Source organism: Oceanospirillum sediminis (genome assembly GCF_014164585.1).
Taxonomy (GTDB): Bacteria; Pseudomonadota; Gammaproteobacteria; order Pseudomonadales; family Halomonadaceae; genus Oceanospirillum; species Oceanospirillum sediminis.
In genome coordinates this window covers 1-57,671 of the sequence record NZ_JACJFM010000011.1, presented here as the reverse complement: position 1 = coordinate 57,671, position 57,671 = coordinate 1, and the positions used below count along the sequence as shown (strand labels likewise).

At 47.0% G+C, this 57,671-nt stretch carries 44 protein-coding genes and 1 other RNA gene (1 of these 45 running past the window's edge); 22 read left to right on the top strand and 23 right to left on the bottom strand.

Annotated elements, in window-relative coordinates; all coding sequences use genetic code 11:
- Positions 1-736, top strand: the 3' portion of a protein-coding gene (locus H4O21_RS10435) for a LysR family transcriptional regulator (protein ID WP_182808809.1). The gene continues 152 nt to the left of window position 1, outside the view; only the last 736 of its 888 coding nucleotides appear in the window; its start codon lies off the left edge, out of view; its stop codon occupies positions 734-736.
- Between the two features lie 54 nt (positions 737-790).
- On the opposite strand, the gene H4O21_RS10430 is transcribed toward H4O21_RS10435, so the two are convergent.
- From H4O21_RS10430 to prmB, 7 genes are all read right to left on the bottom strand, one after another.
- Positions 791-3,127 carry a sensor domain-containing diguanylate cyclase gene (locus H4O21_RS10430; protein ID WP_182808808.1) on the bottom strand — a complete coding sequence of 779 codons (2,337 nt, stop codon included), beginning with the start codon at positions 3,125-3,127 and terminating at the stop codon, positions 791-793.
- A gap of 130 nt (positions 3,128-3,257) precedes the next feature.
- The gene (phaC, locus tag H4O21_RS10425; protein WP_182808807.1) at positions 3,258-5,099 is read right to left on the bottom strand and encodes a class I poly(R)-hydroxyalkanoic acid synthase; all 1,842 of its coding nucleotides are present in this window, start codon (positions 5,097-5,099) and stop codon (positions 3,258-3,260) included.
- 132 nt (positions 5,100-5,231) lie between these two features.
- Positions 5,232-5,624, bottom strand: a complete 393-nt coding sequence (locus H4O21_RS10420; protein WP_182808806.1) for a phasin family protein — start codon at positions 5,622-5,624, stop codon at positions 5,232-5,234.
- Between the two features lie 255 nt (positions 5,625-5,879).
- The gene (locus H4O21_RS10415) at positions 5,880-6,125 is read right to left on the bottom strand and encodes a DUF6489 family protein (protein ID WP_182808805.1); all 246 of its coding nucleotides are present in this window, start codon (positions 6,123-6,125) and stop codon (positions 5,880-5,882) included.
- A gap of 111 nt (positions 6,126-6,236) precedes the next feature.
- Positions 6,237-7,406, bottom strand: a complete 1,170-nt coding sequence (locus H4O21_RS10410; protein WP_182808804.1) for an MFS transporter — start codon at positions 7,404-7,406, stop codon at positions 6,237-6,239.
- Positions 7,407-7,467: 61 nt separating this feature from the next.
- Entirely contained in the window at positions 7,468-8,568 is a 1,101-nt protein-coding gene (gene aroC / locus H4O21_RS10405) for a chorismate synthase (protein WP_182808803.1), read from the bottom strand.
- A gap of 87 nt (positions 8,569-8,655) precedes the next feature.
- The gene (gene prmB, locus H4O21_RS10400) at positions 8,656-9,582 is read right to left on the bottom strand and encodes a 50S ribosomal protein L3 N(5)-glutamine methyltransferase (RefSeq protein WP_368737541.1); all 927 of its coding nucleotides are present in this window, start codon (positions 9,580-9,582) and stop codon (positions 8,656-8,658) included.
- 157 nt (positions 9,583-9,739) lie between these two features.
- Between prmB and H4O21_RS10395 the strand changes: the two genes are divergently transcribed.
- Positions 9,740-10,309 carry a Smr/MutS family protein gene (locus H4O21_RS10395; protein ID WP_182808802.1) on the top strand — a complete coding sequence of 190 codons (570 nt, stop codon included), beginning with the start codon at positions 9,740-9,742 and terminating at the stop codon, positions 10,307-10,309.
- A gap of 170 nt (positions 10,310-10,479) precedes the next feature.
- Here H4O21_RS10395 and H4O21_RS10390 read toward each other — a convergent pair whose 3' ends face one another.
- The 3 genes from H4O21_RS10390 to H4O21_RS10380 form a co-directional block, all read right to left on the bottom strand.
- Positions 10,480-11,514: a DUF4892 domain-containing protein gene (locus H4O21_RS10390; protein ID WP_182808801.1), complete on the bottom strand. Its 1,035-nt coding sequence runs from the start codon at positions 11,512-11,514 to the stop codon at positions 10,480-10,482.
- A gap of 72 nt (positions 11,515-11,586) precedes the next feature.
- Complete coding sequence (locus tag H4O21_RS10385; RefSeq protein WP_182808800.1) at positions 11,587-12,465, bottom strand: alpha/beta fold hydrolase; 879 nt, start codon at positions 12,463-12,465, stop codon at positions 11,587-11,589.
- Positions 12,423-13,271 (bottom strand): alpha/beta hydrolase, encoded by an 849-nt coding sequence (locus tag H4O21_RS10380; protein ID WP_182808799.1) that lies wholly within the window; start codon positions 13,269-13,271, stop codon positions 12,423-12,425. The genes H4O21_RS10385 and H4O21_RS10380 overlap by 43 nt, the downstream gene beginning before the upstream one ends.
- Before the next feature lie 170 nt (positions 13,272-13,441).
- Between H4O21_RS10380 and H4O21_RS25890 the strand changes: the two genes are divergently transcribed.
- Positions 13,442-13,576, top strand: coding sequence for a hypothetical protein (locus tag H4O21_RS25890; RefSeq protein WP_255487250.1), 135 nt, complete (start codon positions 13,442-13,444; stop codon positions 13,574-13,576).
- Entirely contained in the window at positions 13,576-14,532 is a 957-nt protein-coding gene (locus H4O21_RS10375; RefSeq protein ID WP_182808798.1) for an AEC family transporter, read from the top strand. Before H4O21_RS25890 ends, H4O21_RS10375 begins: the two co-directional genes overlap by 1 nt.
- A 110-nt stretch (positions 14,533-14,642) precedes the next feature.
- On the opposite strand, the gene H4O21_RS10370 is transcribed toward H4O21_RS10375, so the two are convergent.
- From H4O21_RS10370 to H4O21_RS26285, 5 genes are all read right to left on the bottom strand, one after another.
- The gene (locus tag H4O21_RS10370; RefSeq protein ID WP_182808797.1) at positions 14,643-15,569 is read right to left on the bottom strand and encodes an alpha/beta hydrolase; all 927 of its coding nucleotides are present in this window, start codon (positions 15,567-15,569) and stop codon (positions 14,643-14,645) included.
- Positions 15,570-15,574: 5 nt separating this feature from the next.
- On the bottom strand, positions 15,575-16,045 hold the full coding sequence (locus tag H4O21_RS10365) for a SixA phosphatase family protein (protein ID WP_182808796.1): 471 nt from the start codon (positions 16,043-16,045) through the stop codon (positions 15,575-15,577).
- Positions 16,046-16,061: 16 nt separating this feature from the next.
- Positions 16,062-16,391, bottom strand: a complete 330-nt coding sequence (locus H4O21_RS10360; RefSeq protein WP_182808795.1) for a DUF4389 domain-containing protein — start codon at positions 16,389-16,391, stop codon at positions 16,062-16,064.
- A 68-nt stretch (positions 16,392-16,459) separates the two neighbouring features.
- Positions 16,460-17,485 carry an NAD(P)H-dependent glycerol-3-phosphate dehydrogenase gene (locus H4O21_RS10355; RefSeq protein ID WP_182808794.1) on the bottom strand — a complete coding sequence of 342 codons (1,026 nt, stop codon included), beginning with the start codon at positions 17,483-17,485 and terminating at the stop codon, positions 16,460-16,462.
- Between the two features lie 227 nt (positions 17,486-17,712).
- The gene (locus H4O21_RS26285; protein WP_182808793.1) at positions 17,713-18,738 is read right to left on the bottom strand and encodes a D-alanyl-D-alanine carboxypeptidase family protein; all 1,026 of its coding nucleotides are present in this window, start codon (positions 18,736-18,738) and stop codon (positions 17,713-17,715) included.
- 243 nt (positions 18,739-18,981) lie between these two features.
- Between H4O21_RS26285 and H4O21_RS10345 the strand changes: the two genes are divergently transcribed.
- Entirely contained in the window at positions 18,982-19,923 is a 942-nt protein-coding gene (locus H4O21_RS10345) for a D-2-hydroxyacid dehydrogenase (protein ID WP_182808792.1), read from the top strand.
- Positions 19,924-20,056: 133 nt separating this feature from the next.
- A complete protein-coding gene (gene rsuA / locus H4O21_RS10340; protein WP_182808791.1) occupies positions 20,057-20,767 on the top strand; it encodes a 16S rRNA pseudouridine(516) synthase RsuA in 711 nt (236 codons plus the stop codon).
- A gap of 131 nt (positions 20,768-20,898) precedes the next feature.
- On the opposite strand, the gene H4O21_RS10335 is transcribed toward rsuA, so the two are convergent.
- Both H4O21_RS10335 and nhaD read right to left on the bottom strand, forming a co-directional pair.
- Positions 20,899-21,858, bottom strand: a complete 960-nt coding sequence (locus H4O21_RS10335) for a patatin-like phospholipase family protein (protein ID WP_368737540.1) — start codon at positions 21,856-21,858, stop codon at positions 20,899-20,901.
- Positions 21,859-22,156: 298 nt separating this feature from the next.
- Positions 22,157-23,485 (bottom strand): sodium:proton antiporter NhaD, encoded by a 1,329-nt coding sequence (nhaD, locus tag H4O21_RS10330; protein ID WP_182808790.1) that lies wholly within the window; start codon positions 23,483-23,485, stop codon positions 22,157-22,159.
- A 219-nt stretch (positions 23,486-23,704) separates the two neighbouring features.
- Here nhaD and H4O21_RS10325 point away from each other — a divergent pair, with 219 nt between their 5' ends.
- Positions 23,705-25,243 (top strand): protein adenylyltransferase SelO family protein, encoded by a 1,539-nt coding sequence (locus H4O21_RS10325; protein ID WP_182808789.1) that lies wholly within the window; start codon positions 23,705-23,707, stop codon positions 25,241-25,243.
- Positions 25,244-25,609: 366 nt separating this feature from the next.
- Positions 25,610-28,876, top strand: a complete 3,267-nt coding sequence (locus H4O21_RS10320) for an EAL domain-containing protein (RefSeq protein ID WP_182808788.1) — start codon at positions 25,610-25,612, stop codon at positions 28,874-28,876.
- A 114-nt stretch (positions 28,877-28,990) separates the two neighbouring features.
- Here H4O21_RS10320 and H4O21_RS10315 read toward each other — a convergent pair whose 3' ends face one another.
- Positions 28,991-29,305: a SemiSWEET transporter gene (locus tag H4O21_RS10315; protein ID WP_182808787.1), complete on the bottom strand. Its 315-nt coding sequence runs from the start codon at positions 29,303-29,305 to the stop codon at positions 28,991-28,993.
- Between the two features lie 246 nt (positions 29,306-29,551).
- On the opposite strand from H4O21_RS10315, the gene H4O21_RS10310 reads away from it, so the two are divergent.
- The 7 genes from H4O21_RS10310 to H4O21_RS25455 all read left to right on the top strand — a co-directional run bounded on the left by H4O21_RS10310 (position 29,552) and on the right by H4O21_RS25455 (position 42,103).
- The gene (locus H4O21_RS10310) at positions 29,552-31,243 is read left to right on the top strand and encodes a B12-binding domain-containing radical SAM protein (protein WP_182808786.1); all 1,692 of its coding nucleotides are present in this window, start codon (positions 29,552-29,554) and stop codon (positions 31,241-31,243) included.
- Positions 31,244-31,264: 21 nt separating this feature from the next.
- Positions 31,265-35,248 carry a non-ribosomal peptide synthetase gene (locus tag H4O21_RS10305; RefSeq protein ID WP_182808785.1) on the top strand — a complete coding sequence of 1,328 codons (3,984 nt, stop codon included), beginning with the start codon at positions 31,265-31,267 and terminating at the stop codon, positions 35,246-35,248.
- A gap of 170 nt (positions 35,249-35,418) precedes the next feature.
- A complete protein-coding gene (locus H4O21_RS10300; RefSeq protein ID WP_182808784.1) occupies positions 35,419-37,665 on the top strand; it encodes a cyclic nucleotide-binding and patatin-like phospholipase domain-containing protein in 2,247 nt (748 codons plus the stop codon).
- Positions 37,666-38,143: 478 nt separating this feature from the next.
- Positions 38,144-39,553 carry a DUF262 domain-containing protein gene (locus H4O21_RS10295; RefSeq protein ID WP_182808783.1) on the top strand — a complete coding sequence of 470 codons (1,410 nt, stop codon included), beginning with the start codon at positions 38,144-38,146 and terminating at the stop codon, positions 39,551-39,553.
- On the top strand, positions 39,546-41,540 hold the full coding sequence (locus H4O21_RS10290) for a GmrSD restriction endonuclease domain-containing protein (RefSeq protein WP_182808782.1): 1,995 nt from the start codon (positions 39,546-39,548) through the stop codon (positions 41,538-41,540). Before H4O21_RS10295 ends, H4O21_RS10290 begins: the two co-directional genes overlap by 8 nt.
- A gap of 41 nt (positions 41,541-41,581) precedes the next feature.
- On the top strand, positions 41,582-41,833 hold the full coding sequence (locus H4O21_RS25460) for a hypothetical protein (protein WP_220495608.1): 252 nt from the start codon (positions 41,582-41,584) through the stop codon (positions 41,831-41,833).
- A 9-nt stretch (positions 41,834-41,842) separates the two neighbouring features.
- Positions 41,843-42,103, top strand: coding sequence for a type I restriction endonuclease (locus H4O21_RS25455; protein WP_220495607.1), 261 nt, complete (start codon positions 41,843-41,845; stop codon positions 42,101-42,103).
- A gap of 162 nt (positions 42,104-42,265) precedes the next feature.
- Here the strand turns inward: H4O21_RS25455 and ffs are convergent.
- Positions 42,266-42,362, bottom strand: an RNA gene (ffs, locus tag H4O21_RS10280) — signal recognition particle sRNA small type.
- 459 nt (positions 42,363-42,821) lie between these two features.
- Here ffs and H4O21_RS10275 point away from each other — a divergent pair.
- Positions 42,822-43,976, top strand: a complete 1,155-nt coding sequence (locus H4O21_RS10275; RefSeq protein WP_182808781.1) for a GGDEF domain-containing protein — start codon at positions 42,822-42,824, stop codon at positions 43,974-43,976.
- A 79-nt stretch (positions 43,977-44,055) separates the two neighbouring features.
- Here the strand turns inward: H4O21_RS10275 and H4O21_RS10270 are convergent, their stop codons facing one another.
- Positions 44,056-44,535 carry a YbjN domain-containing protein gene (locus H4O21_RS10270; protein ID WP_182808780.1) on the bottom strand — a complete coding sequence of 160 codons (480 nt, stop codon included), beginning with the start codon at positions 44,533-44,535 and terminating at the stop codon, positions 44,056-44,058.
- A gap of 389 nt (positions 44,536-44,924) precedes the next feature.
- Here H4O21_RS10270 and H4O21_RS10265 point away from each other — a divergent pair, with 389 nt between their 5' ends.
- The 3 genes from H4O21_RS10265 to H4O21_RS10255 all read left to right on the top strand — a co-directional run bounded on the left by H4O21_RS10265 (position 44,925) and on the right by H4O21_RS10255 (position 48,218).
- Positions 44,925-45,944, top strand: a complete 1,020-nt coding sequence (locus H4O21_RS10265) for a tripartite tricarboxylate transporter substrate binding protein (RefSeq protein ID WP_255487248.1) — start codon at positions 44,925-44,927, stop codon at positions 45,942-45,944.
- Between the two features lie 231 nt (positions 45,945-46,175).
- Positions 46,176-46,676 (top strand): tripartite tricarboxylate transporter TctB family protein, encoded by a 501-nt coding sequence (locus H4O21_RS10260; RefSeq protein ID WP_182808779.1) that lies wholly within the window; start codon positions 46,176-46,178, stop codon positions 46,674-46,676.
- Positions 46,677-46,679: 3 nt separating this feature from the next.
- The gene (locus H4O21_RS10255; protein ID WP_182808778.1) at positions 46,680-48,218 is read left to right on the top strand and encodes a tripartite tricarboxylate transporter permease; all 1,539 of its coding nucleotides are present in this window, start codon (positions 46,680-46,682) and stop codon (positions 48,216-48,218) included.
- A 206-nt stretch (positions 48,219-48,424) separates the two neighbouring features.
- On the opposite strand, the gene H4O21_RS10250 is transcribed toward H4O21_RS10255, so the two are convergent.
- Entirely contained in the window at positions 48,425-49,195 is a 771-nt protein-coding gene (locus H4O21_RS10250; RefSeq protein ID WP_182808777.1) for a response regulator, read from the bottom strand.
- Between the two features lie 180 nt (positions 49,196-49,375).
- Positions 49,376-51,025: an ATP-binding protein gene (locus H4O21_RS10245; protein ID WP_255487247.1), complete on the bottom strand. Its 1,650-nt coding sequence runs from the start codon at positions 51,023-51,025 to the stop codon at positions 49,376-49,378.
- A 494-nt stretch (positions 51,026-51,519) separates the two neighbouring features.
- On the opposite strand from H4O21_RS10245, the gene H4O21_RS10240 reads away from it, so the two are divergent.
- From H4O21_RS10240 to H4O21_RS10230, 3 genes are all read left to right on the top strand, one after another.
- Positions 51,520-52,446, top strand: a complete 927-nt coding sequence (locus H4O21_RS10240) for a porin (protein ID WP_182808776.1) — start codon at positions 51,520-51,522, stop codon at positions 52,444-52,446.
- Positions 52,447-52,912: 466 nt separating this feature from the next.
- Positions 52,913-55,693 (top strand): HD domain-containing phosphohydrolase, encoded by a 2,781-nt coding sequence (locus H4O21_RS25880; RefSeq protein WP_255487253.1) that lies wholly within the window; start codon positions 52,913-52,915, stop codon positions 55,691-55,693.
- Between the two features lie 129 nt (positions 55,694-55,822).
- A complete protein-coding gene (locus tag H4O21_RS10230; protein WP_182808774.1) occupies positions 55,823-57,058 on the top strand; it encodes a diguanylate cyclase domain-containing protein in 1,236 nt (411 codons plus the stop codon).
- A gap of 107 nt (positions 57,059-57,165) precedes the next feature.
- On the opposite strand, the gene bamJ is transcribed toward H4O21_RS10230, so the two are convergent.
- A complete protein-coding gene (gene bamJ / locus H4O21_RS10225) occupies positions 57,166-57,561 on the bottom strand; it encodes a BamJ family beta-barrel-assembly machinery protein (RefSeq protein ID WP_220495610.1) in 396 nt (131 codons plus the stop codon).
- Positions 57,562-57,671: the final 110 nt, after the last annotated feature.

Here is a 57,671-nt window from a genome sequence, read left to right as displayed (position 1 = left end):
AGGCCGCCAGACGCACCTGACTGAAAGCGGGCAAGCCCTGATGCCCAGAGCCAGAAAAGTTCTGATAGAGCTGGAAGACACCCGCAGATTACTTAGCAACATGAGCGGAGACATATCCGGCACCCTGGTGCTGGGAACCAGTCACCACATAGGACTACACAGACTTCCACCAGTGCTGAAAGCATTTACTTCAAACTTTCCTATGGTCAAACTGGATATGCGATTTCTGGACTCGGAGCAGGCCTATGAAGGTATATTACACGGTGAACTGGAACTGGCTGTGGTCACCTTATCACCGCAGAATAACGCCAATCTGACGGTTGTTCCGGTCTGGACAGACAAGCTTCAGCTTGTCGCTTCCAGAGACCACCCTCTGGCCAATGCGGACGAAATCAGCCTGGAACAACTCACACAATACGATGCAGTACTTCCGGGCTTCCAGACGTTTACCCGAGGCATTGTCGAAAGTGCTTTCGCCAGAAGAGGACTTCAGCTACAGGTAGCACTGTCAACTAACTATATGGAAACCCTGAAAATGATGGTGTCTATTGGACTGGGCTGGAGCCTGCTGCCAGAAACCCTGCTGGATGAAACTATGGCGATCATTCCCCTGGAAGAGGTCAGTCTGACCCGACCATTGGGCTATCTGTATCACAAAGAAAGAACACTATCGAATGCCGGCCTTAAACTCATCCAGTTACTGGAACAACATAGCGATGCCAGACCATCCCCGTAAAAGCAGTAAACAGAAAGACAGCTTCGGATATCAGAACCAGAATAATAAAGAAGATTATTGTAAAACAGATAAGCTCTCTACCGGCAAATCAGAAGCCTTATCCGCCAACAAAGCCCGACCTTTGCCTGAACGTTTAACCTGATACATAGCCTTATCAGCCTTATCAATCAATGTCAGCTCATCCCGTGCATACTCAGGGTAAACAGCAATACCAATACTGGCACCTAAATGTAACTCATGGCCATCAAGCACAATAGGCTCACAAATCAGAGCAATCAGACGCTCAGCAACAGCAAGCGCCTGCTGATCATCCTCAATATCTTTCAGCAAAACCAGAAACTCATCTCCCCCCACACGAGCAATCAGATCCTGTTGCTTAACAGCACCAGACAACTTTCTGGCAAGCGCGATCAGCAATTTATCTCCAAGCAGATGCCCATAGGTGTCATTAACGGGTTTAAACCCATCCAGGTCCATAAAAAGCACCGCAAAATGACTCTGATGATCATCCGATGATGCTACAGCCTTGCGAACCTCAGAAGTAAACAACACTCTGTTAGGCAATCGGGTCAGAGGATCATGCATCGCCTGGAAACGGATATTCTCCAGCTCTTTTTTCTGCTCAGTGATATCACTCATTACGCATATAAACTGCGTAATATCGCCATGCAACCCTCTGATAGCAGAGATATGCGCCCTTTGTATATAAATTTTGCCATCCTTGCGGCGATTAGTCATTTCTCCTTCCCATTCACCCTCTTTCTGCAGATGCTGCCACATCTGCTCATAAAACTGGTCATCATGATAACCAGAGGAAAGCACTGAAGCATTTTCACCCTGCACATCATCAGCATCAAAACCTGTAACCTCTGTAAATGCAGGATTAACCAGTGAGATGACACCATCAGCGTCTGTTACCATCATAGGCTCGTGGGAATGACGAAATACTGCCCGGGATAGCTGGGCCTCAAAGCGCGTTTCCTGCTCACCGGAAATATCACGGAACATAATTTGCACAGCAGGCTCGCCCTCAAACTGGATAAAAGCCCCGGAAACTTCTGCCAGAAAATCAGTACCATCGCAACGCAACAGGCGCTCTTCAACAAAAGGCATCACTTCATCACCAGAACCAGACATTCGCTCAAGAACAATCTCTTTGGATTCATCATGCACATAATCCATAACATGACGACCAATCAATAACCCCGGAGATTTCGCCTTTAACAACTTAAGTGCAGCCTTATTAACCAACAGAATTCTTCCTTTCCGGTGGATAATTACCGCCTCTGGCGAAAGTTCAAATAACGCTTTATAACGAGTTTCACTTTCAGCAAATTGCTCCAGAAGACTGGATGCCATACGCACTGCCGTAAAGCGGCTGCTCAACAACAAAAAAAGAACAACACTGACCAGAAGACTAATGACACTACCCGATATCAAAGACGCCCTGTCATAATCCGGCAACACATCAGCAAGCACACTGCCAGGCAAAGGAGTAATCCGTACTGTCAGCGCCTGTCCTCCCAGACTAAGCACAGCATTCAACTGATACCCGGAACTATCAATTTCACTATCAACAGCAGCAGGACTGGAATCGAATATCGGTTTATCTCCTGTCCGGGCATCAAACAACTGCAGCCTCAGCCCTTTATCTATCTCTTTAATCACTTCTGCCGCCAGACGACTCATAGAAAATCCCAGGGTCGTCCAGCCTTTAAACTGTCCCGCTCTCTCTTCTCGCAACGACATATCAGGTCGCCAGCCATCACCATATACAGGCAGCAATAGTAGGTAATCAAGAGAATGAGCTTCCGTAGGCAGCAGAGAAATTGGCCGTGTCATTGTCAACTTACCGGTTTCCCGTGCATTCAGCGCAGCCTCTCTGCGGCGCTCTTCAACCGAGATATCAAACCCCCGAATTCTTTCCGACAAAGCTTCCGGAGCCAGATAAAGCACAACCATATACTCTTCCCTGACACCTTCTGGGAAAATTCGAAAATTATTGAATCGCTGCCCTCTTTTTTGCAGGTATTCCAGTAGCTGAAAATCAAATACACTTTCAGTATACGTTAGCCCGATAATCCCGAGAGATTGATAGTCCAGCCCCATTGAATTAATAAAGCGGCTCCAGTTGGCTGGCGAAATATCCTCATGCCCCAGCACCACACCACGCGCCGATCTTAGTAAAACCGGGAAGGGCTTAACTTTCTCACGCAATAAATCTGAAGCCTGAGCAGCCACCCGCTGGAAAAGATCGTTTTTTTCATACTGCTCCTGTCGTGCAACCTGCTCACTGTACAACAATGACACATACAGCAGCAGAGCCAGCATCACAAGAGACAGAACAATATTCAGCCCCTTATTTGCACCTACAAAAAACTTATCTTCCATAGCCAGACATTATTCCGATACAACAACAGCGCATAAAAACAGACATTAGTATCAATAGTATCATTACAGACAAAAAAAAGCCCACTATAGCAGCGGGCCTTTAATCAAAGCATTATATTGATATTCCGAATTAGTCAGCAACAGCCTCTTCTTTCAGAACATCTACAATTTTTTTAGAGGCAAAACTACCCGGAGCCGCTTCGATCACTTTCAGCTTACCTTTGCCAGGCACCCGCGCTGCAACCTTACTTCCAGTATCAGCGTAGGCATTAGCCGTTACCCACTCCTGCCAGTTAGGCCACCATGATCCGGCATGCTTTTCAGCGCCCGCAAACCAGGCATCAGGAGTATCCGGCAGATTATCATTAGTCCAGTAACCATATTTCTCTTTAGTCGGCGGGTTAACCACGCCAGCAATATGCCCGGAGCCTGCCAGAACAAATTTAACCGGACCTGAGTGTGCCTGAGCACCGCTATAGGTTGATGTCCATTTAGCAATATGATCCTGAATTGTCGAAACAAAATACACTGGCGTTTCGATCTTAGACAGATCAATCTTAGTGCCATTCAGCTCAACTTTGCCCTGAATCAGATTATTCTCCAGGTACATATTGCGCAGATAGAACTTATGCATCGCTGCTGGCATATTAGTACTGTCGGTATTCCAGTACAACAGATCAAATGCCGCCGGGCGCTCACCTTTCAGGTAATTATTAATAAAGAACGACCAGAACAGATCATTCTCACGCAGCAGATTAAAGCTGAACGACATGGCACGACCATCCAGATAACCATCACGATCCAGCTGCTTCTCAATTCCTTTATAGGTAGATTCGTTCAGGAATACACCAATCTCACCCGGATCTGTAAAGTCCTGCAGCGTTGCCATGTAGGTTGCCGACTTAACACGCTTATCATTCTTCGCAGCCATATATGCCAGAGTTGATGCGGTCAATGTACCACCAATGCAGTAAGAAATAACATTCACTTCTTTCTGATTAGTGGCCTGCTCAATAGCATCAATCGCAGCCAGCGGACCTTCCAGCATATAATCTTCAAATCCCTTATCACGCAGGGATGGCCCTGGGTTGACCCAGGAAATAATGAAAACGGTATGTCCCTGATCAACCAGCCATTTAACCATAGAGTTAGCCGGACGAAGATCAAGAATGTAGTACTTATTAATCCATGGCGGAACAATCAGCAACGGAGTTTTAAAAACTTTATCCGTACTCGGTTTGTACTGGATCAACTGCATCAGATCATTCTGAAAAACCACATCACCTGGTGTACTGGCAACATTCTCTCCCAGTTTGAACGCTGACTTATCCGTCATGGATACACTCAGACCGTCGCGGCTGGATTTCAGATCAGATACCAGCTGCTCCATCCCCTGAATCAGGTTGCGGCCTTTAGTTTCTACAGTACGGCGCAGTACTTCAGGGTTAGTTGCCACGAAATTGCTCGGGCTCATAGCATTAACAAACTGACGGGTATGGAAGTCCAGAGTCTGGCGAGTCTGATCACTCATACCTTCAATATTATGGACGGTATTAAAAATACTACGAGCAAACAACAGATAGGACTGCTTGATAAAATCAAACAATGCGTTTTCAGCCCACTCTGCATCGGTAAAACGACGATCATCTTTTGCCGGTTCAATAACCGGTTCGACGGTCTCACCCAGCAACTGGCGAGTTACGTTCTGCCATAGCTGAATCTGGCTTTTCCACAGATTCATCTGCTCTTCATAAACCACCATAGGGTTTACAGCTACCTGCTCTGCCATTTTTTGCAGAGACTCAGAAACATCAAACAGAATGGATAAAGATGGATCACTCATACCCTGACGAGTCATCAGCTGCTCAATCAGCTGCTGATACTGAGTATTGGCTTTTGACACGATATCTGCCAGCTCAGCAGGATCGTAAAAAAAATTCATGGAATCGGTAGCGGTAGTCTGTTCGCTCATGAGCGTACCTCACTCCTGGCATTTGGCCTCGGATATCCCTGGTGTCTTTCGACAAGCATTGAACAGTAAAAAGAAAAGTAACGCGCATAAAAAAGGCTGCTATTCAGCAGCAGCCTTTTTTACATCAGCATATTAAGATGCAGAAGTGGTCGAGCGAGCAGGGCGTTTCTCTGCTTTTGCTTCAGGCTCAGCGCCAGCACGAGCTTCTTCAACAATCTTTTCTACTTCCTGTTTAAATTCCATGGTCATATCAGCCATGCTTTTTGCGTCTTCCAGAACCTTCTTGCTCAGAGTGCTCATCAGCTCAGCCTGAGATGCAGTAAAGTCACGTACTGAATCAGCATCTTTTACTTCAGCTGCATTTTTCAGCTGGTTAACACCCATTTTGCTGTAAGACTTCATAGCTTCAATCTGGAAGTCCGTCATTTTTTCCATGTTTTCGACCATCAGCGTATTCAGTTTACGCATTGGTGCATACATGTTTTTAGTCTGATCAGCAAAGGCGTTCATGATTTTATCTTGCATGGTGAATTCCCTAAAACGTTCGTAGATTATCGACTTAAGTGATTGTATCTTCTGCCAAATGTCAAAATGATGACGTAGTCTTGTCAATCATATTGCAATGCACCAGAATACTCTGATTCGGTGTACATCTGGTGTGGCAAACAGTTAACTCAGCTAACTTCCTGCTACCGGTCGGAACTGCTTCCTGCACAGAGTCCATAACCGGCTATCCTTGTCGCTTCCTTATCTTTATATGCATTCCGTTATTATTCAAGCTTACTTCTGCTGTTGTGTATAGCTGTTCAGCATTTGCATCATCAGCTTCTGATACGTATCAACAGAGTCAAAACTCTGGCTGATAAAAGGCTTCATCAGTGAAAGCGGATCATAACCATCAACCCCTTCTTCCATCTGCTGGCGAATTCTGGTCATCAGTTCTTCCTGGAACTTCTGTACATCGGGCAACCCCATAGCCTTACGAAACTCCTCTGGGGTCATATCCACTTCGATGTTCACTTTCATAGAACTCTCCTTTATGTGGCTTCAGCCACTTATGGAAACAAATGTAACTCTTAGTAGCACTTTTTTGCAACTGCACAATAGGATTATACGCGACCAGAAAAGACTATCCAGTCACCATTCTGCAGCCCAGAAACGGCGGTGCCTGCTAAGTGTAAACGCGACAAATAGTGCGGCGATACCAACAGTAACACTAGCAAAAAGAAAACAGGTAACAGGTGAAAAGTGCTGCCAAATCAACCCACTACCCCACGCTCCTATGGCCCCGCCAATACCAAACCCTATACTGCTATAAAGCGCCTGCCCCTGACCAGCATATTTTCCTGGAAAAAGATTATGCACCAGAGCAATACAAGTAGCATGAAAACAGCCGAATGTAGCCGCATGCAGGCACTGGGCCAGCAAAATAACCATCAGGCTATCCGGAAACAGCCCTGTAGCGAGCCAGCGTATACTACCCAGCACCAGGCTGATCAACAGCAGGACTTCTGCCCTGTAAGCCCTGAGCAAACGATGCATTATCAGGAAGAGCAACACTTCAGCCAGCACACCCAGCGCCCATAAAAAACCTGTAGCAGTCCGGCTATACCCATGCTGCTCCATAAAAATGGAAAAAAAGGTGTAATACGGACCGTGAGACATCTGCATCAGCATGACAGCCAGAAAAAAGCAGAGTACACGAGGCTGGCGTAACAACCGAAAAAAAGATACAGAGCCTGTCGAATCAACCAGCCGATGACTCTTATTCGGTACAGATAACGTCCCACTCACAACAGCCATCATCAGCATGATGATCAGAATCGCAACAGGCAAAGTGCTGACTGGTGAAAAATCCAGCCACCAGCCCAGCCCGGCGACGGTAATGATAAAGCCGACGGAGCCCCATAAACGGATCTTACTGTATTCTTCTTCACGCCCTTTAATTGCACTCAGAGTAATGACTTCGTATTGCGGTAATATGGCATTCCAGAAAAAGCTGAAAGCCACCATAGCCATCACCATGCCCCAGAACCCCTGCAGGAGCCAGACCAGAGTAAATGCAACAGGTGTCAGTACAGCACCAAATAACATCACCTGATAATACTTTCCAGACCGGTCCGCAATGTAACTCCACACGTTAGGCGCCAGCAGCTTAGTGGCAATAAAAATAGCCATCAGACTACCGATCTCTTCAGCATCAAAACCCGAGGATTGTAAGTACACACTCCAATAGGGACTTATTGCCCCCAGAACAGCAAAATAGAAAAAATAAACAGATGACAGTGACCAGTAAGACGTCGTCATAGAAAGAGAATACTCTGAAAAAATGCCCTGAGTATCAACAGGGCATTTCCAGGAAAAGTATTTATTCTGCAGATGCAGGAATCACCGGCGTCGGCATCTCTACATCACCACACTGAGCTCTGTGTCTCAGATAATGATCCAGCAGGGTAATAGCCATCATAGCCTCAGCAATCGGTGTCGCACGAATACCCACACATGGATCGTGACGACCTTTGGTCACAACCTCTACCGGCTCTCCTGCCACATTAACACTCTGGCCCGGCAGGTGCAGGCTGGACGTTGGTTTCAGGGCGATATGAGCAACAATATCCTGACCGGTAGACACACCTCCTAAGATCCCCCCTGCATTATTAGACAGGAAACCTTCCGGCGTAATCTCATCCCGGTGCTCGGTACCTTTTTGCTCAATCGAGTCAAAACCGGCACCAATCTCAACACCTTTCACCGCATTAATACTCATCAGCGCATGAGCCAGCTCCGCATCCAGGCGATCAAAAATTGGTTCTCCCAGCCCCGGCGGTACATGACGCGCAACCACAGTCACTCTGGCACCAATGGAGTTACCCTCTTTACGCAGGGCATCCATATAGCTTTCCATCTCAGAAATCTTATCTGCGTCAGGACAGAAGAAAGGATTCGTATCAATCAGATCCCAATCCACTTTTTCCACTTTAACAGGCCCCAGCTGAGACAAATAGCCACGCACATCAATACCCAGGCGATCTTTCAGATATTTCTTTGCGACAGCTCCAGCTGCAACACGCATGGCCGTTTCACGGGCAGAAGAACGACCACCACCGCGATAGTCTCTGAAACCATACTTCTGATTCCAGCTGTAGTCCGCATGCGCTGGTCGGTATTGCTGAGCAATATTAGAGTAATCCTTAGAACGCTGATCTGTATTTTCGATCAGCAGACCTATCGCTGTCCCTGTCGTTTTACCTTCAAATACTCCGGACAGAATACGTACCTGATCAGGCTCTCGACGCTGAGTGGTATGACGGGATGTGCCAGGTTTCCTCCGATCCAGATCTACCTGTAAATCCGCTTCTGAAATATCCATACCTGGCGGACAGCCATCAATAATTGCACCTAAAGCAGGGCCATGACTCTCACCAAACGTCGTGACCGTAAATAATTTCCCGAATGTATTGCCAGACATAATCTCTCTCTTGCATGCACAGGAGCTATTTACAACCCCTGCTTTTTTATCTCTTATTTAACAAAAGCTGGTCCCTGAATACGGGAGTCAGTCATCAAACAGTTCACCGTATTGCAGTAACTGTTCACGGGTCAGCATAAATACGCCCTGCCCGCCATTCTCAAAGTCCAGCCACATAAAAGGTACATCCGGATAGGCTTCCTGCAAAGCAAATTCACTATTGCCGACCTCACAGATCAGAACACCATGCTCATTCATATAATCAGGAGCATCCCTGAGAATACGACGCGTAATATCCAGGCCATCATCACCCGACCCCAGCCCCAGAGGTGGCTCATGCTGATATTCTTCCGGCATAGCCGACAGATCCTCAGCATCAACATAGGGTGGATTAGAAAGAATCAGGTCATAACCATCACGAGGCAGATCCTCAAACAGATCAGACTGATAAATAATGACCTGATCATCCAGATGATGCCTTGCCACATTTTCCTGAGCTACACTCAGTGCCTGCTCAGAAATATCAGCCAGGTCAACACGGGCATAAGGGAAAGCATAAGCTGATGCAATACCAATACAACCACTACCCGTGCACAGGTCCAGAATACGTCCGGGTTCTTGTGGTAACCAGGGTTCAAACTGCTTCTCAATCAGCTCAGCAATGGGTGATCTGGGTACCAGAACCCGATGATCCACATGAAATGGCAGACCAGCAAACCAGGCTTCTTCTAACAGATAGGCCAGAGGAACACGATCGATACAACGTTTTTCAACATGACTCAGAATAACAATCGCTTCGTCATGAGTCACTCTGGCATCCAGCATAGCGGGTTCAAAATCCCAGGGAAGGTGCAGACTGCCCAGAACCAGATGAACCGCTTCGTCCCAGGCGTTATCAGTGCCATGCCCGAAAAACAGCTTATGATGGTTAAACTGAGAATAGGTCCAGCGAATATAATCTTTAATGGTATGTAACTGCTGGGCGACTTCAGCCAGGGCTTTACTTTGAGGCACAGTAATCGTCTCCGGATAACCTGATAAAACGCAGCGCAAACAGAACACTGCATGACATTATCTGCTAAGTTTAACCCAGCCATCCTGCGCTATAAACCAGACTTGCGTCCCGTTTTTCTTCTGGTAAGGTTGCCCCATCCTGTTAATGAGCCCGATCATGAGTAAATACAATCCTGCTGATGACACAGAAATGGATGATATGGCGCTGTTTCAGCAAGCCATGCAAGGTGTCAAACCCATAGAAAGTAACAAGGTTGTTCTGAAACCTAAGAAGAAAGATATCAATACCCGGCTCAAGCGGGAAGCCGCTACTCAGGCTGATGAAAAGTTTGTCGTCGACAATCTGACTGAAGGCAATATCCCTGATATGAAACCCAGCGATATCCTGAGCTTTATGATACCGGACCTGCCAATCAGGACATTCCAGAGCCTGAAAAAGGGAGAATATCAATGGCAGGAAGGTCTGGATCTTCATGGACAATCCGTGGAAGAGGCCAGAGCAGAGTTATACGCTTTTATACAGGATTGCAGGGCAAGGCGCTTTCGCTGTGTTGTTGTCGTCCATGGTAAGTCCTGGACTCAGGGCAGTGGGCGCGCTGAGCTGAAATCCTATGTTAATGTGTGGCTGAGACAGATGTCAGATGTCATTGCATTTCATTCATGTCTTCCCGCTGATGGTGGTACGGGTGCCGTGTACGTCCTGTTGAAGACAAAAAATGATATCTGAGATCAGGTCGCCAAGCCGGTGCCATTCAGCTCTGATTATCTGATCTGAATGGCATCGACAAAATAGCGAAAGCTAACCTGAGCAGAAACAACTGAACAAATATTTTCCAGCAAACATTGCGCTATTTTCCAGCCACTGACGGGAAAATAACTGAAAACATCAGGTATCTATCAGTTCCTTTTTTCAATTAACTCTATCCTGCCACCATATCTTAATGACTCTGTTGTCGGAGCCAGACGCCCCATCCCTTTGATTTCAATACGGTCTTCAGCCAGCCCCATTGCTCTGAGCTGAGACAACAGATTCTGCGCAGCCTGAGTCGATTTATTCAGCAAAGCAGCATCGGAATCCTGCCCGAAGCGGTGGGCGACCAACCAGTAACGCTTTTGTTCCGGTAAAGATCCGACCAGCACCTGTAAATCGCCAAAAGCCCCCTCCTCAAAACGACCATCCGGGGATACCGGCAGCGTAATCCATCCCTGCTGCTCTAACTGCTGAAACAGGGTTTGCTCTTCTCCTGGCAAACTGAGCTGACCGGATTTTAAGAGAAAATGCTCTTCATAAGCATAGATACGGCCGGTGCCCCGTTCGGTAACATAGATAGCGGCCACATGAGTCTGGCCATTATCTTCCCTGGCAGCCAGAAAATAGTGCTGCTTACGATCCACACCATATAATGTTGAAACCCGGAATACACGATTGGCCCAGTCGGTGCTACTACCACACTCTCTGCCCTGGCATTCAAACAATATTCGCGCACCAGCCACCTGCAGTTGCTGCTGATAATAACGGGAAATATCTGCAGTATCCTTCGTTGAGCGGATACGGTACAGATGTCGTGACAGATGACCTGCGGAAAGATTAAGCCAGTACTCAGGCTCAGAGCCTGAATTTTTATTCTGAATGCGCCCCATTGCCATTCGGTATTCAGGCAGCTCTTCCTGCTTATTCATCTCCTGACTCGCTCTGGGATATTCTGCCAGCCACTCTGCAGCTGATGCCGCAGAGGCTTTCCAGAACAGGACAACAAACAGAGCTATCGCAATCATCATGCAGACAGTAGAGCGAGCCAATAACGCCTCTGATCTTTGCTCCGAATAAACGGACAGATTTTCTGTATCCGGCTTTGCCCTTGCTTTTTGTCCTTTTCCAATACAAAAATTCCCCGATAACGCTACTTTCCCAGCAAAAAAATCTGCAAGCATAATTACCCTCCCTCAGACAGTTATCGATTTGACCGGTAAATCACCAGAAAATTCGCTTCTGTATGAAAGCTCTTACTCTGTTTCCAACCCATTCCAGAATGACACCAGCTCATGCAATACTTCAGTACAGGAGTCAGGCTCCAGGTGGAAGTGGTGATTACCAGGCAGACAATGGCAGATCAGATCTTTGACGTGAGCCGAGCGGGTCCGGGTATTTTCCCGATCAATCAGAAAACCATGCTCTGCTGTTATCAGACAGACCGGCGCGTCAATGGCGGCACAGAAGTGATTAATCTGATCTTCCGTCAAACGAACAGGAGAAGGAATTCTCAAGCGCGCATCATAACGCCACAGGTACCCATCATCAGAGGCCTTAACACCCCGCTTTGCCAACGGTAAGGCCGCTTCGTAGCTAATCTCTCCTACTCCTTTCATTCGCGCTTCGGCAGCGTCTTCAACCGACGCATACAAGGAAGGCGTTTTATAGCCCAGCAGCTGATATTTACCGGCGGCCTGAGCCAGCTGAGAAGGTGCATCTTCTGCCGCCGTTGCAACAGGCCCGATACCTTCCAGCAAAGCAACCCGGCCCACACGATCAGGCATAGCGCCTGCCATCAGCGTTGCAACCGCAGCTCCCATCGAATGCCCCAGCAGATCAATCGATTCCCAGCCCTGAGCATCCATCAACAGCGCCAGATCCAGTACATTATCCCAGATATGATAATAGCTGCCCTGTGGACGAAAGCCGCTATGACCATGCCCGGCAAGATCAAGCGCCCAGATATCCAGATCACACTCTGCCGCCAGCCCGGGAGCAATACGGGCAAAACTGGCACAGTTATCGAGCCAGCCATGCAGAGCAATGACTGTCTGGCCGTTGCCTTTACCCCAGCGCCATCCGGAAAAAGTTACATAATCGAGTTCAATTTTGAACGGGATTGGGTCATACATACTTTTCCACCATCTGATCCATTAGTAAATGAATTAATCATGGACTGAATCATATCGGCTGTCGACTCAGGATACTCCAGCGGAAACAGATGCCCGCCATCAGTTTCCTGCCAGTTCAAACCTGCCTGCCGGATTCCTCTGATACCCGCTTTATGGATAACAGATGCATGACGGCTGGTCACAACCGTTACAGATGGTTTAATTTTACTGCCGGTATTCCACAGGTTATCTGCCAGATTACAGAAAATCTCATATTCGACTTCCGGCATGAAGTTCAGCCGATACTCTCCGGATACAGGCACCTTATCGGTCGCATGATCAATGTAATCCCATAAGCAACGCTCATCAAAATCAGCAAACAGTTTCCGGCTTATCAGGTAATCAAACACAGCCTGACGATCTGACCAACGGGATTTCCTCCTTCGACTCTGTCTGGCAGGGGTTACAATATCAATCTTTCCGGTACGCTTGGCCAGCTTGAGCAGCCAGGGCCGCAGGCCGCTGATATAAAGTGGCGGGTCCAGCAGAATCAGCCCCTTAAAGTAACCTGGCGCTTTTAAAGCCGCTCGATACAACAGTACACCACCCAGGGAATGACCGACGCCCCATACCGGTTCAGAACACTGATGAATCATATTCAGCTGCTCATCGACCAGTGCATCCCAGTTCTGATCAACCGGCCAGCGTTCATCATGTCCAATATGAGAAATACCCTGAAGATCAAAAGACTCAGCCAGACGGGACAGCATGACCCGATAACTCCCCATAGGAAAACCATTAGCATGGGCAAAATGAATCGTAGTCATAAACATCTCCAGGCAAACGTTAGTTTGAATTTTGCCCGTTAAGCCATACAAAAAAAAGAGCACAAAAAATCCACACCGTGAAATAATTAATCAGCTTGCAGCAAAAAGATTCTGGCAGTAGAGTGCCCACCTCTGATCTAAAACCCTGAATCCGTTACCCGGAGTGAACTATGAATACTGAACAGGATAATAAAGCGAATCGCCCCAGTCGCTCGCCAGAATCTCGTCGTAAGCGCAATCTGTCTTTCTTTCTGACCGTCATTGTGGCAATCGCTTTTGCAGCCTGGCAGATTACGAATCAGTAATGGATAATTTTCTTCACTCTCTGAGCGCCACCTTACATGTGACGGCTCCCGTCTTCATTATTGTCTTTCTGGGTATCATTTTTCGCCGGATTAACTGGCTGGATGAACATTTCGTTAAAGTTGCATCAGCTCTGGTGTTCAGAGTCACCCTGCCAACACTGGTGTTTCTGAATATCAGTAAAACAGATCTGCGAGAAAGCCTGGACCCTGGTGTGATTATTTACGCCTGCACTGCCACTCTGATCAGCTTTTTTTTCCTGATATGGATGGCCCGGAAAATTATTCAGGACAAGACCGATCACGGTGTCTTTATACAAGGCAGTTTCCGAGGAAACCAGGGCGTTATTGGCATGGCACTGGTTGCCAATCAATTTGGCGCACCCGGGATGCCCCTGGCCTCTATTCTACTGGGCAGCCTGATCATTATTTATAATATTCTGTCGGTTATTGCTCTGAGCATGTCCTTACCCGGCCGGGCTGATGCCGGATGGAAACCGGTATTGAAAGAAATCCTGAAAAACCCTCTGATTTTGTCCGTGGTCGCCGCCATCCCTGTTTCGCTGCTCAAGATTGAGCTGCCAGCCGTGGTACTGAAAACAGGCGAGTATTTTTCAGGTGTCACTCTGCCTCTGGCACTTTTGTGCATTGGCGCCTCTCTGAGCCTGAAAGCACTAAGAGCTTCATCTCTGGCGTCGTGGAGCGCAACTCTGATGAAACTTCTTATCCTGCCTGTCATTATGACTCTGGGAGCAATCGCCCTGGGCTGGACAGGACAGACATTGGGTATTCTGTTCCTTTATTTCGCCAGTCCAACTGCAGCAGGTAGCTTTGTGATGGTAAAAGCGATGGGAGGGAATGATAAGCTGGCAGCCAATATCGTTGCTCTGACCACCGCAGCCTCAACGCTGACCATCACGCTGGGCGTTTTCCTGCTTCACTGGCAGGGACTGGTCTAACCTTGTAAAGCTTCTCCGGCCAGTGGCCGGAGAAGATGAGTATATTTACGCTGGAGTGCTGGCTGAGTCACTCATAATTAAAACGGTCCCTCAATACTCGTCGGCAAGAATCAGTCGGCCTTAACTCTCTGCTGCAAAAACTCTCCAATCTCTTTTAAAGCTTCATCCGCCTGAAAAAGATAACGATGCAGAAGTTGCCAGGCATGGGGCATCTGACTCCATTTACTCAGTTTGCAGATCACTCCCGCTTTTTCCATTGTCTCATTCAGGCGCACGGCATCATCCAGTAACAGCTCCTGCCTGCTGACCTGAATCAGGCAAGGAGGCAGCCCCTCAAAATCACCGAATAAAGGTGACACACCCGGACTGGCCAGTGGTTGATTGCCCGCATATACCCGGGCAAAGCTCTGCATCTGAGGCTTATTCAGTAACAGATCTGTTGCAGCATTAGTGTCCAGACTAGGGGTGGTACAGGTCAAATCAACCCAGGGTGACAGAAATACTCCGGCTGCGGGCATAGGGAGCCCTTTACCCCTAAGCCGTTGCAATAAGGCCAGGGCCAGACCACCGCCAGCTGAATCTCCGGCCAGAGCAATCTGTTCCGGTGGAACACCAATCTCCAGCAACCAGCGATAAGCCTGTTCGGTATCATTCAGCCCGGCAGGGAAAGGGCCTTCAGGTGCCAGACGATAATCAATAACCAGCACTCTGGCATCTGCTACTCTGGCAATCTGAGCCGCCAGTTCACGATGAGTATCAATGGAGCCCAGCACATATCCACCACCATGCAGGTATAACACATAGCGTCGGGGAGCATCCTGCTCCCAGTACAACATCTCAGCTTTGACGCCATTAGCATTCTGCTCCCTGATAATCAGCCCGTGAGGGCGGGATGAACGCAACATAGCATTTTCGAGCTGTTCTCTGACCAGCCGACAATACTGACTTAGCCCCTGGCGCTGCCAGAAACCCATAGCCTGCTGAACAGGCTGCATTATATTAAGGGAACAAAAAGGTTCAGAGTAAAAGGTACGCAAAAGATTTAATCCAGTTCATAAGCATGGGTCTGTGAGACAACCTGAGCCAGGCCTGCAGCCCAGACATCGGATTCCAGCACAGTCACAGAAGCAGGGGCCATAGGATAATAGCCCAGGTAATTTCCGTCCGACAATAAACTGATTAATAGCCCGACCAGAGGCTGATGACTGACCAACAGCACAGGAAATTCACTCTCTGGCAGACTGGACAGCCAGTCAACCACCCTGGCTGGGTTGCCGTCCGGAGTAATTCTATGCTGTGTTCGCACATCCGCAAGATCAGCATGCTCAGATATCTGCAGCAGTGTCTGTTGTGTTCTGGCATAGGGGCTGACATAGGCCGTGGCGCCGTCCAGTTCAGATTTAAAGACCTGACCAATACGGCAGGCATCCTTGATCCCCTGATCCGTCAGACAACGCTCAAAGTCCTTAAAAGATGCCCCTGCTTCGCCATGACGACAAATAATCAGTTTCAATATCCGGCTCCTGAAATTAACGATCCTGTTTTTCAGATTCATCTGGCAGATAAGGATCTGCCTCAGCAGCAGCCCCTTCAGGCCAGGGGGAAAACGGGAAAGGTTTTTCATCCTGGTTCCACGTCAGAAATCGAAAAATCTGTTGAGCATAATCACTCAAAGCCGCGCCTGATTGTTGCAGAAACAGATTTTTATCACCATTAATGGCGACAAAAACCAGCTGAATAAGCGCTGTCAAAAGGATCAGCAGTTCAACAACCTGATATGCAACTACAAAGAACAGCATAAACAGAATACGTAACCAGAATGTTTCACTGGCAATACCGGGTTTCTTCTTCTGCACCACAGGTTAAACTCCTTATCTGGCATCAGAACAGTCAAACAATGTCGAAGTAAATCAGAAACTCTGTTGTATCAGACCTGACGAGGCAGAACAAATTCAACATCAGTACTCTGCTCAGCGGTCATCAAACCATGAATCACCTTCTGCACAGGCTGTTGATTAAATAACACCTCATACAACCCGGAGGCCAGAGGCATATATACTCCCATTTCCTGAGACTTATTTCTCACCAGACGTATTGTATTCACCCCTTCAGCCACCTGTCCCAGGCTATCAACCGCCTCATCCAGGGTTTTACCCTGCCCGATTGCAAATCCTACCCGGTAATTCCGGCTTAAAGGGGAAGAACAGGTAACGATCAGATCACCAACGCCGGACAATCCCAGAAATGTCATGGGGTTAGCCCCCATCGCCACAGCAAAGCGACTCATTTCTGCCAGACTCCGGGTAATCAGCATACTTTTAGTATTTTCACCCACCCCCAGGGCAGACGCCATACCTGAAGCAATCGCATAGATGTTTTTCAGAGCGCCACCCAGTTCAACACCGTACAGATCATTGCTGGCATAAACTCTGAAATAACTGCAGCCCAGAATATCCTGTATGGTTTCACGGGTTAGCGCATCATCACTGGCTACGACCGTCGCGGTCATCTGCTTCTGTGCAATTTCTTTGGCCAGATTAGGTCCGCTCAGCACCCCGACATGCTGACTTGGCGTGTGGCGTTTAAGAATTTCTGACATCAGCAAAAAGCCATCTTCCTGAATGCCTTTTGCTGTACTGATCATAACCTGGTCGGGCCTTAACCCCTGATGAGCCTGCTCCACCACCCGGGCAAAAGCCTTACTGGGAATTGCCACAAAAATAACATCTGCACGACTAACAGCAGATAAAACATCCGTTGTTGCCTGAACCTTGTCGTTAATGACATAGTCCGGCAGATAACGGCTATTTCGCTTCTTTTCATTAATTTCATCAGCCAGAGTGTCATCTCTGAGCCACTGAGTGACGGTATAGCCGTTATCTGCGGCAATACTGGCCAGAGCCGTACCAAAACTACCGCCACCCAGTACTGTAACTGCCAATTTATCTGTCATAAGCTTTTAATTTTTTTAATGCATATCCTTGTAGAAGAGCCGCTATTTTAACCTAAACCACCTTCATCTGCTGATCAATTCACATTAAGCTCTTTTGATTTCTGGCAATCAGAAGCAACATCTTTGGTATAAAGATGTTCTGCCTGAGAGTAAGGCGACAGGTTCTGAACACCATAAAAAAGGGGCATGACCAAAGATCATGCCCCTTTATCTGAAATAAAACCAGATTATACCACCTGAATATGCCAGGGTTCGTAGCGTACGCCAAAGCGGTTATCATCAGTATAACGGATAGAAATATAGCCTAAGTCCTGTAGGCGTTTATAAACATCCGTCTGGGCAAAATCTTCAGTAAAGTTTTTATAACCAAAACCGATTTTACCCACATCAAAATCACCTACCGCATGATAGGAATATCCGGGTGGTGCCAGTGAGCGGGACGCTTTAGACATATTGCCTTCGGCCTGAACCACTTTTGACATAAACAGATACATCTGTTTTACAGTACTGCGGATACCTGAAGTCAGGAAAATATCTTCCCCGACGTCTTTACGTAGCTTTTCATAAAGCGCCAGCGATTTGCCTTTAAACAGGTAATGGCCGGTTTTTGGGATTTTAAGTAATTCCCGGGATGGAATTTTATCAGTCAGACCTGGCATCACTTTTTCACCAAAGAACCCGTACTGGTTAGCATCTGCAAAAAACAGCTGCTCCAGATATTCCAGTTCCACTTTAGTGAATTCACCAACCTGAGAGAAATTACGACCATACTTAATCATCTGATCAAAACTGATCAGATTAAAGTTACCATGACCGATCGTACGCTGAACCCGTCCCATATGTTTAAGCGTGGATTGCACCATCTTAAACTCTTCTGGTGGGATCAGATAATCGTCTTCAAAAACCCCTTCAAAGTAGCGGATCTTCTGCATGTAATCTTTTACATGAGGGTCAGTCTCAGCCACTTCTATTTCGGCTTTAAGATCAGCCACCTGCTGCTCCAGTTTCTGAGGTGCATCAACCTCATGAAAGTCGGTAGCAGCAGAACTTTCTTCAACAATTTCTGCCAGCTTCTGCGGCATATCTGGCAGTACCGCAGGCCCGGAATCAGTCACCACAGGAGGAAGCGGTTTTACAGGAACCGCAGCAATCCCCTGTTCTTTACTCAGTAACAGCTGTCTCATCACTGAGCCTGTACCCAGGGCAACAAACCCACTGATTGAAAATGCTTTCAGAATGCTTCTGCGATCCACGATGGCTTCCCGTATCCTGTTATGTACTGACCAGAGTAGAACATATACCCCAGCCCCCTTACTTTTAAAATATAGCGAATCTTACTAAATGCAACTTTCAACCGGCAACCTAAAAAACAAATAATATACATATATGTTAAATTATTCAGGCTGGCAGTCGTGGAAGCTATTGTAAATAATAGCGCTTTATAGCACTTATCCTGTTAAATATTACAGAAACAATTTGTTAACCGGAGTCACTATATGGCTTTAAAAGGTGTACTTCTGGACGCAGACAGTCTGGGAGAAGATATTGATTTTTCAGGCCTGCAGGCTGAATTAGATCAACTGATTATTTATGATCAGACCAGTCCGGATCAGGTCACAGAACGAATAGCAACTGCAGATATTGTTTTCAGTAATAAAGTACCAATTACCCGTGAGACCCTGACAGCAACATCAGATCTGAAACTGATCTGCGTACTGGCAACCGGTATGAACAACATCGATCTGAATGCAGCCGCAGAGCAAAATATTATCGTCAGCAATGCTATTGCCTATGGCACAAACAGCGTGGCACAGCATACCCTGATGTTAATGCTGATGCTGGCGACTCAACAGGCTCGATACAGTAAATCGGTTCATAACGGCGCCTGGAATAACAGCCCATTTTTCTGCCTGATGGACCACCCGGTGATTGAATTAGCAGGGAAACATCTGGTCATTACCGGGTCAGGTGTTTTAGGCAGCAAAGTCGCTCAACTAGCAGAAGCCTTTGATATGAAAGTCAGCTTTTCAGCCAGACCAGGTTCTGAAGAACAGGATAGTCGTCCTTCTCTGGACGCTTTGCTGCCAGATGCGGACTTTCTGTCGTTACACTGTCCTCTGACACCACAAACACTTAACCTGCTGGACAAGGAACGCCTGAAAAAAGCCCGCCCGGGCCTGATGGTGATTAATTGTGCCCGTGGCGGCATTGTCAATGAAACCGATATATTACAGGCCCTGCGCGCAGGCAGCATTTCAGGCTATGCCACTGATGTGCTGACCGAAGAGCCTCCCCGCAACGGTAACATCCTGCTGGATGCATTACAGGATGATCTTAATCTGATCGTGACGCCTCACAATGCCTGGATCACACAGGCAGCCCGGCAGAATATTGTTAATCAGGCAAAACAGGCGGTTATAAGACTTAAAAACGCCTGACATTTACTCTTATAGTTGTATTGCTGGCAGGCTTTTCATCCCCACTGAAAAGCCTGCCACAAACAAACCCGATAGCTATCATGTCTGGCTATCGCTACAATAGCGCGCCATTTCGTCAAGATGAGAACCATTAATGCGTTTAGATAAGTTTATCTGCCACCATACAGGTGTATCCCGCGCCGAAGCCAAACGCGTTATGCGCCAGGATAAAGTCCTGTGTAACGGTCAGCCAATCAGAGATCCCGGTTATAAAGTCAGTGATGATGATGAAATCGAGCTGAATGACCAGATACTGAGGCAGGTGCGCAAACGTTATCTGATGCTGAATAAACCGGCTGATACGGTGTGCTCAACAATCGATGAAGAATATCCGTCGGTGATTAACTGCCTGGATGTGGCCAATACCCGAGGGTTGCATATCGCAGGCCGCCTGGATGTGGATACGACAGGTCTGGTACTGATTACAGATGATGGTCAATGGTCTCACCAGATCACATCACCAAAGAAACTATGCCCTAAAACCTATTACGTCTGGCTGGCAGAACCTCTGCAACAGAATGCTGAAAGCCTGCTGGCAGAAGGTATTATGCTGCATGGAGAAGATGAGCCGACCCGCCCGGCTCAGCTGGCACGGGTACCGGAAACGAATGATACTGAAGTGCTGATCACCATTACCGAAGGTAAATACCACCAGGTTAAACGCATGTTTGCAGCACTAGGCAATAAAGTTGAAGCCCTGCACCGGGAGCAGATTGGCGATATTGCTCTGGATGACGATTTGTGTGAAGGGGAATGGCGAGAACTGACAGAAGACGAAGTTGCTTCTGTGTGGGACAAAGGTTAACAGCCATTGTTCTGATGGAACAAAGGTGAATAGCCATCTGTATCTGCACATTCAGAGCGGGTTGGACAGCATAAGGTAACCCGCTTTGCTGAAAAATTATTATCCCGGATAAAGCTCACGTATTACGGCATTCAATAAATCTCATGACTACCAGGAATCACAACAGGATGGGGACTACTGACCCTCAGTGACGCTAGTGCTTTATCAGCTTTTCTGTAACCCATCTGGATCATCTCATCAGCCCGATCAAATTCCAGGGTACCACAGGCATTTTTTGGAACTTCAATTACCAGATCCGGTGGATAAGCCGCTAGCTTCTGCCGCGCTATAGTGCTTTGCATCGCATCAAAAGCCTGGTTAGCAACCTCATACGCTGACCAGTCCCGCTCACTCTTTCCGGCTGAACGCTTTCCCATCACTCTGAAATAGCGGGTGATCTTCTCATGCAGAGCCTGCGAGGCTGGTTCAGGCACAAGAATACTACCAGGCTGAAATCCTGAATGTTCCAGCTCTGACGCACTCATCGCCCCACCCAGGTTAACAGCAATAGTAATGTCTGTACGATCACCAAACGTCGGGGCAATAGGTACAGGATTCAGTACTCCACCGTCAATCAGGGTTCTGCCATGCCACTTAAATGGTGTAAAGAACATCGGCAAAGAGATTGAAGCCCGAATCGCATCAAACAAGCGTCCCCTGTTCAGCCAGACTTCTCGTTCCGATTTGATATCGCAGGCTACGGCAGTAAAAGACACCGGCAGATCTTCAATATGCTGTTCGCCGACCAGCCCGATCAGGGTATTAATAATTTTGTCGCCCTTAATCAAACCAGAACGATCCCAGGCAATATCCATCAGATTAACCATATCAGTCCGGGTAATCGCCCGGACCCACTGCTCAAACTCATCCAGTTTGCCTGCTGCATAGATCCCCCCCACCAGAGCCCCCACTGAGCTGCCGGAAACAGAGGCGATCTCCATATGATTCTCTTCAAGCCAGCGAATGACACCAATATGCGTTAAGCCTCTGGCACCACCACTGCCCAGCACAAGAGATACGCGTTTTTTATTATCGATATGCGCGTTTTCCACCTTTTTTCTCCTGAAACACCCTCAAGCCGGCCTTACCCAAGCCGCAATAGCCCCATTGTCCGGTAATTTTATAGTAACAACAAGCAGTTGCAGATCAGAGAATCATTAAAGGCAGAGGCTGAGTAAGCGGAGTGTCAGGCAGGATAATGTCGACCATTCAACAGTTAAAGCAACCCTCTATAGCAAAAACATACGATTGGTCTGAACAGAGATATTTCTATACTCTCCAGCCACTGTCGGACTGGAGAATACGACCATTGCTACAAAAAACTGTTTCAGCTATTTAATGAAGCGTTTATTACAGCGAATCAAACAGCCAGAGCCCCATCAGCCAGGTAGCACCATAACCTGCGGTATAGGCAAGCAGTAAAGGCAGGATAAAACGGATATAACATCCGAATGTCAGCTCACTGATTTTACTCATCATCACAATACCCGCAGCAGAGCCAATGACCAGCAAAGAACCTCCAACACCTACAGCATAGGTCAGTTGCATCCATTCGCGGGTGGTCATATCAATACCCGATTTCAGTACAGCGGCGGTCAGTGGAACATTATCAATACCGGCGGATAAAACCCCCATCAGATAATTGGCCATCCAGACCGGCAACATCTGATACAAACTGACCAGGCTATCCAGCACACCAATTTCTTTCAGCATTCCAACCAGTAACAGGATACCGAGGAAAAACAGCAGAGTTTCAAATTCAATGACCCGGATATAATCCAGAATCGGGTCCTGCTCATTATCATCATCAAAGAAACGGGCCACCAGGAACATAACAGACAAGCCACTGAGGAACGTCAGCATCGGAGGAATTCGGAACAAGGCATTGAAAATAATGGTCAGCATGATGGTGCTCAGGAAGATCACGCCAATAATCAGATCAACCCGACGAATAGGTGTCATCTGCTTTTCAATCACCACCTGACCGTTTAACCCGCGCGCCAGCATCAGAGTCAGTATGATGACACCCGTTAACGCAGGTAAGGACAGAAGCAACAGCTGCAATACGCTGACATGGCCTGACAGAAAAATCATCAGCGTCGTGACATCTCCCGTAATCAGTGCAACCCCACCAGAGTTCACCGCGAATACCACCAATGCTGCAAAACGCAATGTTTTCTTCTGCTCCAGATTCAAAGACAGTATTAACGCTGCGGATACCAGAGTTGCAGTAATGTTGTCAGCAATAGAGGAGAAGACAAAACAGAATAATCCGGTCAGTACCAGTAACCGCCGCTCTGAAATATGACCCGGTAAAAACAGATAAATCAGATTCTGAATCAGCCCTTTTTTATTCAGATAGGCGACAAATGTCATAGCTGCTACCAGGAACAACCAGAGTTCGGCAATTTCAGAGATACTCTCTGACAATCCATGTTCGATATGAACCAGTGCCGGGTTTACCATTTCGGTATCCTGCCCATTCATAATGGGCACCTGGACAGCATCGGATAAAGAAAAACCAGCCCCTTCCGGAAAAATAAATAATAACAACCAGGCCAGAGTTCCCAGGAACAAAGTCACCTTAGCTTTATTAACATGAATAACCTCTTCAAGAACCACTCCCAGCAGCGCCAGTATGGCTAAACTGGTTAAAACGATATGAAGAATTTCTGTCATGATTCATCCTGCAGATATTTAAAATAAGGTATCAGCCACTTAACAGCATAATCTGATCCGCAACTGCCGGGAAAACAACCACAATACATGTGAAAAAAACATCAAAACCTGCCCATGTATCAGCAGATGCACGACGTTCTCATAGTTTTCATACAGCTATTATCCTACTAAAATAATCAGATATATATCCGAACGATAAAACGGAACCTGAATCAACGTATGAATCTACAGCCTGCACTGACAGATCTGATGCATCTCAGACTGGATAACAGCTATGCCAGATTGCCTGAACACTTCTATCACAGAATAGAGCCAGTCCCGTTGGATTCCGCTCATCTGATCAGTATCAACAGTGATGTAGCACGCCTACTGGAACTGGACCCCAGTGCTCTGGACTATCAACAGCTGACTGATCTATTTTCTGGTCAGCTCACTCTGGCTGGCAGTGAACCTCTGGCGATGAAATACGCAGGTCACCAGTTCGGAGTCTATAATCCTCAACTGGGCGATGGTCGGGGGCTGTTACTGGGTGAGGTTGTTACCGGGGACGGTGAACGCTGGGATCTGCACCTGAAAGGCTCGGGACAGACCCGTTATTCCCGCTTCGGGGATGGTCGTGCAGTACTGCGCTCCAGCATACGAGAGTATCTGGTCAGTGCCGCCATGCAGGGACTGGGGATACCAACCACTCAGGCTTTATGCCTGGTAGGTTCTGACCAGACAGTCATCCGGGATGGTCTGGCAGAACCCTGTGCAACACTGCTCAGGGTAACCCGCTGCCACATACGTTTTGGCCACTTTGAGCACTTCTATCACAATCGACAGCTCGACGAGCTTAAACAACTGAACCGTTACTGCCTGCAGCGTTATTTTCCGGAGTACCTGCAGGAGAGCAATCCCTCACTGACCATGCTGAATGAAGTCATCAAACGCAGCGCGCGTCTGGTCGCACTCTGGCAGGCTTATGGTTTTGTTCATGGTGTGATGAATACAGATAACATGTCACTGATTGGAGAAACGCTTGATTATGGCCCTTACCAGTTTATGGATCAGTATAAACAGAACACCATCAGCAACCGTTCAGATCATCAGGGGCGTTACGCATTTAATCAGCAACCAGACGTTATGCATTGGAACCTTTATTGCCTGGCCCAGTGTTTTATCCCTCTGGTTCATAAAGATCCTCAGCAGGCAAAAGCGCTGCTGGAAGCCGCATTAGGTGAATTCAATACGCTGTATGCAGGCTATTACTATCAGATTATGAGTCGCCGACTGGGCCTGACTCCCATTGCACTGACCGGCACAGAAGATCTGCTGCCACTCACCACCAATAAAAAGCATCAGACTCTGATTGATGATCTGACCCGGTTACTGGAAAGCCAGCAGACAGATCTGACATTAATGGTCCGCTTACTCAGTGAAACCCCGATCCCGGACCAGATACATAACCTGCAAACGATCACACCAAGACCTCAGGCCTTTGAACACTGGCTACATAGCTATCACCAGCATCTGCAGGACTACCCTGTTTCAGATAGTGAACGTCAGATGCAGATGCTGCAGGTCAATCCCGTGTTCCTGTTACGAAACTATATGGCCCAGGAAGCAATAGAGCAGGCTCATCAGGGCAATTTCACACTGATCAATGACTTACTTCCGGTACTGCGCCAGCCTTATCAGCAGCATCATAATATGGCCCGGTTTGCTGGCCCGGCCCCAGACTGGGCTTCCGGAATCGGTCTCAGCTGTTCCTCCTGATCTGACAGGAAAACAGGAGTGTTATTTCCCAACAGAAATCGATGAAAAAACTGATACACAAAACCATTAACAATCAGGACTAAAGAAACAGAAGACGTTAGCGATTCCTGAAAATACCTGCCTGACTCACACCTGATGCACCCGGCACTTCAGATTAATCATTTCTACGATAATCGGAGTAAAAACAAAGAGTAAATTTACTTGTGCAGAGCAGTATTCACAATAATAATGGCGTGTTTACTCTGCCTGCTTCTTTATGGGATATTAAAAAAACCATAGCACATTCACTGATATTCCTGTTACAAAAAACGACATTCCCTTATAATCTTAAGGTTTATTACAGGAGCCATAACCGGATTCAGGGCCATGGAAAATACCCCTGTCAGCAGTATGCTGTCACCTCAGCTGATCAAAGTCAGTCCCGACACTGACATTCGCGATGTACTGGCACAGATGCAATTGGAAAATACCAGTTGCGTTATTCAGGTCGACGATCAGCATCAGCCAACAGGCATATTTACAGAACAGGCCCTGGTACAGTATCTTGCCCGCAGCACACTCCCGCTACATGGCACGCTTGGCCAGTTGAGCACGCCTCCTGTCACGGTTTCCGGAGATACCAGCTGTAATGAAGCCTTCAGAATTCTGTCTGAAAACAGCCTGCGACAGCTAGTGATTACAGATCAGCAGAACAAACTGCTGGGCGTTGTGAATGAGAGCGATTTTATTCACCATCTGGACTACATTCCTCTGGCCATTAAGATACGGGTGCGGGATGTGATGAGCACCAGTGTTCACCAGCTTACCGCACAGCATAGTGTACTGGATGCCATTAAATTGATGGACACCGCAACCATCAGCTGCGTGGTAATCACGGAAAACAAGCACCCCTCAGGTATCCTGACAGAAAGAGATATCGTACGCCTGGCCCGTGACCTGAATAACCCCGACGATACCCCCTTACAACTCGTCATGCACTCCCCGGTATACACTCTGAGTGAAGATGTGCTGGTTAAAGATGCCTCGCATCTGATGGAAGCCAAATCCATCCGACGCTTTGTAGTGACCACAAAAGACAATGAAGTCAGTGGCATTATCACTCTCAGAGATATCACTAAAGCCCTGCAGCAGGGTTATGTTGACCATCTTGAATGTGAACTGAACCGAAAAGAACAACAGATAGAAACCATTCAGGAACAGCTGAAAGAGCTCAGTGAAAAAAGTCTGTTCAGCCGCCTTATGAACCAGGTCAGCGACAGCATTTTTATTCTTCGGGCTCAGGATTTTACTATCGTTGATACCAATCAGCAGGCATATGAATGCTTGGGATACACTGCCGAAGAGTTCAGAGAAAAAAACATTGCCGATATCTCTACTGCAGCGGCCAGTCTGGATATAAAACAACTGAATGATGAAATTGATCAGAAAGGTTTTGCCGTTTTTCGCAGTCAGCATCTTCATAAGGATGGTCATAAAATCCCGGTAGAGATTAATGCCACCCGCCTGAAAACCGAGACCGATGAATATTACGTCTCCGTTGCCCGGGATATCAGTGAGCGTCTCCGGCATGAAGTAGCCCAACAGGAAAGTGAAGAAACCTATCGCAGTGTCATTGGTACAGCACTGGATGGCTTCTGGATGACAGACACGCAAGGGCGTTTACTGGATGTGAACCAGGCCTATTGTGATATGTCGGGTTACAGTAAAGAAGAACTGCTGCAGATGACTATTCCGGATATTGACTATGAAGAACATCCGGATGAGACCGAGCAGCGTATTCACCATATTCGTCAGCATGGTAAGTCTCGGTTTATCAGTAAGCACCGTCACAAAGATGGTTCGATTTTTGATGTTGAAGTCAGAGCCACTTACTGGCCAAAACATGGCGGACGTTTCTTTGCCTACCTGAGAGATATCACTGAACAACGCCAGAATGAGATGCGCCTGAAACAGGCCGCTGCAGTATTTGAGAATACCAGTGAAGCCGTTATGGTCGTCAGTGTTGATCTGAAAATACAGATGGTCAATAAAGCGTTCTGCAATATGACTGGTTATCGTGAAGCAGACGTTATAGGACAGTCCCCGGCCATACTACAGTCCGGCCAGCACCCACGTACTTTTTATCGGGCGATGTGGCATAGCATCAGAAACTATGACAGCTGGCAGGGTGAGGTCATCAGTCGTCGGTCAGATGGCAGCACCTACCCCGAATTACTGAACATCAGTGTCGTACGCAATAATAAAAATGAAATCAGTCACTATGTCGGTGTGCTTGCAGACTTATCAGAACAGAAAGCCTCTGAGAATAAACTGGCCTACCTCGATTACCATGACCCACTCACAGGTCTGGCCAATCGTAAAACGCTGATGATGCGTACAGATCACGCCATTCGTCAGGCTCAGAAAGAAGAGGGGCAGGTTGCCCTGATGCTACTGGATCTGGATCGCTTTAAGAACGTTAACGACAGTTATGGCCATAAAGCCGGTGATGATCTGCTAAAGCAGGTTTCACAGGTGCTGGATCAGACAGTGCCTCATCTGGACACCCTGGCCAGACTGGGAGGCGATGAGTATGCGATGCTGTTTGATCACTATGAAGATGCCGCTGAACTGTCTTTACTGGCCCGGCAGATTATCAACCAGCTGAATCAGCCCTGGGTACTGAAAAAAGGCCAGACGGTCACAGTTGGTGCCAGTATCGGTATCAGCCTGGCTCCCCAGAATGGAAACGATGCCCATACTCTGCTGCAACATGCTGATGCTGCACTTTATCAGGCAAAAGCAGAAGGTCGCTCCCGTTTCAGCTTTTTCTCAGAAGCGCTGACCCGTAATGCCAGAAACCAGTTAGAACTGGAAACCCAGATGTACCAGGCACTGGAGAACGATGAGCTTTGTGTCTACCTGCAACCTCAAACCGATATCCATAGCAACAGCATCACAGGCGCCGAAGCACTGGTACGCTGGCAGCATCCGGAAAAAGGGTTGTTATCGCCCTTTAGTTTTATTGATCTGTGTGAACAGAATGGCCAGATCAACCGCATCGGCTATCAGGTACTGCTGAAGACCTGCCAGCAGGGTAAAAAATGGCTGGATAAAGGCAATCCCCCACTGATTCTGGCTGTTAACTTATCAGCCAGTCAGATTAGTGACCCTGAACTGTACAATCAAGTCTCTGATATTCTGCAGCAAACCGGCTTTCCTGCACATCACCTGGAACTGGAGCTGACAGAGAGCGCACTGATGTCTGAGACAGAAAGCACGATTACTCTGCTGGAACGCTTTCGTTCTCTGGGTATCCACATTGCGATTGATGATTTTGGAACAGGATATTCATCTTTCTCCTATCTCAAACGCTTCCCGATTGATGTGCTGAAAATTGATAAGAGCTTTATTGATGAAATTGAGCACAATGCCAGAGACAGGGAAATTGTCGCAGCAATCATTGCTATGGGGCACTCTCTGGGCATCAAAGTACTGGCTGAAGGTGTCGAACATGAGAACCAGCTGAAGATTCTTAATGAAATTGGTTGCGATATCTATCAGGGCTACCTGATGAGCCGCCCCCTGCCAATGGAACAGTTCGCGTTGCTGCTCGACAATACTCTGGCTGAAACAGAACAGTTTCCATCCTGACACTGATTCATGAAACTCTGGGTGGCAATCACTCAGAGCCAGAAACGCTTCCTGAAACTCTCAGCAGGGTAACAATGACCTGCGCACGGCAAAGAGCCCACATACATCACAAGCTCAATGATGCTCAGCATCTGAAGACATGCAGCCTGAATCAATCATCTTATTTCTATCTGCCATACGCTGATAAAGCGTAAGCCCTAGTACAATACAAGCCAGGATCAGTGTTATCAGGTTAGCCAGAATCATAGGCAAGTCATTCATTATCAGGCCATAGATCAGCCATAAAGAGACACCTGTGGTAAAAATGGCATACATCATTAATGAAATACCATCCGTATTCCCTGTTTTCAAAATCTGAATCACTTGAGGAATAAATGCTGATGTCGTACAAAACGCGGCCAGCAAACCAACCAGGGTAGTAGGCTCCATTCGTCATTTGACCTCACTAAACGAAATTAATCTCCTTCTATACATCAGAACAGTTAAAACTCAAAGAGTAAAAAAGCGCGCCTCAGCTATCCTGTTGAAACATGAAGTATATAAAGTCATGCAAAAAACACAGCTTTATTGGCAGACTGGATCATGAGATGTTATCCAGGCTATAACTTAAAACACACCAGAAACAGACCCGGATTATTTTAGCGAAGTCTTTATTCAACAAAAGCAGAGGGCCTTATGGAAAAACATACCATTGTTCATTCTGAGCCAGCCTCAGCCAGCCAGCCCTCACGTCTGGGTATTCTGATGATCAAACCATCCCGTTATGACGACGATGGCTATGTCGTACAGTGGTGGAAAAGCATTGGCCCGGCACATAGCCTTGCGGCGGTCTGGGGCATTGTTGAAGATGCCGTCAATCGCCAGGTATTAGGTCCCGATGTGACTGTTGATATCACGGGGATTAATGAAATGACCACCCGGGTCAACACAAAAAAACTGAGTAAAAAGCTGAAATCCTTTGATCGCGCGCTGGTAATGATGGTTGGAGTACAAACCAATCAGTATCCGCGCTCTGTTGATCTGGCCCGACAGTTTATCGCACAGGGCATTCCCGTCGCGATTGGCGGTTTTCATGTCAGCGGAACAATGGCTCTGACCCCGGACTGGGAATATGGCGCGCTTCAGTCTGCCCAGGATGAAGGTATTACGCTTTATGCCGGTGAGCTGGAAACCGGTGTTGATGAACTATTACGGGATGTCTGGCATGGCACCTTAAAGTCGATGTATGACAAAGGTGATGATTTAGCCGATATGAGCAAAGCGCCTCTGCCCAAACTATTAACCCCTCAGCAACGTAAGATGAAGATTGATGTAGCGACTATGGACATGGGACGAGGCTGCCCTTTTAAATGCTCGTTCTGCTCGGTGATTAATGTATCAGGCAATAAGATGCGCTCACGCGATCCTGCTGCGATTGAGGTTTATCTGCGTCAATGTATAGATCAGGGGACTCACCGCCTGTTACTGGTAGATGATAACTTTGCTCGTTTGCGTGAGTGGAGAGAGATTCTGGATGTCTTTATCAAGCTACACAAAGAGACCGGTATTGAGTGGGATTGTTTTGTGCAACTGGATACACAGTCCCATCGTATTCCTGGTTTTGTCGAAAAAGCCCGTGAAGCAGGCTGTACCCGTGTCTTTATTGGTATAGAAGCTGTGCGAACCGATAGCCTGCAAGCCGCAGGCAAGAAGCACAACAAAGTTCAGGCTATGCATGATATGGCTATGGCCTGGAAAAAAGCCGGAATATTTATTTTTGGCACCCTGATTATTGGCTTTGACAACGACACCCCTGAGCGCATGAAGGAAGATGTTCGTTTTCTTCAGGACAATGTGCCTATCGATATCCTGATTACTACCGTTTTAACTCCTTTGCCAGGTTCTATGGATCATAAACATGCCGTTGAAGCCGGTGTAAAACTGGACCCGGACCTGAATGAATACGACACCACTCATGCCGTATTTGACCACCCTCTGATGAGTAAAGAGGAATGGAATCAGACCTATCTGGATCTTTACGACTGGTTTTACACCCCGGAACATATCGAGAAAATCTTCACCCAGGCACTGGAAAATGGCATCAGTGTTAAAGAGCTAATCCAGGTGATGATGGCTTTTTATGGCTCTCCTCGCTTTGAAAAAAGCCACCCTTATGTCTACGGCCTGGTAAGGTTTAAATCACGTGTTGATCGCCGCCCCGGCAGAGAGATAGAGCCGATCTGGCGCTTTTATCCCCGTCGGGCATGGGAGGTCAGCAAGTCCCTGGTGGGCCATATAGGACTTTATTTACACTTGCTAAGAATTGCACGACGTGCCCGCAAGGCAGTTAAACGCCGAAGTCCGCTGATTAAAGTGGAGCAGATTTAATCCATGGATTGCTCAACACCGATGACTCCTCGACCGGATTCAGATAGCCCGGAAACAGACAACCCGGCAATAGAAGGTGAGCAACCTCATCTGTACCCCATGACACCAGGGCATCAGGCGATATGGCTGGATCAATGCGCTCATGCGAATAGCCCGTTATACAATATGGGGGGAGGAGCTTTTATTGAAGGCCCCCTGGATCTGGCTTTATTGTGGCAAGCGCTGGATATTGTAGCTCATGAAAGTGATGCTCTGCGTATGGTGCCTCAGGGCGGAGAAAACTTTCTTCTGCTGGACAAGATCACACCAGATACTGAAGAGATTGATCTGCGCAACGAGCCAAACCCTGAAGCGGCTACTCTGGCCTTATGGGACAAATACTCAGCCCGGCCATTTGATCTGACTCGTCCAGTCCCCCCCTGGAAAATCATTCTGACCCGTTTAAGTGAAGAGCGATATGGTATACAAGCCCTCTATCACCACTTGTTAATGGATGGCTTTGGCTCAACCCGGATTATGCACCGCTGGTCAGAAGTCTACACAGCGTTAGCCAACCATCATTCCATCCCAGATTCAGGCGCCCCCGGCTATTACGACTACCTGGAGGATAATCAGGCTTACTGCGACAGTCCGCAATTTGAAAAAGACAAAGCGTTCTGGCAGAAGCATCTTCCGGATTTACCAGAGTCTATTCTTCAGCCCCGGCAAAATGCATTTTTCCGAGAGGACGCCCAACATCAGAAAAGTGCAGTTAATTCTCAGAAAAGAGTGAATGCAGAAAAAGTACTTAATCCGTCAGTCATTCGCCAGCATACCATTTCCCGGGAATTGTATGATCGTATAGAAGAAGGTGTCAGCAGCTCAGCCCCTGTTTTTCTGGCAGCCTTAGCCCTGTATTACTCCAGAGTCAGTGGCCAGAACCAGATTGTCATTGGTGTCCCCACACTCAATAGATGGGGTAAACGCTATAAATCAACACCGGGGCTGTTTACCAATGTTATGCCTGTCGCGATTAAAGTCGATCTCTCAGCCAGCCTGGCGGAGTTAGTCAACTCTGTAAGTAAGGCCTTAAGGCGCTGTTACCGGCACCAGCGATTCCCCTTAGCTGAGATATCACGTCACCTTGAGGTACTCAAGGAAGGCCGCACAGCGGTCTTTGATCTGGCTTTCTCCTTTGAGCGCCAGATGCTTGACCTGTCTTTCGATCAGGCAGTTTTAAAGAATACTCGTCAGTTGTTTTCTGGAGTTTCGCGCTACCCTGTCATTCTGTCGCTTTGTGAGTTTTCACCTGACGATGATGTGGAAATGGTGATCGAAGCCAATCAGAATTATCTGTTTGATGGTGAAGCGGAACAGTTGCTGAAAAGATGGCATCTGCTTCTTCAGACAATTGTTGATACACCTGATACCCTGTGTAAAAACGTTGAGCTTATTCCTCCCTCAGAAAAACAGTTGCTGGCTGAGCTATCAACAGCCCCGCCTTTGTTTCAGCAGGAATACCCCACAGTTATCGATGCTTTTTTAGCTCAGGCCAGAAGTAATCCGGATGCAACGGCCCTGATATCTGATAGCAGCAGTATCAACTATGCTGAACTGGAACTCTGGAGCAGACATATTGCACTGAAACTCAAAAGCACAACACCGGCCTCCCTGGCATCAAACCCTGTTGTTGCATTTGCGGTTCAACGCTCCCCGGCTATGATTGCCACTATTCTGGGTATTCTTCGCTCTGGCGCAGCCTTTATGCCTATTGATACGGAGATGCCTGCTGATCGTTTGCAACATATGCTGCACGAAGGTGATATCAACACGATAATAGTGGATGGTGATTCGGCCCGGCAACTGAGCTTTCTGGCAGAAACCCTGTCCATTGATTTTCTGGAACCTGATCAGCTCCATCAGATATCAGAGCAACAGATATCAGAGTGGGAGACACAGAGTAGCCATATCCCGGATAGCGTGAATAACCACCCGGCATTAACGCCTCCTAAAGCCAGTCAACTGGCTTATATACTCTACACATCCGGTTCCAGTGGTCTGCCCAAAGGTGTCATGATCGAACATAGCGCTCTGATGTCGCGCATTGTCTCGACCTATGACTCAGTACCCGCAGATCGCAGCTGCCAGGGTACTCAGATTACCTTTGACCCGGCTATGGTAGAAATTTTTGCTCCGCTTTGTCAGGGGGGAGCCATTATCCTGCCTCCTCCTAGGCGTCAGACAATGGAGGTAATAGCTCAGACAATTCTGCGTCATAAAGCCAGTTTTGCTATTTTTGTACCTTCAACTCTGCCCTATTTTCTGGATGCCATCGAAGGGAAAAAAGGTCTGGCACTAAAATTGGTCTGGTGCGGCGGTGAAATACTACATCCCGACCAAGCACAACGTTTTTTAACCCTGACCGGTGCCCGTTTAATTAACTGTTATGGACCGACAGAAGCAACAATCCTGGCCACTAGCTGGGAATGTTTTCAGCAGGAGATGCCTGCCGTACTTCCCATAGGTAAAGCCATTGATGGCAGTCGTGTTTATATACTGGGTTCTGATGGTCAACAGATGCCTGTTGGAGTGACAGGAGAGATCTGTCTGGGAGGTCCGGGCCTGGCAAGGGGTTATCTCAACCGACCTGAACTGGATACAGAACGTTTTATTTACGCCCCATTTGATCCACAGATACGTCTGTATAAAACCGGCGATAGAGGTGTACAGATGCCGGATGGAATGATTTATTTTTCAGGACGTGTGGATCGCCAGATTAAAATACGCGGTCATCGTATTGAACCGGACGAGATCGAAATGGTATTACTGGCTCACCCGGAGGTTTCCGCGGCAGCGGTCAAAGCCAGCACCCGGCAGAATACAGTAAGAATATATGCCTGGCTGGCCAGTAAAACGCTGGATGAAAAGGCGGTACGCCACTATCTGCGTAACAGACTCCCCGACTACATGGTGCCAGGTTTCATTAAAGTAATGGATGCCTTGCCTGGTAATCCCAGTGGTAAGACAGACTGGAAAGCCTTGCCTGAAATTACCCACCGGGAGGAAACAGAAAACTACAAAGCCCCCACAACACCTCTGGAAACCGAGCTGGTGACGCTATGGGAAGATCTGTTAAAACACAGCCCTATTGGCATTCATGATAATTTCTTTGCTCTGGGTGGTGATTCATTATCGGCCATGAATTTTTTGTCAGGACTGGATGCCTTATCCGGTAAAGACAATACAGTATCGTTATCCTTTTTCATCCATCACCCGACCATAGCCGAGATCGCTCAGGCATATCTGAAATGTATCAGTGATAAGCCTGTTGCTGTGCCGTTAAGTGATCACCCTACAGCCCCCACGGTGTTTCTGGCAGCCTCAGGCCATGGTGATGCAATTCGCTTCCAGCGGCTGGCTGATACTCTGGGCAAACGTTGCTCACTGGTGATGCTGCAACCGCCTCTAAACGCAGCAAGTGACTACAAGGAGAAACGAAACCTGAATCTGGTACAACATTATGCCGATGCAATAGAAGCACAAACCGACAGAGCCTTTATTATCGGAGGCTTTTCCATTGGCGGTATTCTGGCTATTGAAACGGCAAAAGAATTAACCCGTCGTAATCGGCCACCACAACGAACCTTTCTGCTGGAAACCGTATACCCTGGCCAGATCTTAAGCAGCACACAGCTATGGCTGGCTTTTGTAAAACTGGTTAAGGGTCTTCGTATACTGAATGCCAGCATTAATGGTCAGCGCTTAGGTGCCATGATCTCGGACCAGGGACTGACCACACAGATTGAGATGATGAAGACCTATCAGGTTCACCCGTTTGATGGCCCGGTAGATCTGATTATTTCAAACGGTCTGAACTGGCTGAGTCCACTATTATTCCATCGCTGGAAAAAATGCTTCTCCTATCCATTGCGCGTCTTACGTGTCCAGGGCTGGCATGGCTCCATGTTTTCAACAGACAATGTTGAATCTCTGTCTCAGGCCATTGAAAAGAGTTTACATAAATAACTGGCATCTCTATGATTTTTCTATAAAAGTCCACTATACAGACGACAGCACCTTATCATCTGTTTTTATGCTTATTTGCATACGCTGAACTGTCTGCTGGCAAACCACAGCAACCTGCAGCAGTCAGTCCCTACCCGGTAAAGATACTGGCATTAAAAGGAAAACGGTTCATGGCCTTCAAACATTCCAATGATCCTATGGCTCATGAAGCAATCATCGCACTATTAACAACGCTGGATGTTTTTCAGGGGCTTCAAGACGATCAGTTCAGAGCAATTGCCCAGGCTATTGAATCATCAGAGTTCAAAGCGGGTAGTTATATTTTTGATCGCCAGGACATTGCTGACAGCGTCTTTTTTTTAGCTTCTGGCAGCGTTCATATAGTCCCTTCATCAGATAACAATACCTCAGTAGTATCCATGTGTACTCCCGGAGATATCATTGATCTGGCTGTTTTAGGTGGCCAGATGACTCGTACATCTGCGGCTCTGGTGGTATCAGAGTCTCATGTTTACCGGCTCTCAAGAACCGCCTTCAAACAACTGCAGACCCAATATCCAGATCAATTCCGCAATGTCATCAGCCGATTAACTAAAACGATTGAAATCATTCATCTTAAAGCAGCCCTACAGGAAAGCGCACTGTTTGCCGATTTAGATGAAAGTATTCTGGATCAGCTCAGCCATGACATGGAACTGAAAGTAGTGCCCAGTGGCGTCCAGCTCATCAGGAAAGGAGATCCCTCTGATTATATTTACTTTGTTGTCAGTGGACGCTTCCTGGCTATTGATGAGATTAACGGCACAGAGATTCCTCTGAGAGATATTGACCGGGGTGAAGTACTGGGTGAAATTGGTGTCATTTTAGAGACCAGCCGGGCTGTTCACGTCCGTGCTATACGTGACTCGACAGTAGGCCGACTCAGTAAGGCTGTATTTGATCAATTATTTGCTCAACATCCGGCTGCCGTTCACAAAGCAACCACTAAAATGATAGTGGATCATTTAATTACGCCATCCCGTCCTCACGGCACCACCATACCACGTACGATCACCCTATCACCGATTACCAATGCCGTACCGGTTCAGAAAATAGCCAGCATGCTGCAAACAGCCTTAGCTCACAGAGGCGCTGTTCTGACCGTTAATCGTCAGTTGATTGAAGAGATGGGAGGAATCAGTGATCAGTCTGCAAACTATTCAGATGAAGCGTGCAAAAAATCGATTGTTAACGCCCTGAACGATCTGGAACGCTCTCACGAACACCTGATTCTGATTACCGACAATACAGATACCCCCTGGACACAGCGCTGCATACGACAAGCAGATACGATACTGCTACTCGCAGATGCCACTGCAGATCCGACAATGACTACTTTTGAACAGCAAATTAGAAAAATCAAATCAGACAACCTGATCAAACCTCACTTGCTCTTACTGCAACCGCCTGAAACAACTATTGCGCAAAATACGGCCGCCTGGCTAACACCTCGGGAATGCATCATGCATCACCACCTTCGTCACAATAAACAAAGTGACATTAAAAGGCTGGCTCGCTTTTTAACTGGAGAAGCTATTGGGTTAGTGCTGGGGGCTGGCGGTGGGCGTGGGATGGCCCACATCGGGGTTTTCAGGGCGATGAGAGAGCTGAATATCCCCATTGACTTTATCGGCGGCACCAGTGTCGGAGCCTTTATTGCCTGCCAGATTGCTCTGGGCTGGTCTCCCGACAAAATACTTGAACAAAGTAAGCACATCACCCGCTCTTTTGCAGAAATACCCACACTGCCGTTAGTCTCACTTTTTTCTGGCAGAAAAGCCTGCAAGGTGACAGAAGAAGCCTTTGGCGATGTTCTGATTGAAGACTTATCAATGAAATACTTTTCGGTTTCATGCAATATCAGTCACGCAGGAATGAAAATACATAACAGCGGTCCTGTCGTGGAAGCTGTGCTGGCCAGTAATGCTGCACCCGGCATTTATCCTCCCTACCCTCACAAAGAAGGCTTGCTTGTCGATGGTGCTGCACTGAATAGTCTGCCTGTGGATGTTATGGCTAAAGCAAATCCGGGGGGTATCGTTCTGGCCGTCAACGTAAACCCTAAAAACGATGCCAGAGACCCGATAGAGTATGACGGTGCGTTATCAGGCTGGGCTGTACTCTTTAGCCGCCTTAATCCTTTTAAAAAATCAATTAACGTACCCAGCATGGTTGAAGTACTGATGCGGGTATCTAATGTTGGCGGCACGCTGGAGCAGAGAAAAAATCAGGAAACCTATACAGACCTGTATATAGAACCGCCACTCAGTGATTTCTCAATCGTGGACTATAAGAAGATTGAACAATTAGACCGTGTGGGTTATGACTATTCAAAACCTCTTTTAGAAACATGGAAAGCTGAATCCCGTATCCTATGAAGGTTTTGCCATGATAGCTGCGGCCTGAATCGGAGAGATCACCGTCGCCATCAGATGATGATGGTACAACCAGCATGCCTGACCCACCGCCAAAACCACCTTTTGATACAGCTACAATGAAAACAGCAGGTATGGCAGATGAAATCATTTCACTCAGGGTTCAGTTACAGATCTGGCAGATGCCTCGAAAGGCTATCATTTTCTCTCCAGTTAATGGAATTATCCTTAACTGGACTGCTTGTATCTATTAGACCACCTCAATCCTATCTGATATGGATGAAGAGATTCAGGCATTGGAGCAGTGCTTAAGTAAAACCCAGCAGATCAAACAGGGTATGATACAGGAGTTGCTGACAGGTAAGACTCGATTGGTATAAGTAGAGCTATATACACAATCTTAAAAGAGATAAAAAATTAAGGATTCTGAATGGATGTGGTAATCAGGACGTGTTGTGTAAACGCGCGCAGGGTACTATAAATGGCGCAGACCTTAGCAAGAGATATCATAAAGGTGAGCGAACTGGTACAACTGGAAAAGCTGACGATCCCACCTTATCAACGCCCCTATAAATGGACAACACGTAATATCCACCAGTTGTTTCAGGATATTCAGCTACATAAAACGCAAAGTGCCTATCGGTTAGGTACTATCGTCTTTCATCATGACGATGAAGGGATGCTGAATATTGTCGATGGTCAGCAGCGTACATTAACCCTGGTGTTGGCTGTATACGCAATTATTCAGGAACGCTGGGATCAACTGGAACGACAGGACTTATCTGAACAATTAGAGGCACTGGAAGAACCTATAGAAGCCTTTATGGAAGCTCAGCAGTTCAGTAGCGACATTAGCCAACGCAACCTGCACCAAAATTATTTGGAAATAAAACGCTTGGTAAGCCGTAGCGAATTTACCGAGCACCATATTGATTTCCTATTAAACCACTGTGAGGTGGTGATATTCTCACTCTGCTCCATCTCTGAGGCGTTTCAGTTCTTCGACTCACAAAACGCACGAGGCCGAGATCTTGAACCACATGATCTGCTTAAAGCCTACCATTTACGTGAGTTCAGCGAAGATGAACAGACGCTTAAGGCTGAAACAGTCGCTGGTTGGGAAGCATTAGAAAGTAAAGAGCTAGCCACTTTATTTGCTGAATATTTATACCGCATTCGCCGCTGGGCACTGGGGTACTCTGCCCGTTATTTTAGTAAGAATGAAGTAGGGCTCTTCAAAGGCGTAAATATCGATCAAATTGAACACTTCCCTTATGTTGAGTCTTTGCGCATTGCTCACCACTACGTCGATGACTACAACAGCCAGTACCATAGAAAAATTGATGGCCAGAAGAAAGCGTTTCCATTCCATCTTGATCAGATGATTATCAATGGTCGACGCTTTTTTGAGATGTCAAACTATTACCAAAAACAAGTGCAGGCCATTGTCAATGCAGAATATGGTGAGTCATCAAGGTTTATGGATATTGAATTGACTCATCAGGCCCTGAATATTCTACGAACCTTAAACCATTACCCAGACCGCCTTCGGATCGGTGATAAGTATGTCCGGGCGATATTCGATTGCGGCCTGATTTTTTATATGGACAAGTTTGGCACTGTGGAACTATCCAGCGCGATAGAGAAAATTTTTATCTGGTCATTTCGGTTGCGGATTAAGCAACAGGTCGTACAACTGGCCACCATGGATAACCATGTGTTGAACCAGAATTTATTCCGGCTGATTAAAGATGCTACCTTGCCCTCTGATGTGCTATCTATGCCTTTACAATCTTTGACCAATGCTGATAACAAAAACAACAGCCGTAAAAACAATGCCTCTAAAGACCCTCTGGTCAAGCTGTTCAAAGAGATGAATTATTATGAGTAATGCTATTACTGAGTTTTCGATACAACAGCTATTAAGTGATGACAATACTTATATCGTACCTATGTATCAGCGCAACTATGCCTGGGGGGAAAGTGAAATAAATCAGCTGGTGCAGGATGTCGTTGATTACCAGAAAAAGAAACACACGCGTTATTACATTGGCACCCTGGTAGTATACAAACGAAGTGATAGCAGCTTCGAGGTTATCGATGGGCAGCAACGCTTTACAACTTTATCACTATTGGCTACTTATCTGAAAAATCTTGATCTATCAAATAATACCTCCCTTAAACCAGTCAAAATGAATTGGTATAAACAGGTTAATATCAGTTTTGAAAGCCGCCCCAAATCAACAGCAACATTTACCGCACTCAGCCAACGAGTGGCCTTGCATCGCTTAAACGGCGAGAACTATAACGAAGGTATTGTTAATGGCTATGCGCTTATCACTAAAGCTTTAGAGCAATTGGAAGATATCAGTCTGAAGAGCTTTGCCCAATATCTGTTCATGAATGTGCAGATTATGCGTGTGGAAGTGCCTGAAGATACAGATTTGAATCACTATTTTGAAGCAATGAACAACCGGGGTGAGCAGCTGGAAAAGCACGAAGTACTGAAAGCCAGAATGATGGCTGTACTCAGTCGTATTGAGGATGAAGAGGAAAAAGACAGAAGCATTAATGCCCTGAATAAGGTCTGGGAAGCCTGTGCCAATATGGAGCGCTATATCCAGTATGGATTTACACCAGCTGAACGACATAGGATGTTTGGTCAAAATGACTGGGGCCAGTTTGAAATAGACTCCTTTGAAGAACTTACTGAGTGCCTAGATGATATGAAATCCGGTAGCCAGGCTCTGCCTTTATCAGAAATTATCTCTAAACCACTTCGTGCCCCAGCGATAGGTAAATCGAATAAAGCCGATGATAAAGAAGACGTACCAGAACGGTTTAATAGTATTATTAACTTTTCAAACTTTTTGCTGCACGTACTCAGAATTTATACTGAAGAAGATATCTCCCTTGATGATAAGCAGCTTATTGATCAATTTGATGACTATTTACTTAACTATGATGACCCTGCTGAGACGGTTGCCGATTTTGTTTATGCATTACTCAAATGTAAATATCTTTTTGATCAATGCATTATCAAGCGGGAATATAGCCAGGGACAGGATGCCTGGAGTTTAAAACGCCTGAAGTGGTACTCAAAAAAGAGTGTCAGTTTTATCAATTGCTTTGATGACAACGAAGGCGGCTATGAAGGTATTAATCGACAGATTCTGATGTTGTTATCCGCTTTCCATGTATCGACACCAACCCTAGTTTACAAGCATTGGCTTAATGCCGCTCTGTATTTCCTCTATTACGAAGAAGAGCCTGATGCCCAGGCCTATCTGGACTTCCTCTCCAATTTAGCCAGGCGCTTTGTATTTGATCGCTTTTTAGCCTGTGATGAAGGGAAGTCTTATTATGAAATGATTTTTGAGCCAGAATTTGATTATTACCCTAAGAATCGTAAGCTGAGGCATATTGACAGGAATAAATTGCTATTTGGTCAGGTCGAAAATAATTTTATCTTTAACTATCTCGATTATCTGCTGTGGCTTCAAGGCAAAGAAAAAAGTGACGCCGTTATCAGAGAGTTCGAGTTTACTTTTCGCAGCTCGGTAGAGCATTTTTATCCGCAACACCCAATGGATGGTCATCCAGTGTTGGATGAGGATGAGCTCCATGAGTTTGGCAACCTTTGCCTGATCAGTCACAGTAAAAACTCTCGCTTAAGTAATTTCCCACCCACAGCAAAGTTGGCACATTTTTCAGCAGCCATTAACGACAAGTCTATTGATAGCTTGAAACTATATGAAATGATCAAGCTCACTAAAAGTAATGATGAGTGGGGAGCCGATGAGATCAATGAGCATGGCGAAGAAATGCTAAATCTTCTGCTTGATTCTACTCAGGCAGTAAAAGGAAAACAGAGCTAAGGATAATCGTTGACCAGCATGAGAGAGCAACACAAAACTATGTGATAAAGTTTTTTGAGAATAAGTCAGGCTACCGTTACCAGGGTAACTGGGAATCCCGTGAAAATAATAAAAACATAGAAGTTGAACTGCTTACCGATTCGCTTAGCAGACGCGGTGTCAGCGAGGCATTGACAAAACGTACGCTATACGCCGCTGCCCTTGGTGAAAGTAAGCAACTCTATTACGCCAATAAAGAGGTCTATAGTCTGTTGCGTTATGGCATCAAAGAGAAAGAAGGTGCTGGCCAGTAAAATGAAACCGTGTGGTTGATCGACTGGAACAACTCAGAGGCCAACGATTTTGCCATTGCAGAAGAAGCCTCTATTAAGAGAGAAAATAAGAAACGCTCTGACCTGGTACTTTATGTTAACGGTATTGCACTGGGCATCATTGAACTGATCGTCGAACAAGGCATTGAAGCACTGATTATACTGCCGAAAATATCCGTAAAAATCCAGAAGCAATGGCTGAAACCATCGAAGATAATGTGCGTAAAACCATCGTGGATGAAAATCCGGTAAACCCTAAGTGCTGGCTAAATCATAACCTGAATATGACTAATGCCGACGCTTGAAACAGGCTCTATGTGAAGTCATCTTGTTACTTGCTAACAGAATACTACGAAAAAATTGACTGAAAAGTCTGGAAAAGAATAATTTTTCATACCCCAGAAATGGAGATGGCCCCACCAGCCACACCCCGGCACATGAGTCACCTGCTGTGGCTGCTTCCTTCCGGACCTGACCAGGTTCACAGGGTATCATTGCGGGGGGACCGACAGGGCCACCACGACTTGTCTCTTTCGAAACAACGAGGCGAATTCTAGCACTATCAACAAGTTAGGCACAAGTACTAATTCAAATTTCTTTTTCCGCTAACAGAAATAATTATGGCAAGGCTGATGCCAGCTCCATTGGCCAGCTTATAGTCGTTAGCCTGAAACCACCTCAGCAGAAACCGCGACCTGGATTCAAACTGATTGAAAAGAATATTTCTATGAAAACTCACAACTTGAATTAGTTACCACTAAATCACCTGTTTTCTTATGTAAAAAGCGGATTTCCCTATCGACTTGTCAGCCTCTTCTATACTCAGAATGTGAACCGGTTAACAAATGCTGTAATAGGATACAGCTTTTAAAGTAGTAAAAAGGTTAAATGTTAAGACCTGCACGGAGCCGGGTAAATGGAAAACTGGACCGATCATTGGAGATCAGGGATCAGCCTGAAGAGATATGATATGACAATGCCTGATTGGTATCAGTGGGATGCCGAAGAAAAACAACTTTACTTTTTTGGTCGTCCCGCCACGCTTTTCTGGCAGGATCCATCTTTAATAACCATTCTGAAACCTCTGAAAGAGGAGCTGGGAGATGCTTACTTCTTTCTGTTAGTCGCCTACTCTGCCAGCCAGGGCACAGAAGAAGATTACCATCAGATGGTCAATGACCTGGGAGAAGATTTCAGTGATGGCTTGCAGCGCTGGGGAGACATTACAGCAACCGCGGGCTGGGGGCATATTATCCAGTCTGTTGTCGATTACGAAAGCCGGTCTGGTACCGTTATCATTGAAAATCCATGGGAGCTGACTCTGTTCCCTGAAACCAGAACCAGTTATGCCATGCCGTTTATATGCGGCAAGTTATCAGGTTTATTTACCCATTGCTTCTCCAGACCAATGCGGGCCAGAGTGAATCTGATTGAACGCCATGCCGATTACCGTCGAGCTGTTATTCAGATTGAGCCATCAGAAAGTACACTGCGCTCTGAACTACAGAAACTGGCACGGCAGGAAGGGTTTACCCGGGAACAAAAACTGCAATTTCTGAATAAACAGCTACAGCAAAAGGCTATTGAACTGGAAACAGCAAACCGAAGATTACAGGAGCTGGCGACCCGGGATGATCTGACCGGTTTGTATAATCGACGACACTTTATGGAGCTGGCCCAAAGAGAGTTTAATGTCTGTCGACGCTACCTGTATCCTTCCAGTATCGTGATGTTTGATATTGATCTGTTTAAATTGATCAATGATCGCTATGGTCACCAGGCCGGAGATAAAGTACTGAAAGAGATGGCCGTTGCCTGTAAGTCTATTCTCAGAAAAACGGATATCTGCGGTCGCATAGGCGGTGAAGAGTTCCTTATTCTTCTGCCTCATACGGATCTGACGGGGGCCCGCATGATTGCAGAACGCCTGAGCACCCTGCTAAGCCAGCTTTGTATCGATTACGATGGCCATGTGCTGCAAATTACGATCAGCGCCGGGGTCAGTCAGATTTGTACCAGTGATGACCTGCTGGATCACTGGATCAGACGTGTCGATGATCTGCTTTATCAGGCTAAACACCAGGGGCGAAACCAGGTAATCTGCACCGAAACAGCAAAAGAATAACAGGCTGAACAGAAACGCAGGTTTCACTTCAGCCTGCATTTCTTTTTACAGATACTGCGAGATCAGATAACAGGAATAATCAGTGCAGAGACACATGATCAGCCTGCTCATCATCATCCTGAGGACTATCCGGATAACTCAGCACCCCCATACTCTGGCAATCACTGGTTAACTGACGTGTACTCTCCATCATCATCAGCAGAAAGTGGCGGAACTGGCTGAAAGAAACACCAGCACGGGTGTGTAAGGTATCCATAATAATCAGCTTTGGCAGAGCTTCATCCGTGACTTCCATAAAAATTTTACAGTTAGGAAATGCTACATTAAGCCGCCCGATTTCTATTGTCAGGGGCAGAATCGCCGTGGGCCTGAGTTCAAGCTCAGTGGTAAGAATCAGATGATCTGATTCTACAAAGATACGACTATCCAGCACCCCGTCCATTCTTTGCAATTCAGACAGATGAATACCATCACAGTGTTCGCAGATGTAGTTGGTGGTCGAACCTTCGTTCAGCCAGCGCTGGACCTGATCTGTATCAGGTACAAAAAGCGGTTCCATAGAGAGCCTCAAGCCAGTATCGGATTATGTTCAAGCAATACTTTATTATAACCAGCCCGCTATGAAAGTCGCCCCTTATTCTGGCTAACTGATTGCTATCATTCTGTTTTTAGCGCCTCTACAGTGACCTTTCCTGAATCTGTCTGTTATCAGAGCCCTCTGTTGCCATGCCTCATGGTTTTTATGAACAAAATAACCATAAAAGAGAAAAAAGCCTTTAAGTTCACAAACTTCTCCCGTCACCAAAGCTTAACTATTGTTCATATCAGTTCTGCTTGCCGTGAACTGAACAGATTCCTGACCTGTGCCTTCCGGGCACATTAAAAAATTTATGCCGATAGTACCTTAAGAAGCATTTTGCTGATAAAAATAATCATCGAGGTTCTGATATGAAAAGTACTCAAAACACACCTGCATTTTCCTCCACTCGTCGTACGCTGCTGAAAATGACTGCAGTAGCCGCTTGTACTGGTTTGTTTACCATTCCAGGCGTTGCGACTGCTGATGACCATAAGGTCGACAGCATTCACTTCCTGATTCCTGGTGGTGCAGGTGGCGGTTGGGATGGTACAGCCCGAGGTACGGGTGAAGCCCTGAAAAAATCGGGTCTGGTAGAAACCGTGTCTTTCCAGAATCTGTCTGGCGGCGGCGGCGGTAAAGCCATTGCGCACCTGATTGAAACCGCTAAACAGCAACAAGGCACACTGATGGTGAACTCCACGCCGATTGTAGTGCGCTCTCTGATGGGGGTGTTCCCTCAGTCTTTCCGGGACCTGACACCCGTGGCGGCGACCATTGCCGATTATGCTGCATTAGTAGTTCGTAACGACAGCAAATACACCCACTGGGATCAGATTGTTGAAGATTTTCGTAGCAACCCGCGTAAAGTAAAAGTCGCCGGTGGCTCCTCTCGCGGTAGTCTGGATCACCTGGTACCAGCCGCGGCAATTAAAGAAGAAGGCCTGGATCCTCGTGCTCTGCGTTATATTGCTTATGATGCCGGTGGTAAAGCAATGGCAGGCCTGCTGTCCGGCGAAGCCGACATTCTGTCGACCGGACTGGGTGAAGCCCTGGAAATGAGCAAAGCGGGCCAGGTCCGAATTCTGGCGATCACAGCCCCTGAGCGCGTTAAAGACGCCCCGGATGTGCCAACTCTGAAAGAGATGGGGAATAATACCGTTTTTGCTAACTGGCGTGGTTTCTTTGGCGCACCGGGCCTGAGCTCTGAAAAAGCAGAACAGTACGCTAAGGTGCTGAGCGACATGTATAACACAGAAGCCTGGGAAACCGTTCGTTCTCGTAATGGCTGGGTAAATGTATACAAACCAACGACTGAATTTACTCAGTTTCTGGAGCAACAGGAAGCACAGGTAGGGAGCCTGATGCGAGAACTGGGCTTTCTGAAGTAAGTCTCCTGTACAGGCACTGGTCTTTCCCCGGTGCCTGTCTCTTACTAAATATCAGGCCAGAGAACAGATCCGTTTCAATCGCATCACTGCTATCAACAGTGATAGCTCTGTCTGTGGCCTGATCTTTTCATACCATATTCTGACTGCCACACACACTGTGCGGTCTATATACATCGAACCTGAACGCAATAAACCAGGAACGGGACTTCCGGTGCCGTTACGGAGCAAGTTATGTCTTCTAAACCTGTGAATAAAGATCTGATCGGCAGCCTGATTTTCCTGGCTCTATCGATCGCTTACGGCGCCTCTGCGCAGTTAATTCCCTTTTACCCCGGTGATGAGTACGAGCCGTTTACAGCCCGCACCCTGCCTTTTGCTCTGTCTGTTCTGGGTGCCGGGCTGTCTTTTTCATTACTGATCAGTTCACTGAAAAAGTCCAGAGAGGTCAGCCTGGATCAACCCGTACTGAAATCTGCTCTGGGTTATGACTGGTCCACCGTTATTAAACTGCTGGCGCTAATGATGTTTTACGCCCTGGCTCTGAAATGGCTGGGCTTTATCATAGCAACCACGGTATTTCTGCTGGGTGGCTACTGGGTTCTGGGTGAACGTCGTAAAAAAGTGCTCTTTGGCGCATCTCTGCCTTTTGTCGTCGCTTTCTGGTTTATGCTGACTCAACTGCTGGATATTTATCTGGCACCGGGTCAACTGTTCTCAGCGTTCGGAGGATAAATCATGCTTGATGGAATCTTAACCGGCCTGTCAACGGCAATCATGCCTATGAACCTGTTAATGGTGTTTGTAGGTTGTTTCGTGGGTACTTTTATTGGCATGCTGCCAGGTCTTGGCCCTATTTCTGCTATCGCTCTGATGATCCCGATCACTTATGGCCTGGAACCTTCTACCGGTATTATTCTGATGGCGGGTGTGTATTACGGTGCGATTTTTGGTGGTTCAACATCCTCAATTCTGATCAATGCACCAGGTTGCTCCAGTACCGTAGTCACGGCATTTGACGGTTATCCGATGGCACAGAAAGGTCAGGCAGGTAAAGCCCTGGCGCTGGCAGCATACGCTTCCTTTACCGGTGGTACTCTGTCTGCCTTTTTCCTTTTAGTCGCGGCACCAGCGTTAGCAAGCGTGTCACTCAGTTTCCAGTCATCGGATTATTTCGCCTTGATGGTACTGGGGCTAACGGCTGTCGCGGCATTTTCTGGTAAAGGGCAAGTACTGAAAGCGATGCTGATGACAGTACTGGGCCTGATGATATCGACCGTCGGTACTGACCGTTCCAGTGGCGTAGAGCGTTTCACTTTTGGTTCCATTGACCTGATGGATGGCATCAGCTTCCTGCTGCTGGCTATGGCTACTTTTGCACTGGCTGAAGTGGTGATGGCTGTTCTGAAGCGTGACCATATGAAAGAGGAAGAAAACGAGACCGATACCAGTAATCTGGGCAGTATGAAAGTGACCAGAGAAGAAGTAAAAGAAGTAGCACCAACCGCTATTCGTTCTTCTGTACTGGGCTTTATCGTCGGTGTACTGCCAGGTGCTGGTGCCACTATTGCCGCTTTCCTGGCCTATGGTATGGAGCGTAATCTGGCCAGTGTAAAAGAGAAACTGAAATTTGGTACCGGTTCTCTGAGAGGTCTGGTGGCTCCTGAAGCGGCTAATAATGCCTCTTCTTCAGGTTCGTTTGTTCCTCTGCTGACACTGGGCATTCCGGGTTCAGGAACTACAGCCATCATGCTGGGCGCTCTGATCGCCTATGGTATTCAGCCCGGCCCTCGTATGATGGTGGATAACCCTGATGTATTCTGGTCAGTGATTGTTTCTATGTATTTCGGCAACATCGTGCTGCTGATTCTGAACCTGCCACTGATCCCTTATATTTCTAAATTACTGATGATTCCACGTACCGTACTGGTGCCTATGATCCTGTTCTTTGCCATCACAGGTGTATATCTGGTGTCCTTCAACACCTTCGATATCTATATGATGGTGTTCTTCTGCATCGCAGCGATTGGCCTGCGTATGCTGAACTTCCCGATGGCACCGCTGCTGCTGGGCTTTGTTCTGGGCGGGCTGATGGAAGATAACCTGCGTCGTGCTCTGCTGATTTCTGACGGTAGTTTATCCTTCCTTTGGGAACGTCCGATCACCGCAGGAATTATGGCTGTCACAATTATTGTATTAATTGCACCTATTGCTCAGAACTTTTTGCAAAAGCAACGGTCACAGAAAGAAGCAATGACTGGCAGCAGTCGAAGCTGACCGCAGGAGTCTCCTTCTGTGGTATTGGAATGGGTCGAGCATTCATAGCTCTGTTAGGCCGGTGAACTGAGTTCACCGGCTTTTTTTATCTCTGCTGTCTGGTATTGCAGGAAGACCATACAGACCGCAAAAAAGATAATTTCAGAACAAACAGAAAGACAAAACAGGCTAACTCAGAGCACAAAGATAAAAAAGACCTGACGCTATCAGGTTTTCAGGCTATAACGTCTCTCAGGCCGTCCGACAGAGCCATAGTTAACATCAGCCACCAGTTCTTCCGTACTGACCAGATATTCCAGATAACGCCGGGCCGTTGTGCGGCTGGCACCGACCTGTTGCCCTACTGCCTCCGCATTCAGGTTAATGCCTTTCTGTCGGAATACCTGACGAATTTTCTCAAGGGTCAGTGTATCAATACCTTTCGGCAAATTGCCCCTGACGGCGGAAACAGGATCGGAATGAGACGAATCAGATATATCCTGTTCGGCACTGACAGCCGATGGGGTACTTCCATTCATATCGGACCGTGGTAACAACTGGTCAACATCATGTTGTGCAAGAACATTATCCTGCTGGAACAGGCGATCCATTTTCTGACGATGACATGCATAATTATGCAAAGCTTCCTGCAGACGATCAAACACCAGAGGCTTCAGAATGTAATCAAACACCCCACCACGCAACGCCGCCTGTAGCGTACTGGCCTCTTTAGCTGCCGTCACCAGAATAACATCCGTCGCCTGATTGCTGCCTCTTAATTCGCTCAGTAATTCCAGTCCGGTACCTTCCGGAAAGTGGATATCCAGCAGAAGCAGATCCGGCTCCAGTACATCCACCAGGTCTCTGGCTTCTTCCAGAGTCAGGGCAATCGCTTCGACACTGAATCCAGAAATTTTTTCTACAAAGCGTTGCTGTAACTCAGCAATCCGCCGATCATCTTCAGCAATTACAATGCGATAACCCGCTTGAGCTGTCATCCGTCACGCAAACCTTTCTTGTCTTATGATTGGGCAGGCTCTTTACAGAGCCGGCTATTATCGCATGCCCCCACGAAAAACGAATATTTATCGTAAGAATCTACAGAAAGCAGATCTATTTCGTCAAAGCGGGTTAATCGGCTCAATATACTTGTCTCTCCTTTACTGTAACTGCCTCTCTTAAAGGGAATCAATCTGAGACGGTGGCTGTTTAGGAATATACACTTCAACCCGGACACCTGGCAGAACATTCCCTTCATTATCTGACAAAGGCTCAAATATCAGATGGCCTCCCAGTCGCTCCAGCGCCTGCCCTACCAGATAAAGACCATAGCCATGTTGCTCACCGTCTTTACTACTGACTCCTTTTTGCATCAGAGTGCTGGCCATAGCCTGATCAACGCCACCGCCTTCATCTTCGACTTCAAAAATCAGATCGTTTCCCAGATCCGTCATACTCAGATGGATTTCACGCCCACTGTTTCTAAGATTAGCATCCATCGCGTTATCCAGCAGATTCGCCAGAATAGTAACCAGTAATTCTCTGGGTATCTCATCAGGAAGATCCTGCATACAACTTTCAGGGTCGACCTGTAAAATCAGCCCCATCTCTCTTGCCCGGTTATATTTCCCAAGGATGCACCCCGACAGTACCGGATCAGGCACAGCATCTAACAACAGATGTAATAATGTCTGATGATCACGGGTTTCCTGTCCGATCAGTTCAATCACCTGATCGCAGGCCCCGACCTGAATCAACCCCGCAATAGTATGCAGCTTATTTGAATATTCATGAGCCTGGCTTCTCAGAGTATCCGCATAAATTTGCATACGGTTGAGCTGGTCCATCAACTGGTCCAGCTCATCTTTCAGACGAAAACTGGACACGGCTCCAATCACTTCACCATTCTGAATGAGAGGTATCCGGTTTACGACCACACGCTGTCCCCCGACAATATCTTCTTTATCCAGTACAGGCTGACCTGTTCTGATAACCTGGATCAATTCACTGTTGGGCTGGTAATCCAGAATATTACGTCCGGCCATATTAGTTCCGGGTGCCAGGCGAAAAATATCCAGTGCAGCATTATTAAAGGTCGTAATTTCCCCACCAGGGTTAATAGCTATAATTCCCTCACGTACAGACTGCAAAGTGGCATTACGTTCCTGAAACAAACGGGCGATCTGCTCTGGCTCAAAGCCAAAAATAGCTTGCTTAAAATAATTGCTGATCATCATAGCCAGCATCAGGCTTATTACCAGGGCAATACCGGCCAGCCACCATAACTCCTGCTGATAAATAACGATGGTCTGCTCAACCTGAGTCAGCATAAAACCGACCGACACCACCCCTATAATCGGCTGATAACCATCATCACCGAACCCGTACACGGGCACTTTGCCACGAATAGAATAACCAAGACTGCCCTTCGCCTTTGAAACATATTCTTCACCATGCACTAAAGCTCGGACATTATCTCCCCCAACCATCTTTCGACCGATACGGTCAGGCACAGGATGGGCGTAACGAATTTCGTGGATATCGCCGACCACAATAAAACGAGCACCAATCGAAGCCCTTATTTCTTCGGTCAGATGCTGAATTTTCCGGCTGTCTTTTTCCTCCAGTCCTTGTCGGATCTGAGGCAAACGCGCCACTGCCCGTGCAGCACTGAGTGCCTGCTGACCAATCTGCTGCTCCAGAGTATCTGACATAATATTCAGTGCGACTACGCCGATACTCATTGTGATCAATAAGGCAAAGCTGCCCAGGATGATGACCATCCGGGTTTGCAGGGTCAGAGTCATTTTTTTTAGTAAAGGCGACAAATACAAACTCCTGATATTTCAACACACCATCAGATTCAGCCCTGCCAGTTCAGTAATGGCAAGCACTGCTTAGTGACTGCTCCCCGCTCTATCGGGCGAGGGTTTACGCGGATTTTTGCTAAGTGTACGCCAGAGGAGAAAACTCTGTTACCTGATCAGTGGTACTCTCTGCAGTCCTCCGGTATCAATATCAGGCGATGCCATTTATGCCGCACCGCACCACTTCCATATATATTTAACAATAGAGCAATCATTCTGACATATTACCAGTTTAACCTTTGCAGCAATTCTGTGCAGTCACTGCAATTTTTTTGCAATAAATTCAGCAAATTAGAAACTCTACTCACTGTTTAACCGTTATTTATCCCGGTAGGGAATCGCTGAAATCGCAAGTACAGGGCTAAACCAAATTTTGTCGCGTGCACGCTTTATACCGACTAATAAATCATGCACCAGTTTAACTGACTTGAACTGTTCTTATGTTGGGGGAACACATGAAAAAGCTGATTCTGGCTTCTGCAATTATTGCTGCCACTGCAAGCACAGCAAATGCTGCTACCATCTATGAAGGTAAAGGCCTGACTTACACTCTGAAAGGCGACTGGCAGATTCAGCTGCGTCAGGATGTAGGTGACGATCAGAACCCGGATGTTGAGTTCGATGATCTGGAACTGAAAAACTCTGTTGTTTATGATCTGAACAATGGCATCAAAGCATTCGGTCAGGTTGACTTTGGTTTCAAAGATGAAGCAGAAGACAAGCGCGAAGGCAGCAAACTGGAAGAAGCCTACGTTGGTCTGGATTTTGGTGGCGTAGCTGTCTCTATCGGTAAACGTGACTATGCAACTGACGAGTTTGGTGTTGACGCACAGTATGAAGATACTCTGTCTGAAGACGGTTTTGATGCTCAGGGTACTTCTGGCGACGACCTGATTCGAGTTGATGCGGAGCTGGGTGCAATGACACTGATCGCTTCTTATGAGCTGGATGCTGAGGGAGAAAGCAGCGAGAACGGTGAATCTTTCGATCTGTTTGTAGCGACTGAAATGAGCGGCCTGGAGCTGTCTGCAGCATACCAGAATATGAAAGCTAATGTAGGTGCTGACTCAGTAGATACCTGGGGTATTGCTGCTGCTTACGATGCCGGTGTTGCTAAAATTGCTGCGGATTTCTCATCTGTAGATGACGTTCAGGATCAATACAATCTGGTAGGCAGCATGCCTGTAAACCCAAGCACTAAAGTCGTTCTGGGTATGACGAACGTTGAGCCAGAAGCTGGGGACGATATCACTGAGTGGTATGCTAATGTGACCTATAAATTCCCTACTCAGAAAAATGTAAGCCTCTTCGCAGAAATTGCTGATACTGATGCAGACAATGCCGACATGGGTTACCTGGCAGGTCTGCGCGTAAAGTTCTGATCTGACTGAAATACAACAGACAAATCAGCCAGACCAGGGATGTGGTCTGGCATTGTCAGTTCAGAGATGGCTGCCATAAACATTCAGGCAGCCATTTCGTCTGTAAGTCGCGTATTATTTTGTTTGTTATTTTCGAAAACAGCATCTCACCAGAAAACCTGATACTAAGACTAAAATGAATCATATATCGTAAAAAGAGTCATTCCCCTCTGATCTGAATCTGTCATAAAATAACCTTACCCTCCCCACACCGATACAAAGCACTGGCGTTATTCACAACAAAGACGCATTTCAAACACACGATATTTTCTGATGCTGTCTGATACCAGCACAGATCAGCTGACAATGATGCGCATAATCATAAAGGATCGCAGGGATTATGAGACTTTTCAGGCACGGAATACCGTTACAATTCTTGATTGGCTGGGCTGTTTTCAGCGCAATGTTTGTGGTAAGCCTTTTGTTGATGGTTCAAAGCTACCAGAGTAATAAACAAGCCTTATTGATAGCAACGACAGAAACAGCTCAGCAGCTGAGTCTGACCATTGATGAACGGGCCCAGAGAATTACCGGTCCGGCTAAAAGTGCCTTGCAGATACTCAGCCATGATCCTCTGCTTCAGGCTGAAACCCTGAATCAGCGTATGGCACGACTCCCGGTACTGGTGGAAGCCCTGCAATCTAATGAGGTACTGAGCGCTATCTATGCCGGCTATCCCAATGGTGAGTTTTTCCTGATTCGAAAGGTTACTCCTATTATTCAGAATAAATATCACCTGGGCGATAACGTCTCATTTATGCTTCAGGCCATTACTCAGACTCCTCAGGGTATGCAGGGCAGCTGGAGCGCCTATGACCAACAGTTACAATTGATCAGCAAGAAGATCAAATCCGATTATCAATATGATCCCAGAACCCGAAGCTGGTATACAGAAGCCAGAAAAACAGATAAACAGGTACTGACCAGCCCTTATCTGTTTTATACCACTCGGGAAATAGGTATTACCCTGGCTCAGAAAGCCAGAACAGGTAAAGCAGTGATAGGAATGGACGCCTCTGTTAAGGACCTGTCAGCTCAGCTGGCCAGCCTTCGTCTGACCGAAAATACAGAGCTTGCAGTCGTTGATTCAGGTAACAGACTTTTAGCCTATACCGATCAGAATCGTATGATTATCCGGGAAAAAGACAGCTTCCGGTTAAATACAATTGATTCGTTGAATATATCTCCCCTGACCCACCTGGCAGCAACAGACACACCTGCATCCGGGATACAGACTGTATCAACATCTGAAGGAGACTGGTTCGGCTTGTGGCTGCCAGTGTCCGGTTTCCAGGGCAATAAAATCCGTGTACTTATTGCTATCCCTGAAAATGAGTTACTGGCCAGCGCTAAAGCGATTATCTGGAATCAGCTGACCTGGGCAATTACACTAACAATTGCAATGCTGGCTCTGGGGCTATATTCGGGAGCACGCATTGGCCGGGCTTTTAAGCAATTGACGCGACAGGTAAGAGCATTATCCGGCTTTGATTTCAGTCAGAATATTCATGTGAACTCCGTCATCCGTGAAGCCAGAGAACTCGGTCAGGTAGCCGATGATATGGCAGGCACCATCTATCACTTCCAGCAAATCAGTAGTACGCTGAACCGGGAAAGAGACCTGGAACTCATGCTACACACAGTACTGACTCATCTGGTCAGTGCAACCCGCCTGCAGGATGGCGCTATTTATCTGTACGATGCTGAAAAACAGGGTTCTCAACGCTCCAGCGCCACCACCAATGAACTTTTCCCGGAACAGCTGAAACACAATGACAGTGATGGCAACGAATTAAAAGAGACGATCAAAGCCCAGCTGAATGATGATCATCGCTATCTGATTATCCCCTTGCGTAAACGGGATCAGAAGCTGGAGGGCTTTCTGGTGATCTATGGAGAAATAGAAAAAGTCCACCACGAAGAGAATCTGCAACAATTTATTGAACAACTATCGGGCTCAGCGGCTGTTGCTATAGAAACCCGCCGTTTGCTACATGACCAGAAAGCTATGATAGAAGGTATTCTGAAACTGCTGGCCGATTCTATTGATTCCAAATCACCTTACACCAGTGGTCATTGTGAACGCGTTCCTAAGCTGGCCATTAGCCTGGTTAATAATCTGGAAAGTCAGAGTCACGGCCAATATGCAGATTTCTCTATGTCAGAGCAAGAACATGAGGCTTTTCGTATTGCAGCCTGGCTGCATGATTGTGGAAAAATCCTTAGCCAGGAACACGTTATTGATAAAGCAACTAAGCTGGAGACAATTTATAACCGGATTCATGAAGTCCGTACCCGTTTTGAAGTACTCTGGCGTGATACTGAAATCACTTACTGGAAAAATATTGCCAGAGGCCTGCCGGAAGATGAACAGCAGCAACAATTGACTCAACGGCAGCAACAGCTTCGGGATGATTTTGATTTTATTGCTTGCATTAATGAAGGCAGCCTGCCGGTTCGGGATGAACAGCAGGCACGACTGGAACGTATTGCCAATACGCGCTGGTTACGTTATTTCGATAACCGCAAAGGACTGTCACAAGATGAACTCAACCTGCTGACGGATATCCCGCAACAGCCTCTGCCTGCCAGTGAGAAGCTACTCAACGACAGACCAGAACATATTGTAGACTGGCAGGAAGGGCGTAAACCACCCGTAGCTCCGGATGATCCGGCTAATATCTGGGGCTTTAATATGCCATTGCCAGAACACTCCTTTAATTTTGGTGAGTGTTACAACCTGAAAATACCTTTTGGTACTCTGACAACAGAAGAACGCTTTAAGATCAATGAGCATATTGTACATACCATCATGATGCTCAGCTCACTGCCACTGCCGGATCATCTGAAAAAGGTTCCGGAACTGGCGGGCAATCATCATGAACGAATGGACGGCAAAGGCTACCCCAGAGGACTCCATGGCGATGAAATGTCGATTCCAGAAAAGGTCATGGCGATTGCCGATATCTTTGAAGCTCTGACTGCATCTGACAGACCTTATAAAAAGCCAAAATCGGTTTCTCAGGCAATGAGTATTATGGTGGGCATGACGCAGAATGGTCATATTGATCAGCAGTTGTTTCACTATCTGGTCTCGCAGGATGCATTTACGCCTTACAGTAAAGCGTTTCTGCAGCCGGATCAGCTCGATTTTCCTGAGACCGCTGACATACTGTCACAGCTGGAAGAGATCACAGAAACAGCCTGAATCCGGGCTGCCTCCTGTATATGTACACCTGATAAAGACGAACCTTTGCCACACAACAGTAAGACTTCTGGTTCTGCAGAAGTCTCAACGTTATAATCTTTTTTTTAATTGCCTGAACGCCTGCCTGTTATGCTCAAGTTAAATCGCAACTTCCTCTTTTCATGTTTGCTGGTAACAGGTATTGCCTTTGCAGGCCTTGGCTGGTTTTTACGCGATCTGGCCTGGCAGGAACTGACCAGAAACGAGTTCCAGGCAAATGAACATCTGTCCCGGATGCTGGGTAACAACCTCTGGCCTTCCTTTCATAACTATATATTGACCACCCGCCAGGTATCTGAGCGAAATGCCATGCAGTCTGCGACCCGTCAGCGTCTGATGGTCAATGTTCAGCGACAAATCCAGAACCTGAATATTATCAAAGTACACCTGTTTAATTCTCAGGGACGTATCATTTTTTCGACCAACCCGGAACAACTTAACTCCTATCAGTCCGGAAACCCCGGTATACAGGCAGCGCTGAATGGGCAGAGCCATAGCACTCTGAAATTTAAAGAGCATATTGATCACTACCATAAGACACTACATAACCGGAATGTCATCGCCTCATACGTACCAATTCTGATTCCCGGCACCCAGCAGGTTGGAGGAATTATTGAGGTCTACCAGGATGTCACCCCTCTGGTCGATAGCCTGGAATCCAGCTTACAAAAAAGTATTATCGCTGTATGTGTTTGCCTGATGATGCTTTACGCTTATCTATTCTGGATTGTACGGCGGAATGACCGTCTGCTTCAGTCCAGCCGACAGCAGATAAAACATATGGCTTACCATGACAGCCTGACGGGCTTACCTAACCGACGTAAGCTAACAGAAACGCTGCTGGAGCGGCTAAAACAGAAACATCTTTGTCACGGTGTATTATTTATTGATCTGGACGGCTTCAAACCTATCAACGATGAACTGGGCCATAAAACAGGAGATGATCTGTTAAAAGCGGCAGCAAAGCGCCTGACACTGTGCCTTAGCCACTCAGATATCGCTGCTCGCATTGGAGGAGATGAATTTGTCATTCTGATCAGCCCTGACCTGCCAGTGGAAAGTGTCCGGTTTCAGAACAAGGTTATTACGCTTGCAGAACAGATACGCAGCACTCTGGATCAGCCATTTGAACATAAAGACGGCCCACTGCATGTCACAGCCAGTATCGGTGTCAGCTTGTCCCCAGTCCATAGCCGGGACGCAACAGACCTGCTACGCAAGGCAGATATGGCAATGTATAGTGCAAAACAGAAAGGTCGAAACCAGATTGTGCTGTTTCAGGAAAGCCTGAGTCAGACAGATCGAAAACTCAGCAGGTATCACTAAATTAACCTGTCAGCGCTTTTTTATAAAAAGGCGGCACAAAAGCCGCCAGTCCTGTTTCTTCAGCCGTGCAATCTGATGGCTATGACAGAGTCCTCAGATGGCCTCTATCATGGATTAATCTTAATAAGCTCTACATCAAAAATCAGAGTTGAGCCTGCAGGTATACCACCAACGCCCCGATTACCATAGGCCAGATGGGCGGGAATAAAGAAACGCGTTTTCTCACCCTCAACCATTAGTTGCAAGCCTTCTGTCCAGCCTGGAATAACCTGACTCAGACCAAAATCAATAGGCTGTCCACGCTCCACAGAGCTGTCAAAAACTTTGCCGTTAATTAAAGTGCCATGATAATGCACCAGCACTCGGTCTGTCGCTCCAGGGTTACGAGAACCCTCACCGGGTTCCAGTATTTTATACTGCAGGCCTGAAGCGGTTGTCTGCACGCCTTCTTCCTGAGCATTACTGTTCAGAAATGCCTGTCCGGCCTGAGAGCTTTCTGCCAGCGCTTTTTTATCATCAGACCACTGCTGTCCGGTTAAATATAAACCAGTTCCATTGACAGCTGATCGGGGGCTTCTGGAGGTGATGAATATCCAGCTGAATCAGGGTGGAG

Coding starts and splice junctions, on each gene's coding strand:
- H4O21_RS10345 (WP_182808792.1), top strand. CDS start 18,982: ATGGCTTTAAAAGGTGTACTTCTGGACGCAGACAGTCTGGGAGAAGAT.
- H4O21_RS10320 (WP_182808788.1), top strand. CDS start 25,610: ATGGAAAATACCCCTGTCAGCAGTATGCTGTCACCTCAGCTGATCAAA.
- H4O21_RS10240 (WP_182808776.1), top strand. CDS start 51,520: ATGAAAAAGCTGATTCTGGCTTCTGCAATTATTGCTGCCACTGCAAGC.
- H4O21_RS10260 (WP_182808779.1), top strand. CDS start 46,176: ATGTCTTCTAAACCTGTGAATAAAGATCTGATCGGCAGCCTGATTTTC.
- H4O21_RS25890 (WP_255487250.1), top strand. CDS start 13,442: ATGAATACTGAACAGGATAATAAAGCGAATCGCCCCAGTCGCTCGCCA.
- H4O21_RS10390 (WP_182808801.1), bottom strand. CDS start 11,514: ATGCTTGCAGATTTTTTTGCTGGGAAAGTAGCGTTATCGGGGAATTTT.
- H4O21_RS10290 (WP_182808782.1), top strand. CDS start 39,546: ATGAGTAATGCTATTACTGAGTTTTCGATACAACAGCTATTAAGTGAT.
- H4O21_RS10420 (WP_182808806.1), bottom strand. CDS start 5,624: ATGCAAGATAAAATCATGAACGCCTTTGCTGATCAGACTAAAAACATG.
- H4O21_RS10270 (WP_182808780.1), bottom strand. CDS start 44,535: ATGGAACCGCTTTTTGTACCTGATACAGATCAGGTCCAGCGCTGGCTG.
- nhaD (WP_182808790.1), bottom strand. CDS start 23,485: ATGACAGAAATTCTTCATATCGTTTTAACCAGTTTAGCCATACTGGCG.
- H4O21_RS10250 (WP_182808777.1), bottom strand. CDS start 49,195: ATGACAGCTCAAGCGGGTTATCGCATTGTAATTGCTGAAGATGATCGG.
- H4O21_RS10380 (WP_182808799.1), bottom strand. CDS start 13,271: ATGACTACGATTCATTTTGCCCATGCTAATGGTTTTCCTATGGGGAGT.
- H4O21_RS10265 (WP_255487248.1), top strand. CDS start 44,925: ATGAAAAGTACTCAAAACACACCTGCATTTTCCTCCACTCGTCGTACG.
- H4O21_RS10395 (WP_182808802.1), top strand. CDS start 9,740: ATGAGTAAATACAATCCTGCTGATGACACAGAAATGGATGATATGGCG.
- H4O21_RS10415 (WP_182808805.1), bottom strand. CDS start 6,125: ATGAAAGTGAACATCGAAGTGGATATGACCCCAGAGGAGTTTCGTAAG.
- H4O21_RS10385 (WP_182808800.1), bottom strand. CDS start 12,465: ATGTATGACCCAATCCCGTTCAAAATTGAACTCGATTATGTAACTTTT.
- H4O21_RS10375 (WP_182808798.1), top strand. CDS start 13,576: ATGGATAATTTTCTTCACTCTCTGAGCGCCACCTTACATGTGACGGCT.
- H4O21_RS10295 (WP_182808783.1), top strand. CDS start 38,144: ATGGCGCAGACCTTAGCAAGAGATATCATAAAGGTGAGCGAACTGGTA.
- H4O21_RS10305 (WP_182808785.1), top strand. CDS start 31,265: ATGACTCCTCGACCGGATTCAGATAGCCCGGAAACAGACAACCCGGCA.
- H4O21_RS10355 (WP_182808794.1), bottom strand. CDS start 17,485: ATGACAGATAAATTGGCAGTTACAGTACTGGGTGGCGGTAGTTTTGGT.
- rsuA (WP_182808791.1), top strand. CDS start 20,057: ATGCGTTTAGATAAGTTTATCTGCCACCATACAGGTGTATCCCGCGCC.
- H4O21_RS10230 (WP_182808774.1), top strand. CDS start 55,823: ATGCTCAAGTTAAATCGCAACTTCCTCTTTTCATGTTTGCTGGTAACA.
- H4O21_RS10325 (WP_182808789.1), top strand. CDS start 23,705: ATGAATCTACAGCCTGCACTGACAGATCTGATGCATCTCAGACTGGAT.
- phaC (WP_182808807.1), bottom strand. CDS start 5,099: ATGAGCGAACAGACTACCGCTACCGATTCCATGAATTTTTTTTACGAT.
- aroC (WP_182808803.1), bottom strand. CDS start 8,568: ATGTCTGGCAATACATTCGGGAAATTATTTACGGTCACGACGTTTGGT.
- H4O21_RS10315 (WP_182808787.1), bottom strand. CDS start 29,305: ATGGAGCCTACTACCCTGGTTGGTTTGCTGGCCGCGTTTTGTACGACA.
- H4O21_RS25880 (WP_255487253.1), top strand. CDS start 52,913: ATGGTTCAAAGCTACCAGAGTAATAAACAAGCCTTATTGATAGCAACG.
- H4O21_RS10430 (WP_182808808.1), bottom strand. CDS start 3,127: ATGGAAGATAAGTTTTTTGTAGGTGCAAATAAGGGGCTGAATATTGTT.
- H4O21_RS10300 (WP_182808784.1), top strand. CDS start 35,419: ATGGCCTTCAAACATTCCAATGATCCTATGGCTCATGAAGCAATCATC.
- H4O21_RS10410 (WP_182808804.1), bottom strand. CDS start 7,406: ATGACGACGTCTTACTGGTCACTGTCATCTGTTTATTTTTTCTATTTT.
- H4O21_RS10255 (WP_182808778.1), top strand. CDS start 46,680: ATGCTTGATGGAATCTTAACCGGCCTGTCAACGGCAATCATGCCTATG.
- H4O21_RS10275 (WP_182808781.1), top strand. CDS start 42,822: ATGACAATGCCTGATTGGTATCAGTGGGATGCCGAAGAAAAACAACTT.
- H4O21_RS10310 (WP_182808786.1), top strand. CDS start 29,552: ATGGAAAAACATACCATTGTTCATTCTGAGCCAGCCTCAGCCAGCCAG.